This window comes from Bacillus sp. 0209A (assembly GCF_036765095.1).
Taxonomy (GTDB): domain Bacteria; phylum Bacillota; class Bacilli; order Bacillales; family Bacillaceae; genus Bacillus; species Bacillus subtilis_G.
Map to the genome: position 1 here is coordinate 288,358 of NZ_JBAIZV010000001.1, position 57,223 is coordinate 345,580.

A 57,223-nucleotide genomic window follows, 5' to 3' on the forward strand; every position below is an offset into this window, starting at 1 on the left:
ACTTTTGCTATGTGGGCAAACGATTGCGTCAGCCTCGTTGTTAATGTGTCATATATTTGAAAAGGCAGCAAAGATTTAAATTGAAAATGAAAATGCCAAGACTTAGACGCTTTGTGTATCGCCAACTTTTTAATCTCACCATCTTCAAAGTATGTCATGAAGGTATCATCTGTCATATTAATCTGCTGCAGAAGAATTTGAAACTGCCTTCTGTTTACTGATAACTGTTCCATTAAGACAGTACCCCTCCCTAAAAACTTCATAAGTGAAGGTACCTCAGGCAAATGAGGTACCTTCTATTATTTCTATTTTAACATGTTTTTTAATAAATCGTTATGGTGATTACTGCTTGCTGATAAAAGCAGATAGTTCGTCTGCTGAAATTTCAGTTGATTCACCCGTTTTACGGATTTTCACTTCGACAATTCCTTCGTCCGCACGTTTTCCGACAGTAATGCGGATTGGAAGGCCGATGAGATCTGAATCAGCGAATTTTACACCGGCGCGCTCAGCACGATCATCATAGAGCACTCCATAGCCTTCCGCTTTTAAATCGGCATACAGCTTTTCAGCAAGCTCTCTTTGCCCATCGTTTTTCACGTTCAAAGCAAGAATATGAAGATCGTACGGCGCAACGCTTTTTGGCCATATCAATCCTTTATCGTCGTGGTGCTGTTCAGCAATAGCAGAAAGCGTTCTTGACACACCGATTCCGTAACAGCCCATCAGCATTGGCTGCGCGCGACCGTTTTCATCTAAGTATGTCGCATTCATCGCCTCTGAATAGCGTGTTCCAAGCTTAAAGACTTGTCCGACTTCGATTCCTTCTGCAAAACGGATTGTACCTTTGCCGTCTGGTGAAGGATCACCCTCTTTAATAAAACGAAGATCAGCAAATTCTTTAATTTGCGCGTCACGGTTTACGTTGACATTTTTATAGTGATGATCTCCTTCATTTGCACCGGCAACAGCATTGACCATTGCTTTCACAGCATGATCGGCATATACTTCAACATCTTGTTTGACACCGACAGGGCCGACAAAACCCGGTTCTGTTCCAAGCTGCTGAATAACCTCTTCTTGTGAGGCAAGCTCCACAACTTCTGCATGAAGCAAGTTTTTCACTTTAATCTCGTTAACTTCATGGTCCCCTCTTACAAGCACTAAGACGAAACGGTCATCTGCTTTAAACAGCACTGACTTCATGCAGGCTTCAGCAGAAACCTGTAAATACGCAGTCAGTTCTTCGATTGTTTTCACGTTAGGCGTGTGGACTTTCTCTAAAGCTTGAGGCTCTTCATCAGAAGGGACTTCTTGATAAAGAACTTCAGCCATTTCGATATTAGCCGCATACTGTGATTCATCAGAATATGCAATCGTATCCTCTCCGATTGCAGAAAGTGCCATAAACTCGTGCGTATCCTTTCCCCCCATTGCGCCTGAATCGGCGATGACAGGTCTTACATTAATGCCGCAACGGGCAAAAATATTAGAATAAGCCTCGTACATTTTTTGATACGTATTATCCAAGCTCTCTTCAGATGCATGGAAAGAATACGCATCCTTCATAATAAATTCGCGTCCTCTTAACAAACCGAAGCGGGGACGTTTTTCATCTCTGAACTTAGACTGAATTTGATACAGAGTCAGAGGGAGACGCTTATAAGATTTAACCTCATCGCGAACAAGTGAAGTGATAACTTCTTCATGCGTTGCCCCTAAAGCAAATTCACGGCCATGACGGTCTTTTAGTCTCATCAGTTCAGGACCATACGTATACCATCTGCCTGATTCCTGCCATGTCTCAGCCTGCTGCAATGCGGGCATAAGCATTTCCACGGCATCTATTTTCTCCATTTCTTCACGAATAATCTGCTGAATGTTTTGAATCACTTTATACGCAAGAGGCATATAGCTGTATACCCCGCTCGTATTCTGTCTGATAAACCCTGCTCTCAGAAGAAGCTGATGGCTTTTTGCTTCGGCATCAGCTGGAACTTCACGGAGCGTAGGAATAAGCGTCAAGCTTTGTCTCATTTCTTCGCACCTCTGATTGATTTACTTTTCGTTTACAAGAACAGCCGCTGGATATCGTTCCATGTGACAACCAGCATAAGAAGCATTAAGAAAGCTACTCCGATAAACACAACAAATGCTTCTTTTTCCCTGTTAATCGGTTTGCCCCGAATCGCTTCAATAAATAGAAATAACAACCTTCCTCCGTCAAGCGCCGGAATCGGAAGCAGGTTGACAATCCCAAGGTTAATGCTTAAAAACGCAGCAAACTGGAATAAGTTCACTAACCCTGTTTTCGCCACCTGGTCTGTCATGTCATATATGCCGACAGGACCTGACAACATATCAAGTTTAAATTGGCCTGTTACTAATTTGCTTAAGTTGGTTAAAATGGCTTTAGTGACATCAACTGTTGAAGTCGCGCCGTAAGCAACTGCTGAGAGAACGCCTTTTTCAGTCGGCGCATAGGAACCGAAACGCCCGATTGTTTTTTTGTTCTCATCTTTAACAGCTTCCGGAGTCACTGAAATATGAAGCGTTTTGTTATCTCTTTTTACTGCAACGTCCATTTCTTTTTCCGGATTTTCTTTTACAGCAGAGACAATGTCCGTCCAAGACCTCATTTTCTCTCCGTTAATGCTTTGAATATAGTCCCCTTCTTTTAGCCCCGCTTCGGCCGCCCGTCCATTGTCAGTCAGCTGCCCGAGCACAGGCTCATTTGACGGCACGCCTTGAATCAGCCCAAGCATCACTAAAATGACGTAAGCTAAAATAAAGTTCATAATCGGCCCTGCAGCAATCGCTTTAATTCGCTGCCACACAGGTTTGGAACCAAATTGGCGATTATACGGCGCAATCTGCACTTCTTCTCCGTCTACAATGAAAAAGGATGTTTCACTGACAGCAAAGCTGGAAAGTTCATCTTCTTTCCCCTGTTCATAGCCGGTGATCTTCATGTCATGCTCTAAATCCGCAGTTTCTACTTCAATGACTAAAGCATCCGGGTATTTTTCCTTTTGATTGATGATGACTTTCTCAACTTGATCGTCTTTATTAAACAGAAGCCCGACCGTGTAACCGGGTTTTACCTCAATCATTTCCGGATCTTCGCCGGCCATACGGACAAATCCGCCGACCGGAAGCAGCCTGATGGTATAAACTGTTTCATTTTTTTTGAAAGAAAAAATCTTCGGACCGAATCCGATCGCAAATTCACGGCAGAGAATTCCCGCTCTTTGGGCTAGCAATAAATGACCCAGTTCATGGAAGAAAACGAGCGTTCCGAAAATAATAATAAACGCTATAACTGTATTCACGAACATACCACCTTATGTGAGTATTGAATTGACGTATCCCCGGGTATCTTTGTCCACTTCTTGAATGTCCGCCAGGTTCGGTTTGTTCATTACCTGATGGCGGGATAGTGCCTTTTCGATACAGTCTTCAATAGCCAAAAACGGTATCTTACCGGCTAAAAAGGCAGCGACAGCTACTTCATTTGCTGCATTTAGCACTGTCGGCATTGTTCCTCCCATTTTACCTGATTCAAACGCAAATTGTAAGCATCGGAACCTGTCAAAATCAGCTTTCTCAAAATGAAGGCAGCCGATTTCCCATAATTCAAGCCTTTTGGCATCTGGTAATGGCAACCGGTCAGGATAGGTTAGGGCATATTGAATTGGAACCCTCATATCAGGAGTTCCAAGCTGTGCGATCACACTTTTGTCATGAAACTCAACCATTGAATGGATGATGCTCTCCTTATGTAAAACCACATCAATTTGTTCATATGGGATATCGAAAAGCCAATGTGCCTCGATCACCTCTAATCCCTTATTCATCATTGTAGCCGAATCGATCGTAATTTTTGCACCCATTGACCAATTCGGATGTTTTAATGCGTCCTCAACTGTTACTGATTCGAGCTCCTCCCGCGTCTTGTCCCGAAAGCTTCCGCCGGAGGCTGTAATGATGAGGCGTTCAATATTTTTTGCCTGTTCGCCTTGGAGTGCTTGAAATATTGCCGAATGCTCACTGTCAACAGGCAGCAGCGGAACATCGTATTTCTTAGCATGTTCTTTAACTATATGCCCGGCAGTGACAAGAGTTTCCTTATTTGCAAGCGCAATTGTTTTTTTCTGTTCAATTGCCTTTAACGTCGGGATAAGACCGACGCTTCCGAGCAAGGCATTGACAACAACATCGACTTCCTCCATAACTGCCGCTTCAATCAGGCCTTCTTCTCCAAGCCCGATTTGGCAATCAAATGAAAAAGAAACTTGTTTTAATTTATGATATGTATCCAGATCACCGACAGAGACAAACTTCGGCTGAAAAGCCTCTATCATCGGAACAGCCTTATCAATATTTCTGCCAAACGACATAGATACCAGCTGAAATTGATCTTGATGCGTACGCAATACGTCAAGCGTCTGTTCGCCGATCGATCCTGTTGCTCCTAAAAGACAAATATTTTTCAAAGTGCCACGACTCCTATTCTTTTTGCTGCATAATCATTCTCATATTCATATTAGACTTTTTTATGAAAAAAGAGCAAGCAGAAAGTACAAGAAAGGCATGACAAACAAGAAACTGTCAAAACGGTCCAAGATACCGCCATGACCCGGGAGAATATTCCCAGAATCCTTAACATCGTAATGTCTTTTCAAGGCGGATTCCACTAAATCTCCAAGTTGTCCGAAAATGGATAAAAACAGTGTGATCAACAGCAGATAGATATACGGGATCGGAAGATGTACAACAAGTTGAAAAATCGTCGCAAGTACAAGTGCGATGACAATTCCGCCTGCGAATCCTTCCACTGTTTTATTCGGACTGATTTCAGGCCACAGTTTTCGCTTACCGAGCGCTTTCCCGACAAAATATGCACCGGAATCAGTAGACCAAATCACAACACACGCGTAAAAAATGTATGTTAACCCAAATTGGTCAAGATTTCTGATTTCTATAAAATAATGAAAACACATTCCAATGTAAATTGCTGCAAGCGTAATAAACCCGACTTCATCAAAAGTAAAGGTGTTTTTCACCAACACTGTGTAAGTCAGCAAAAGCAGTACCGCGAACAAAGCGATTTCCACTTTTGAAATACCATCCGCCTCTAAAAACGAATACTGGCTTGGCAATAAGAACATCCACAATAATAAAAGACCGATCAAACCTGGCAGTGAAACCATTCTCAGCTTTTTCATCCGTAATAGTTCAAAAAGCGCTACACTGCCCATAGCATAAACTAATATGGTGAACGGCAATTTCCCGACAATAACCAAAAATAAAAATACAATTGCTGCCAGAACACCTGTCAAAATTCTTTGTTTCATGTCCACCATCCTCTAAATTCCGCCAAACCTCCGGCCCCTCCGCTGATACTCTCCTAACGCCTCTAAGAAGTGATCTTCTTTAAAGTCAGGCCACAGGACGTCAGTAAAGACAAATTCGCTGTAGGCAACCTGCCATAGCATAAAATTACTCAGTCTGATCTCACCGCTCGTTCGAATTAAAAGTTCAGGATCCTGCAAAGATTCAGTCATTAAATAATTAGAAAAAAGTGATTCATCAATGTCTTCAATATTCAAAGACCCTTCCTTCACTTTTTCCGCGAGTGATTTTGCAGCAGTGACAATTTCAGTACGGCCTCCATAATTGAGAGCAAAATTAAGGATCATTCCGTCGTTTTGCGCCGTATCCTGTACAGCCTTTTCAATTGCACGTAAGGTGTGCGCCGGCAGAGCCGTTTCATCTCCTATGATCCGAACCCGTACATTTTCCTCAATAAGCTCTGGAAGATACGTATTTAAAAATTCTTCCGGAAGCTTCATTAAAAAATCGACTTCCATTTTCGGCCTCTTCCAGTTCTCTGTTGAAAATGCATACAATGTCAGTACTTTGACACCTAGTTCGTTCGCAAGCTTCGTTGTCCTTTTTACCACCTTCATCCCCTCATGGTGGCCTGCAATTCGGGGAAGAGAGCGCTTTTTAGCCCAACGGCCATTTCCATCCATGATAATGGCGATGTGTTCGGGAATTTCTCCCTTAAGTATGTCTTCTTTTGTATAACGTTCTAAGTTGGAAGCCGCAGTTTGCTGATTCTTCCAATTTTTGAGTATGTTGAGCATGAGATTCCTCCGTCACCCAAAAAGGTTGCATTCCCTGCTGATAATCAACAGTATTAACAAAAAAACCCCCTGTAAACATGAGAGGGTCTTTTCACTATTATCTATTGTACATAGTTTTTCATTAAACTTCCATGATTTCTTTTTCTTTGTCTTTTGTGACACCGTCAATTTTTGACACATATTCATCTGTCAGTTTTTGAACGTCTTCAGTGGAAGCACGCAGTTCATCCTCAGTAATGTCTCCGTTTTTCTCAAGCTTTTTGAGATCATCGTTCGCATCGCGGCGTACATTTCGGACAGCTACTTTCGCTTCTTCAGCATATTTTTTTACAACTTTGACTAATTCTTTCCGTCTTTCCTCTGTCAGCGCAGGAATTGCAATTCGGATCATATTCCCGTCACTTGTCGGCGTTACGCCTAAGTCAGCCTTTAAAATCGCTTTTTCGATATCACCAATAGCTGTTTTGTCATAAGGCGTTACCACAAGCATACGAGCTTCAGGCACGTTAATAGAAGACAGCTGATTTAAAGGTGTCTGTGCTCCGTAATATTCAACCGTTACTTTATCTAATAAAGATGGATTGGCACGGCCTGCACGTACAGTAGCCAATTCGCGCTGATAAGCAGCAATTGCTTTTTCCATTTTTTCTTTTGTTTGAGTTAATACTTCTTTTGACACGTTATTTCCCCCTCACGATCGTTCCGATTGATTCACCGATAACGGCGCGTTTGATATTTCCTTCTTCCATAATAGAAAAGACGATAAGCGGAATGTCATTATCCATACATAAAGATGATGCTGTTGAATCCATGACTTCCAGGCCGTCTTTTAGAACGTCAAGATAAGAAAGTGATTCATACTTAACAGCTGTTTCATCTTTTCTAGGATCAGCATTATACACACCGTCAACATTATTTTTCGCCATTAAAATAACGTCTGCTTCAATTTCAGCAGCCCGCAGTGCAGCTGTCGTATCAGTTGAGAAATATGGGTTTCCTGTGCCCGCAGCGAAAATAACGACACGTTTTTTCTCTAAGTGGCGTATCGCTTTTCTTCTTATGTACGGTTCAGCAACTTGTCTCATTTCAATGGATGTTTGCACTCTGGACTGGATTCCGAGTGTTTCCAAGCTGTCTTGAAGAGCAAGCGAATTCATAACTGTCGCCAGCATTCCCATATAGTCAGCAGTCGCACGGTCCATGCCCAGGTCACTTCCTGTTTTTCCGCGCCATAAGTTGCCTCCGCCTACTACAACAGCCACTTCGACTTCAAGCTCAGCGATTTCTTTCACTTGCTTTGCAATGGATTGAATGACAGTTGGGTTAATTCCGTTTCCCTGTTCTCCTGCCAATGCTTCTCCGCTAAGCTTTAATACGATACGTTTGTATTTTGGTTTTTCCATGATAACCTCCAAGTGTAAACATTGCCGTTTTCTATTATGCAAGAGAAAAAAAGGTTTGTAAATATAGTTTTAAAAATAGGGAACACAAAGTGTGTCCCCTATACTGCCTGAAAAGACGCGACTTCGCCGCGAAATCTTTTCGCCATTATTTTTTCACTTGGTTCATTACTTCTTCAGCAAAGTTTTCTTGACGTTTTTCGATGCCTTCTCCAACTTCATAGCGGACAAAAGTTTGAACAGTTGCGTTTTTCGCTGCAACAACTTGTTTCACTTTTTCATCTGGGTTTTTAACGAACGCTTGGTCTAAAAGACAAATTTCTTCGAAGAATTTGTTCAGACGGCCTTCAACCATTTTCGCTACGATGTTTTCAGGTTTGCCTTCTTGAAGGGCTTGCTGAGTTAAGATTTGACGCTCATGATTTTTTTCTTCTTCAGATACTTGATCGCGAGAAATATAACGAGGGTTCACTGCAGCAACGTGCATTGCGATATCTTTCGCAGTTTCTTCGTCAGTAGTACCGTTGAGAACAGTTAATACGCCGATGCGGCCGCCCATGTGAAGGTAAGCACCGAATGCAGAGCTGTCGTCTTTTGTAAGAACTGTAAAGCGGCGAAGAGTGATTTTCTCACCGATTTTAGCAACTGCGCTTGTGATGTACTCTTCAACAGTAGCGCCATTTTCCATTTTTTGACCCATTGCTTCTTCAACATCTGCTGGAGCATTTGTAAGAAGGTGGTCAGCTAAAGTGTTAAGAAGCTCTTTGAAGCCTTCGTTTTTCGCAACGAAATCAGTTTCAGAGTTGACTTCAAGGATAACACCTTTGTTGCCGTCAGTTTTAATAATAGTAGAACCTTCAGCTGCGATACGGTCAGCTTTTTTCGCTGCTTTCGCAATTCCTTTTTCTCTTAAAAGGTCAATTGCTTTATCCATATCTCCGTCAGTTTCAGTTAACGCTTTTTTACAATCCATCATGCCCGCGCCAGTTTTTTCACGCAGTTCTTTTACTTGCTGTGCAGTAATTGCCATTTGTATTCCTCCTTATATGTTTAAACAAGAGTATGTATATCACACATTTTTCTTGAAAAAAGGTGATAAAAGGCAGTCCCTCTTATCACCTTTTAAATAGGTTACGCAGTTGTTGTTTCTGTTTCTGGTGCAGTTTCTTCAGCAACTTCCGCTTCTTCTTCGCCTTGCTTCGCTTCTAGGATTGCATCTGCCATTTTAGAAGTTAGAAGTTTAACAGCACGGATAGCGTCATCGTTCGCTGGGATTACAACATCGATTTCATCTGGATCACAGTTAGTATCTACGATACCGATGATAGGGATGTTTAATTTGCGAGCTTCCGCAACAGCGATGCGCTCTTTGCGAGGATCGATGATGAATAATGCATCAGGAAGACCCTTCATATCTTTAATTCCGCCTAGGAATTTTTCAAGACGCTCTAATTCTTTTTTCAATTGAACGACTTCTTTTTTAGGAAGTACTTCAAACGTACCGTTTTCTTGCATTTTTTCAATGTCTTTAAGACGTTTAATACGTTTTTGGATTGTTTCAAAGTTTGTTAATGTACCGCCCAACCAGCGTTGGTTGACATAGTACATGCCAGAGCGCTGAGCTTCTTCTTTAACAGAATCTTGAGCTTGTTTTTTTGTTCCGACGAAAAGGATTTTCCCGCCTTCAGCAGCAAGATTTTTAGTGAAGTTGTAAGCTTCCTCTACTTTTTTGACTGTTTTTTGAAGGTCAATGATGTAGATTCCGTTACGCTCCGTGAAAATGTAACGCTTCATTTTTGGGTTCCAACGGCGTGTTTGGTGACCGAAGTGAACACCAGCTTCAAGCAATTGCTTCATAGAAATGACTGACATGTTATTTCCTCCTAATATAATGGTTTTTTTCCTCCGCTTAGGTCATTTTTGTGCAGAACTGCCGCCTGCAGCACCCTCTGCATAAATCGTTAAGCGTGTGTATTTAACACCAAGACATAATATAACACAGCTTTATCCGACAATCAAGAATCCTTTACACCTTTGGAGCGAAATTTTAAAAATAGCTCGATTTCTGTCTTTCCGCTCTTCAGTTTCTGAGCTATTTGACTGGCTGAATACCCCTGTTCATATAAATCTATGACCTGGTCTTCAAAAGATTGGACATCGCTGTTTACGCTCTCTTCCTGACGCTCAACCTCAGTAATCAGGCCTTCAATATGTTCAGGAAGATTCTCTTCTTCTTGAACTTCATCCCGCTCTGCATAATTTTCAGAGCGCTGAAGGTCTGACTTTTGGGTTTCTTTTTCGGCTTGGCTTGAAGGTGAATCGGTATTTTCTATCAGTTTCTCATTTTCTTCTTTTAATTCAAGAAGAAATGCCGCTAAGGTGTTTTCCGTCTCTTCAAGTATCTTTTTTTGCTGTTTTTCTGTTTCTTTCACAGCCGCGAGCCTCGTATACAGGATAATGACAGCGTACAGAAGAACGCCGTGGAGCGCAAAGCTTAAAAGCCATAATAGTGTTGACATGTTTTTCACTCGCTAACCATGAAATTCATTATTGAATCACTTTTTCAAGCAGATTCTTTAATTTAAATAGTGCCTTTGAATGGATCTGTGATATGCGGGACGTAGAAAGATTTAATACTTGCCCGATTTCTGTCAATGTCAACTCCTCTTTGTAGAACAAACTGACTACCAGCTGTTCTTTTTCAGAGAGTTCGTGAATTTTTTCGGCAAGCTGTGCAATCAGTTCATCCTTCATAATCTTTTCCTCAGGCGGAACATTTTTGTCATCTCTGATCATGACCTGAATGTTTTCACCATCATCTTGATCATGAAGCTTTTCATCAATTGACAGCAGATTGGCAAAAAAACCTTCATTCATTGTTGACACTACATCTTGTACCGTCATTCCGAGTTCCTCTGCAATTTCTGCGGGCGTTACGTTCCGAAGATAGCGCTGTTCAAGCTTTTCAATTGTCGCTTCAACCTTCTTTGTTTTTTCACGTGAGGTTCTGGGCAGCCAATCTTCTTTACGAAGCCCGTCTATGATTGCACCGCGAATTCTAAACGAGGCGTAGGTATCAAATTTTAAGTCCCGGCTGGGGTCAAATTTTTCAAGGGCATCATATAAACCAAGCATACCAAGGCTCATAAGATCGTCTTTATGCACTGATTTTGGCAGTCCGACAGAAATTCTGCCTACATGATATGTGACAAGCGGCATGTAACGGCGCATTAAATCGTCACCGGCTTTAGGATCTTTCCACTCTTTCCAGCGCGTCCAAAGCACCTGATCTTCATAATTCAAGGATTGCATTGTTATCCCCCTAATACCTTAATTAAATCGTTTTTTCACCTTGTTTAACAGTTCGAATATGCAGCATGCAGGACTTCGGTTCAAATTCTATCGTCCGGCCGCTTGAGCCGCCCGTATCTTCACTAATGATGGGAATTTTATATAAAGACAGCTGTTCCTTTATCGCTAATACATTTCTCGGTCCGATCTTCATCAAATCATTTGTCGATTTAAATTTAAACATTTCTGATCCGCCGGCTAACTTTGCTTTTAATGCAAATTTCCGGCACCCCGCTTCTACCAGCATATCAATTGTGGTTTTCACGGCGGTGTCAGCGTACTTAGCCCGATTGAGTTCGGCAGTTTTCGATAATGTTGAATTCGGCAGCATAACATGGACAAGCCCCGCTGTTTGCTTTTCTTTATCGTAAAGCACCAGCCCCACACATGATCCTAAACCAGAGGTCCGGATGGTATCTGGAAAGCGGGCGATCTTTACGTCAGCAATTCCAACCTTTACAACAACAGCCTCAGTTGTACTCATATTGATGCACCCAAGGCGACAAAGAGCTTTTCAAACGAATCATAGTCCGGCAGCATAAACATATGCGCTTTCAGCTCCTGCTGATGGCCTTGGTCAAAAATTGACGTGTCGACAACAATAGCGTGTTCTCCAACCTGACTGAGCTCCATCAGCCCTTCGCTGATCACAGCGCCGAACATGTCCAATGAAACTTCAGGAACGCTTGGATAAAGCTGGAGTTTCGTCAAATCCGCCAAGGCTGTTAAATATGACCCTGCTAAAATATTGCCCAGTTCATGCAAAGCGGATGAGCTCATATGATCTTCACCTAAGTCCTCTATATCAAATTCGGGGTTTCCAATCAGCTCTCTGATAAACTGCTCCGCCTGATAAAAAGGCATTATAAAGAACATTGAACCCGTTAAGTCGCCTTCCATTCTTAAAAAGATGCTGGCAACCGGGATATCGGCGCCGCCGAAAAAATCGACAAGATCATCGAAAGACAGCAGCTTTGCAAACGGGACTTCCATATCTATCTTTCTATTTAACAGCAGGGCCATTGCAGAGGCGGAGTGGCCGGCGCCAATATTGCCGACTTCCCGCAAAATGTCCATCTGCTCTTCTTTGATTCCATTAAAAATACTCATGTCATAACCCCTTTAAGATTAAGCTTGATCGGGCACAGCGGACTGAGATGATTCTTTATCCAAAACCGCGTTCGCATCAATAATATTTAAAAGTCTGTTCTCTTGTTTCACAATCTGTTCGATCGATACATCTGTATCTTTCTGGACGCTTTCTGGAGCAGATTCTATTTCATTTTCGTGTACGGTAATCACATCATTCGCTTCATCCACAATCCAGCCGACTTCAATATCACGATAAGCAATAATGATAATTCGTGTTTCATCGGTAATTTCATACTCTGGCAAATTCAGGCGCTTTCTTAAATCAATAACCGGAGTCACCACCCCGCGCAAATTGATTACCCCGCAAATATATGGTTCGACGCCAGGCACTCTCGTCGGCTTTTGCCATTTTTCAATTGATTTCACCTGAGTGACGGAAATGGCATATTCTTTGCCATTTACCACAAAGACAATCATTTTTTCGCCTGTTTTAATTTCTGCAGTCATGTGAGACACCTCCTCGAATGGTTAAATAATCAGTGCATTACAATCAATAATGAGTGCTACGTCTCCGTCTCCTAAAATAGTAGCTCCGGAAATTGCAAAGACGTTTGTTAAATAATCTCCGAGTGATTTCAGCACAACTTCCTGCTGGCCAATAAAGGAGTCCACCACAAATGCAGTAGGTTTGTCGCCTTTTTTCACGACAATAATATGGAGCTGTTCCGCGTCTAATCTTGTATCTTCTATTTTAAACTCTTCTTTTAAATAAACGACAGGGACAATGTGCCCTCTGAAGTCAATCACTTCACGGTCATGCGTTTGTAAAATGTCTTTTCTGTTAATAACTGCTGTTTCAATGATTGAAGAAATCGGAATGGCAAATATCTCTTCTTCCAATTTGACCAGCAGAACTGAAATAATGGACAATGTAAGCGGAAGCTGGATGCTGAATAGAGAGCCTTGGCCTTCTGCAGATTTTACACTGACTGAACCGCCAAGAGACTCCAGTTTATTTTTCACAACATCAAGTCCGACGCCGCGGCCGGAAATATCAGAAATTTGATCAGCAGTTGAGAACCCTGGAGCAAAGATCAATTCGTAAATTTGATTGTCTTCTAAGGTTTCGGCTTCTTTTTCCGTAATGACGCTGCGCTCAAGCGCTTTTTCAAGAATTTTTTTACGATTAAGGCCTGCACCGTCATCCTCTACTTCGATAAAGACATGGTTGCCGCTGTGATAGGCTTTCAGCACAACATTTCCCGATTCCGTTTTTCCTTTTTGCAAGCGCGTTTCCGGAGACTCGATACCATGATCAATACTGTTTCTGATCAAGTGCACGAGAGGATCTCCAATTTCATCAATTACTGTTCGATCCAGTTCAGTTTCCGCACCGATGATCGACAGTTCTATTTTTTTATTCAGCTCTTTTTGAAGCTGGCGAATCATTCTCGGGAACCGGTTAAAAACAGTTTCAACCGGAACCATTCTCATATTTAGAATAATCGATTGCAAATCTCCGGAAATTCTGGTCATTCGTTCAACTGTTTCAGTCAGTTCATTGTGCTCAAGCTCTTTTGCAATCTGCTCTAGACGCCCGCGGTCAATGACAAGCTCTTCGAATAAGTTCATTAAAGAATCAAGTCTGTCAATGTTGACACGAATTGTTTTAGATCCGCCGGCTGTATGCTTCGCCTGGTCATCGTTTTTAGCAGGCTGTTTTTGTTTCTCCTGCTTAACAGGTACAGGGGCTGGTGAATCCGCCGACTTAGGTTCTTCCGGCTTTTCAGCTGATGTTAAAGGAGCCCCTTGAATGACTTCGACATGCTCAATTTCTGAAACTCCATTGATTAATTGTTTAATTTCTTCCGCTGATTGGTGTGTTAAGAAGCAAACTTGAAAGCCAGTGCCGAAATCTTCTGTTTCGAGCACTTCCGCACTTGGGATTGTTTTGGCTACTTCTCCGACTTCATTAAGCTTTTCAAACACCATATATACACGAACTGCTTTTAACATACAGTTTTCGTTCAGAGAAATTTTGATTTCATATCGTTTAAAACCTTGCTCCTCAGCTTCTTGTATGACAGTCCGTTCAAATTCGTCATATTCCCAATCAGATGCTGAACTCTGTGCTTCTGCAGGTTCCTCAGAAGCAGCCGTTTCAGCATGCGCACCATTAACATCAAGCTTGGCGCTTACTTCTGAGATATCTCTTTTACCATCTCCGCCGTCAATAATAGACTGAACCATAGCTTCCAGGTGGTCCAGGGCTTCAAACAAAATATCAAGCCAGTCTGCGGTAACTGCCATGTCTCCGTTTCGGAATGCATCCAACACGTTTTCAAGCAGGTGGGTTAGATGTGCTAAATCCGTATAGCCCATCGTTGCGCTCATTCCTTTTAATGTATGGGCAGCCCTGAATATATCATGAACGAGCTGAAGGTCAGTCGGGTCTTTCTCTAAAAGGAGAAGCTTTTCATTACATGTTTGTAAGTGTTCTTTACTCTCATCAATAAAGACATCTAAATACTGATTCATATCCATTTGAATCACACCCTCTCTTTTTTCACACAGCTTGTGATGGATGCTGCGATATCTTTCACATGTTTAATCTCATGAATGAGGCCCGCTTTAACAGCAGCTTTTGGCATCCCATATACGACACAAGATTCTTCAGACTCCGCAATGGCTTTCACATTGCCGGCCGTAAGCATGTCTTTGAGGCCGGCAGTGCCGTCACTACCCATCCCGGTCATAATAACCGCTACTTTTTCATAGTCTGCCAGTTTACCGACAGAACGGAATAAATAATCGGCTGACGGTTTATGACGGCTCGGTGTATCGAGATTATCAAGAACGATCTGGAGTCCCCCGCTGTTTTTGATAACAGATATGTTTTTTCCGCCCGGTGCTATGTAAACACAACCGTTAAGAGCTGCTTCACCATCTTTAGCTTCTTTTACTTGAATGTCAGATAAATGATTCAGACGCTCAGCCAAAGAAGCAGTAAAACCTTCAGGCATGTGCTGAACAACAACCACTGGTGCGCTCAAATCCTTAGGAAGCTTCGGTATCACCTTTTGTAACGCCCTCGGACCGCCTGTTGATGTGCCGATACACACAATTTGTCTGCCTGTGCTTGTTTTCAGTTTGCTTAAATCAGGCTTTACAGCACGCACTATAGGCTCAGGCCGCACTGCCTGTGATACTGGATGTTTCCTCTGTACGGAATGTCCAGCCGCGACAACACGCTCAACTAATTGTTCTTTAATTTTATACAAATCCAGAGATATAGAACCCGATGGCTTTGTAATAAAGTCAAAGGCACCGATCTCTAAACAATTAATTGTGCACGCTTTTCCTTTCTCAGTCTGGCTTGACACCATGATGACCGGCAAGTTATAAATCTCAATAATTTTGCGCAGTGTGTCTGTCCCATTCATGACCGGCATTTCAACATCAAGAGTAATAACATCCGGCTTTAGCAATTCGATCTTCTTAAGCGCTTCTTCTCCGTTTCTCGCAGTTCCGATTACTTCTATCTGCTTTTCCTCGGTTAGAAAATCACTTATCATTTTTCTCATGAAAGCTGAATCATCAACTACAAGCACACGAATCAAATTAAGCCCTCCTCATTAAAAAAGAAGATAATTTCTCAATAAATGTCTGTTTGTCTTCTTTGTGTCTTGTTTCTTCTCTTTCAAACAAGGCGTCCGCTAAAAGACGGACTGACCGGCTGGCTTTTGCCTGAGGACTTTTTATGAAAAAAGGAACCTGTTCGACAACTGCTTTGCTCACGATCGCATCGTCAGAAATGGAACCAGCAAACTGAACCTGAACATCTAAAAACATATGAATCGTGCGGGAAAGGCGGGTAAAAGCCTCCAGCCCTTCCTTTTGATCACGGCACCGATTGACAGCCACCTTCATTGAAAGCTTATTTTCTGTCAAAACTAAGTGCTTGACAGCGCTGTATGCGTCCATAATGGCCGTCGGTTCGGGAGTTGTTATGATCAAAATATCTTCCGCTGATAAAATAAAAGGCAGCTGATCTTTTGATAAGCCCGCTCCCATGTCAAACAGGACATAATCGAACTGGCTTAACGCATGAGAAAGCTCATTGGCAAAAAACGTCCATTTTCTCTGATCCAGCCGAAACATCACATCAAGACCGGTTCCCCCTGATATATACCGCAAACCCTTTGGCCCAGTGGATAATGACTGCATCAAAGGTTTACGATCGGTTAATATATCGATAATTGTGGCGGAAGATGAGTTTCCCATTAATATATCAATGTTCCCCATCCCGATATCAAGATCGATGAGCAGTACCTTCTTACCTTTATCCTGCAGCGCAAGGGCCATGTTTAAGGTAATATTGGATTTCCCGACACCGCCCTTGCCGCTGATGACAGCAAGTGTCTTTGCTTTTTGTGAATAAACCATTGGCAGAACACGCTGACGCTTTTCCATTTTCGCCCGTAAAGTTGCTGCTTGGTCAAATCTGTTCATCTGCACAGCATCCTTACAAAATCAAGAGGTGATACAGTCTGTATATCCTCCGGCACATTCTGGCCGTTTGTGATAAACCCGACACCCATTTTGGATTCTGAAAGTATATTAAATACAGAACCTAAGGAAGCAGTTTCATCTATTTTCGTAAAAATAAACTGATTGACAGGGACAGATGAAAACCGTTTGACAATATGCTTCATATCCTCATATTTTGCAGTCGCGGATAAAACGAGAAATGACTGAATACTGCTCTCAAAAGGGATTGTCTCTTTCAATTCATCAATGAACCGCTGTTCCTTGAAGTTTCTTCCAGCTGTATCGATAAACACATGGTCATACTCAGTGAATAACTCTTTCGCCTTCTCGAATTCTTCTTTTGTGTAACAAACTTCCAGAGGAGCCTGCAGCAGTTCGGCGTATGTTTTCAACTGTTCAACAGCTGCAATCCGATACGTATCTGTTGTAATAAAAGCGATTTTTTTCTGTTTTTCAAGCATAGATATGGCTGCGAGCTTAGCCAGTGTTGTTGTTTTACCTGCTCCGGTTGAACCAAACAGCACGATATACTTTGAATGAATAGGCTCCTGCCACTTGTCTGCTGAAGGCAGTGTATCACATAGTATATCTTCGAGTTTACCGATCACGTTTTCTTCCGTCAGACCGCCCGTTTCCACAGAGCATCGAAGCAATTTTTTCAGCGCGTTCGTCTTCGTTGACTCTTTAATCCCGCTGTCTTGCAAAAGCTTTTCTGTTTTTCGCAGCGGCTCAGGAAGTACAGATTGATAAACTGAAAAATCACCAGGCTCATGCGGCTGCGGAAATTGAGGGGGATATGTCCTCTCTTCTATTTTCGGACTGCTGACCGGAGTTTTTAAGGTTTGTTCCGGCTCAGCTTCCTTCTGAGGTGTTTTTTTCTTAGGAAAGTCCTGATCCAATACGGCAATTACTTCAACAGCAGGCTTGTTGATGAGTCCAAACCATTTCCGCTTTTTGATCTTTTTCGAATTTAAGATGACGGCATCATTACCTAACTCTTTTCTGATAAGAAGTGCCGCTTCTTGCATTGAAGCAGCAGTAAATTTTTTTATTTTCATTAAATATCCACCACTCCAATGCTTTGTACCTCAACATTCGCCTCAAGTTCGTTATATGAGAGTACCGGAAGATCAGGGAAGTATCGTTCCAGAAGCTGTTTCACATACATTCTGACAGGGGGCGAACATAGAAGAATCGCAGTTTCCTGACGTAATGAGAGCTGTTCGGCTTCTTTAGCGACAGAGCGCACAATACTTTCTGAAATATCTGGTTCAAGCGACAAATAATTTCCGTGTTCCGTTTGCTGTACACCGTCAGCTATCGCCTTTTCTACACGGCCCGAACAAGTAACAACCTTCAACACTTCGTTTTCTTTGGAAAACTGGGCAGTTATTTGTTTAGCCAGCGCCTGTCTTGTATACTCTGTCAAAAGATCAGAATCTGTTGTTAATTTTCCATAATCAGCAAGCGTTTCAAAAATCGTTACTAAGTTTCGGATTGAAACTTTTTCTTTTAAAAGCTTAGCCAGCACCTTCTGAATATCACCGACAGACAACGGATTAGGCGTAACCTCTTCAACAAGCACCGGATACGTTTCTTTCAAGTGATCGATCAGCTGTTTCGTCTCCTGTCTCCCGATCAATTCGTGGGCATACTGCTTAATCTTCTCTGTAATATGGGTTGAAACGACTGAAGCAGGATCAACAACTGTATAACCAAGCATGTCAGCTTCATCTTTTATCGATTCGCCAATCCATTTTGCCGGCAGTCCGAATGACGGTTCCACAGTTTCAATCCCTTCAATGAGATCATCTTCCGGCGTAGGCGACATTGCTAAATAATGATCAAGCAACAGCTCGCCTTTTGCTATTTCGTTCCCTTTAATTTTTAATCGGTATTCATTAGGCTGCAATGCTATATTGTCTCTGATGCGCACCACAGGAATGACAAGGCCGAGTTCCAGGGCCAATTGACGGCGAATCATCACAATTCGGTCTAATAAATCACCGCCTTGATTGGCATCAGCAAGCGGTATCAAACCATATCCAAACTCAAATTCTATCGGATCTATGTGCAGAAGCTGAACAACGCTTTCAGGGCTTTTAAGGTCGTCAACCTCAGCCTCTTCCTCGAGAATCTCGTCCACTTCTTCTTTTTCCTTACCTGATTTAGATAGCATATAAGCGCCGAAAGCAAGCAGTCCCGCAAGCGGTCCCGTCAGAAAAATGCCAATCGGAGTGAAAATACCAAGAAGCAGAATTGTAGATGCTGCGACGTATAAAAGCTTTGGATAAGCAAACAGCTGACCTGTAATGTCATGCCCTAAGTTTCCTTCAGAGGCAGCTCTTGTCACGACAATACCCGTAGCTGTAGAAATTAACAGCGCCGGAATTTGCGAAACAATCCCATCTCCTACAGTCAGCATCGTAAATTTTGAAGCGGCCTCTTGAATGGACATGTCCTGCTGAAGCATTCCGATAACGATACCGAAAATAATATTGATCATGACAATGATGATTCCGGCAATCGCGTCACCTTTTACAAATTTACTGGCACCGTCCATCGCTCCATAAAAGTCAGCCTCTCTTGCCACTTTTTCGCGGCGGTGCTTCGCTTCCTGTTCGGTAATCATCCCTGCGTTTAAATCAGCATCAATACTCATCTGCTTCCCCGGCATTGCGTCCAGCGTAAATCTTGCTGCAACCTCGGAAACACGTTCAGCACCTTTCGTAATGACGATAAACTGAATAATAATCAGGATGATAAATACAACAAGTCCAACTAATACATTTCCGCCGACAACGAAATTTCCGAACGTCTCGACGACTTTTCCGCCTTCACCATGTGAAAGAATTGAACGTGTCGTTGATACGTTCAAGCCTAAACGAAATAGGGTTAAAAGCAGCAACAGTGACGGGAATATCGAAAACTGCAGCGCTTCCTGCATATTCATTGTGGTAAGAAGCACGATCAATGCAAGAGAAATATTAATAATGATCAAAATACTTAACAGCCATGGAGGAAATGGAATCACCAGCATCGCCACAATGAGGACAACACTTATTAAAACGGATAAATCTCTTGTTGACATGCTGCTTTTTCTCTCCTTTTAAATCGAAAAATTCAATTATACTTTTTGTTTTGTTTTATATACGTAAGCCAGAATTTCAGCCAAGACTTTAAAAAATTCTTCCGGCACAGCCTGGTCAATTTCTACCTGATCATATAACGCACGGGCAAGCGGTCTGTTTTCGACCATCATGACATCATGCTCTTTCGCAATTTTCCTGATATTTAACGCGAGGTGGTCAACACCTTTTGCAACGATATAAGGAGCGTCCATTTTTTCTTCGTTATATTTCAGGGCAATCGCATAGTGAGTCGGGTTTGTGATAATGACATCTGCTTTAGGAACTTCCTGCATCATCCGCCTCATTGCCATTTCCCGCTGTCTTTGTTTAATTTTAGACTTGATAATCGGGTCTCCTTCAGACTTTTTGTACTCATCTTTTATATCCTGTTTTGACATTTTGATGTTTTTCTCATGGTCAAACTTTTGATATAAATAATCGAGACCAGCAAGAATCAACAAAGCCCCTGCACCGCTCAGCCCCATCCACAGGGTGAGTTTTGAAACAAAAGAAAGTGCCTCTTCGGGTGTCAGAAGCGGGAGCCGGAGAATTTCTCCATAATGCAGCCAAAGCACAGCGAAAGCAGAAAAACCGACTACAGTGATTTTCAAAATGGATTTAAGCAGTTCTACTATTGCCCGCATGCTGTAAATCCGTTTAAAGCCTTTAATCGGATCAAGTTTTTCAAGCTTAGGCTTTATGACCTCTGTAGAAAATAAGAAGCCCACCTGCATATAGTTGCTGACGACCCCTGCGACAAGAGCGACAAGCATAATCGGCGCAAGCACAAAAGCCGTATCCTTTAATAAGCTGATAAACAGCATATGCACATTTGATTCTGAAAGCTTCATTAAGAGCGACTTGGTATAAAATGTTTCTATAAATGACAGCAGTCTGTCCCTCATAAACGGCCCAATCGCAATGAGTGAAAGGAATATCACTAATAAAGAAACGGCAGTATTGACATCAGCACTTTTGGCAACCTGTCCTTTTTTTCGCGTATCCTGCCGTTTTTTTGGAGTGGCTTTTTCTGTTTTCTCTCCGGCAAAAAACTGCAGGTCAACTCTAAGCTTCATTAAGAAACACCGACCAATGCTAAAAGATTCCGCATCGTTTCAATCGTTAAACTGAAGACATTCCGCACAACGACGAAGATAACAGACATACACACAATGAGCATGATGAAACTGACAGCGATCTTTAAGGGCAGACCGACCACAAATACATTTAATTGCGGAACAGTTCGAGCCACAATGCCTAATGCTAAGTCAACCAGAAACAAACTGGCCACAACAGGTGCTGACATTTGAAAAGCAATAATAAACATCGCATTAAAGCTTTTGGCGATAAAATAAGCAAACTTCTCATCGCCGAAATTCGGAAATGCCTGATCAACTGAAATATACTGAAAGCTGTAATAAATACCGTCGAGCAGCAAATGATGGGCGTTGACACTGAGCATAAACAAAAGTGCCATCGTATAGATAAACTGGCCGATCAGCGGACTTTGTGCTCCGGTTTGCGGATCAATAACGTTCGCAATTGAAAAACCCATTTGAAAATCAATAAACGAGCCGGCAATTTGAACTGCGGCGATCATCATATAAGCGATTAATCCCAGACAGAGACCAACCAAAGCTTCTTTAAACGCCAGAAGCATATATTGCCCATCTATCTCCAAAGAGGGAGGTTTATCAATGGTGCTGAAACAAATGACCGCGAGAAAAAAAGCAAATCCAATTCGATGAACAGCTGGTACATTTCGGTGTCCGAATAGCGGAATCGTTACAAAAAAAGCAGAAATTCTAATAAAAACCAATAAAAAAGCAGGAAATAAATCAATAATCGAATTCATCTCTACATTACCCTGCAAAACGATTTAAATTAGAAAACAGCTCTGTTGTAAATGAAAGAATGGTAGACAGCATCCATGGGCCAAAAAAAATCAGGGCCAGAAGAACTGCCACGATTTTCGGAATAAACGCCAAAGTCTGTTCCTGTATTTGAGTTGTCGCCTGAAATATGCTGACGATTAAACCGACCAGTAAAGCAATAGCCAATAATGGCCCGCTGATCATCAGCGTTACGTATACGGCTTTTTCCGCCATAGAAATTACAAATTCTGAACTCACGTTTAGCACCTACCCTAAAAGCTCTGAAGCAAAGATTTCACAATTAAATACCAGCCGTCTACTAAAACAAAAAGTAATATTTTAAAGGGCAGAGAAATCATAACTGGAGGGAGCATCATCATTCCCATTGACATTAAGACGCTCGCTACGACCATATCTATAATTAAAAATGGGATAAAAATCATAAAACCTATTTGAAACGCTGTTTTGAGCTCCGATATGGCAAAAGCGGGAACCATTGTTGTTAGCGGGATATCCTTTAATGATTCGGGTTTATCCATTTTCGCGTAATTCATAAACAGCGCCAGATCCTTCTGCCTTGTGTGTTTACTCATAAATTCTTTAATTGGTTCCTCAGCTTTCGTATACGCTTCGTCCAAGCTGATTTTGTTGTCCATCAATGGCGTCAGCGCCTCTTTATTAATCTCTGAAAAAGTAGGAGCCATAATAAAAAACGTTAAAAACAGCGCCAGCCCGATCAGAACCTGGTTTGGCGGCATAGATTGTGTCGCCAGTGAAGTCCTGACAAATGATAGAACAATGACGATGCGAGTAAAACAAGTCATAAGAATCAATATTCCAGGCGCCACTGAAAATACAGTTAACAATAATAGTAATTTAACAGATGAACTTACGTTTTGCGGATCGCTTGAACTGAAAATATTTATAAACTCATTCATGATGACGTGGGCCTTTCTTTTTTCCTTCAGAACGGTTTTGTTTTAACTCTTCAAGCTGCTCTTTTAACGCTTTTGAAAATGAAGGCAGTTTTTGCTGCGATTGATGTTCAGAACCCTTAAGCGGCTTGACAATCTTTTGCCACTCTATTTTGCTTGACATTGCCTCTTCATGCTGGCTGAGAATAACCTCAATCTCTTTTTCATCCTCAATTTCTTTCAGCAGCTGGATCGTTTCTCCTACACCAACGACGAGCACATTTTTTCCGACTTTGATCAATTGGATGGATCTGTTTTGTCCGACCGATGTGCCGCCAATATTTTCAACATATTGAAAAGGCTTAAGGAGCCGATTTCTTTTGTTCATGAGCTTAACCAGCCCGTAAATCAGCATGACAACAAATAGTAAAGCGAAAATCATCTTCACGAAATCAAAAGCTGAGACAGAAGGAGCAGCAGCCCCCTCCGTCTCATCAGCAGTTTGTGTTGTTTTTTCTTCCTTTTGCTCTGACTTATCTGCAGTTTTTTCATCTTTCTTTTGAAACCATTCGTTTACAGTTGAATTATCAGAGTCTGCCGCGGCAGCTGCAATCGGATGTACACTGTATAGAACGAAAAAACAAATAAAAGCGATGAAATATTGACTCTTTTTCAACAGCCGTACACCCTTTAACTTAATGTTTTGTTGATTGCTTCAAGCACACGGTCTGCCTGGAAAGGTTTTACGATAAAATCCTTGGCGCCGGCCTGAATGGCATCAATAACCATTGATTGTTGTCCCATAGCAGAACACATAATGATTCTTGCCTGTGCATCAATTTGTTTAATTTCTTTTAATGCTGTTATACCATCCATTTCCGGCATCGTGATATCCATAGTAACAAGATCAGGAGAATGCTCTTTATATTTTTCTACTGCTTGTGCTCCATTTTCAGCTTCCGCTACTACTTCAAAACCGTTTTTCACCAAAATATCTTTAATCATCATTCGCATAAATGCTGCGTCATCTACAATTAAAATTCTGTGTGCCATAATCTATTTCTCTCCTTGTGTTTCGTTATTTTAAATTATTAATGCGCTCTGCTTGGCTTAAAATGTCAGTGACTCTTACTCCGAAGTTTTCTTCAATGACAACGACTTCGCCTTTGGCAACGATTCGCCGATTCACTAAAATATCTACCGGCTCACCGGCTAACTTATCAAGCTCAATAATACTTCCGGCAGAAAGCTCCAAAATCTCTTTTACGCTTCTCTTCGTTCTGCCAAGCTCAACAGTGATCGAAAGCGGAATATCCAAAAGCATATCCAAGTTGTTTATAGGGGCTTGAGAAGCCTCATTGGGATCAAACGCGGAAAATTCCACTGGCGAAACCTGAACTGGTGCTGCTTTTTTTGGTGTTCCCTGCCTTTTTGGCGGCTGTTGCTGTTGCTGCTGTTGCTGCTGTTGCTGCTGTTGCTGCTGTTGCTGCTGTTGCTGCTGTTGCTGCTGTTGCTGCTGCGGTTCCATATGCGGCTCTGGCGTCACAGGCGCTTTCGGCTGCTCATATGTAACATCAGGCTGCGGCGCTGTTTCTTCCTCTGCACTTTCTGTGTTCATCAGATTTGCAATTAAATCTTTTGCAAATGACAGCGGGTACAGCTGCATAATACTGGAATCTATTAAATCTCCCACCTTTAAGTTGAAAGACACTTTCACCAGCATTTCATCATCAGGTATGCGGTCTGTTCCCTTTTCTTCAGTAACATCGAGCAATTCAACCCGAGGCGGTGAAATATCAATTTTTTTGCTGAATACAGTAGACATTGACGTGGCTGCCGATCCCATCATTTGGTTCATCGCTTCTTGAACCGCACTTAAATGAATTTCACCCAGTGAAGGGTCCGCGCCTTTTCCGTCTCCCCCCATCATTAAGTCAGCGATAATCGCCGCGTCATTTTGTTCCACGACCAGCAGGTTGCTGCCGCTAAAGCCCTCCGTATAATTCACTTCAATCGCTACGTACGGTTCAGGAAACGCATCGCTGATTTTACTTTTAGGAATGACAGCTACACTCGGAGTCGTAATATCGACCTTTTGATTTAAAAGCGTTGACAGGGCTGTCGCAGAACTGCCGAATGAAATATTTCCGATTTCACCGATCGCATCACGCTCCATGTCCGATAAGTCATGTACTTCCGGAACCTCTGGCTCATCCGGCGTACCGCCAGTGCCGTTAAGAAGCGCGTCAATCTCATCTTGAGATAATCTATTATTCTCCATCTTGTTCACCTCTTATGTCGTGATCTAAAATTTGCACTGCCTGTTTTCGATTCACCCGGCCGGCTTGTCCTAAAAATTTCGGCTTATCTCCGACCAATACAGTAAGAGGATCCGTGACTGATTTGTCCAAAGTTATGCAGTCTCCGACTTCTAAACTTAAAAACTCTTCTATTGTCAGTTCAGATGTGCCAAGCTCGGCCACGACAGGTATTTGTGCTGTCATGATACGTTTTTCAAGCGACTTTGTTTCCTCAGGCTTCGGCTCATTTCTATCTGATTGCATCCAATAGTGGACCGAAAGCTTCGGTATGAGCGGCTCGAGGACAATATGCGGGATACAAAGATTAATAACACCGCTGATTTCACCGATTTGGGTATTGAGCGAGATGACCACGACCGTTTCATTAGGAGATACCATTTGAACGAATTGCGGATTCACTTCAAACTCAGTCATTTCCGGTTCAATATCAGCAATTGACTGCCAAGCTTCTTTATAATTTCCCAGTGCATTTTCAAATAAATTAGAAATGATTTTTGTTTCAATTTCTGTCAAGCTGTCAACCTTATTATGACTGATTCCAATACCGCCCATTACCCGATCCATCATCGTATAAGCAATTGTCGGATTAACCTCCATCATAATTCTGCCTTCCATCGGATGGACATCAAACAGATTAAGAATCGTCATGTTCGGTATTGACCTGATAAATTCCTCATACGGGACCTGGTCAACTGAGCTGACAGATATGTGAATATAGGTTCTGAGCTGAGCAGAAAAGTGAGTCGTTAGAAGTCTTGCAAAATTGTCATGAATTCTCGTTAAACTGCGGATCTGATCCTTAGAAAACCGCAGCGCACGTTTGAAATCATAAACCTTCACTTTCTTCTCTTTTTCTTCTTTTTTCAGCTCTTCAGCGTCCATTTCACCAGTTGATATTGCAGAAAGCAGTGCATCTATTTCATTTTGGGAGAGAACTTCTCCTGACATTTTCCTCACCTCCGTATTCTGTCAAATGATTGTTTATTGCAGATTAAAGGAGGTAATATACACTTTTTCTACTTTTCCTTCTTGGAGGTAGCTATTTATTTTATCTTTTAGTTCCTTCTTAAAGGCTTCTTTTCCCTTGTCTCCCTCAATCGCATTAGCATTCGTATCGGCCAGCAGTGATATTACAGCATCCTTCACTTGAAAATCACGTTTTTCAAGTTCTTCTTTTGATTTATCAGAGTCGGTCTCAAGTTTAATAGCAAGCCGGATAATGTTATCAGACTTTAAATTTGTTGTGATCTCTTCTACATCAACAGAAGATGCAACGATTTCATCAATGCTTTTTTCCGTTTCACTTTTTTCGGACTCACCGCCTAGTACAAAATAAGCCGCCGCCCCAAGAGCACCTATTACGATAAGAATAATTAGTAAAATGATCATTAAATTTTTCTTCATTCCGGTTCCTCTATTCCTTGATCCATTGAAAATATTTGTATTTTTCGGTAGAAAGTTGCGATCTTTTCCAGAACAGCTTCTTCATCTTCTTTTACTACAAACTTCTTACCATTTGAAAGAGTAATTGTAGTATCCGGAAAGCATTCAATCTGTTCAATAAACAGCGCATTCAGTGTAAAGGGCTGCCCATTCAAACGGGTTACTTTAATCATAAAACAGCGGAGAAGCGATTATCGCCTCCCCTCCCTCCTTAACGTTTAAGGTTAACCAGTTCTTGAAGGATTTCATCTGATGTTGTAATAATTTTTGAGTTTGATTGGAATCCGCGCTGGGCAACAATCATTTCAGTAAATTCGTCAGTTAAATCAACGTTAGACATTTCGAGAAACCCTGATTTAAGGGAACCTGTACCGCCGTCACCAGGCTGGTTGGCTGCACTTGCCGCTCCAGAGTTTAAAGATTCACGGTATAAGTTGTTGCCGATTTTATCTAAACCGTCGCTGTTTGCAAAAGTAACAACCCCGATTTGTCCGCCGTCTTGTGTTTGGCCGCCTGCATCAACGATTGATACGTTACCATCAGAGCCAATACTGAAGCTTTGTGCATCAAGAGGGATCTGAATCGTTCCCCCAGTCATATTTAACACATGGTAGCCATCACCGGTAACAAGTGTTCCAGTATTATCTAAATAGAAGTTTCCTGCACGTGTATAAACTGTTCCATCACCTGAATCAATTTGAAAGTACCCGTCACCGTCAATCGCTAAATCAAGTGTTCTTCCTGTGCTTTGTGTTGCGCTTGTTGAATGAATTGTATCAATTGTGCCAGATGATGAACCTAAACCGATCTGCTTAGAGTTCGTACCTCCAATTGCTCCTCCAGCCGCAGAACCGCCGGCAATCGTTTGGCTTACCATATCTTTAAAGGTAACACGGCTCTTTTTGAATCCTACTGTATTCACGTTGGCAATGTTGTTGCCGATAACGTCAAGCTTTGTTTGAAAATTTTTCATACCGCTGATTCCAGAATAAAGTGAACGTAACATAATGTATTCCCCCAGATTTTTTTATTTAGAAGACTGTGCGACATTCAACACATTAGACGGGCTGACTTCAGTACCATCATTAAGAACGAGATAATATTTTCCTTTTGACTGTTTTACTGAGTTTACTGTGCCTGTTTTTTCTGTTGCACCTCCGTCAGCAGTCCAAGAAACTTCTTTGCCCATCCAATCAAGGTACGTTGTAAACGGATCTTGTTTTTCGACGAATTGAGCCATTGTGGTATTTAAATTCACCATTTGCTCCAAGCTTGAAAAAGTCGCCATTTGGCTGATAAATTCTTTGTCATCAACCGGGTTGAGCGGATCTTGGTTCTGGACTTGGGCCATTAATATTTTTAAGAACTCATCTTTCCCCAAGCTGCTATTGTTAGTTGACACGGTGCTTGTTTTTTCAGGCAGTTTATATTCTGAACTGATAGATGTCATTCTTCTTCCTCCATTTCAACCATCGACAGTTCATCGAGCAGATCGCCGAAATCATTTGATGCCTTTTTCTGTCTTTGCTGTTTCTGCCCCTCTTGCTGCTGTCTCTGTTCATCAGCAAGCTGGCCGTATATCGGCTGATCCCCGCTTTGAACCGGGAGAGTAAAACGGTCAATTTGGACGGCCATATTCGGCAGTGATTGCTTCAGCTGAGGAAGATGCTGTTCTAGCAGTTCTTTTGCTGATTGACTCGATGCAATAATTTTACTCTGAAACATCCCATTTTCATTTGTCAGCTTGATTGTGACAAATCCTAAATGTTCAGGATTCAGCCGAATGGTGAAACTTCCCGTTGATCTGCCGAATGGTGTATATTTCATCTGCTTCCACGCATTGATAACTTGATCAGCCGCCGTTTTTGTCTCGACAGTCGGTAAATCAGATGAGAGCTGCTGCAGATCGAGTGGTTGAACTGCCCCAGTGTTCCTGTACCCTGAAAAAAGCATTTGGAGTCCTGATTTACTATCTACGGGCTGAATACTTCCAGAAGCATCCGACGCGCTTTTGCTGAATGAATTCTGTGAAAGCGGTGTGAGGACACGCTTTCCAAAGTCTTGCGATGATTCGGATGATTTCGATAACAAGAAAGCTTTCAGCTGGCTTTCAGCTAAATTCCATTCTTTAGTCCCTTTTTGAGGAAGCATAGACATTTGCTCCATTAAACTTTGAAAACTTTTCAGCTCTGACGCTGTCATCGAATAAAGTTTTGAACCCGACTCATCTTTAGTGAATATTTGCTGTTTAAGATCCTGAATGAGCTGTTGAGATACGCCCTTTTTTTCTAACGCAGAAAGAAATTGTTCTCCATTCTGGTAAATGACATGAGCTTCATTGCCATTCCCGCGTTCAGTCAGCTTATTCCCTTCTAGCAGTTGGCTAATGAACATTTGAATAAGGGCAAGTTCTTTATCATCCTCAGATACTTCATTATCCTGATTCGATTGCTCTGTATCAACATTCATTTCTCCATTACTGTCAGCAGCAGGATCATTGTCAGCCAGAGCCGTTTTACCTTCTGAGGTCATTTTGTCTAATTCTGCGAGCAATTGATCCGTCCCGCTGGACGTTTTTGATTCAACTGCTTGCAACAGATTCTGCAACAATTGCTGAGACGTTTCATCCAGCTGTTTCCCTGTTAGTTTGCTTAATGTTTGCAGAAGTTCCGCTTTATGTTTGTCTTGATCTTCAGGACTTGCTTTTAGCCAATCACTGATCTTTTTAAGGGCATCTGCTAGCTGGTCTCCGGAATTAGGAGCATCCTTCCCTTGTTCTGAGATTTCATTCAAGCCCGCCTCAGACATAAGCCAGTTTTGAAAAACTCCCTGGCTACTTTTCACGGTTTTAGCCGCAGTACCCGCTGTAGTTTGCAGCAAAGGTCCCGCCAATTCAAGCAGCTTCACCTTTAATTCCCCCTATTCTTGACTGGCAGCAATTTTTTCTGTATAGGTTGCCGCTTGCTCAGGAGTCATTTTCGCCAATATGTCGGCAAGCTGCTTTTTGCTTAGGCCATTCAATATTTTCAGCGCTTCCTGCTCATTTAATTGGGCAATAATTTTAGCAGCCTTTCCGCTGTCCATGCTCTTATATACACTGATCACTTTGTCATCCTCAGAAGAAGAATTCGAACCTGATGTTTCTTTAGTATGATCTTCTGATGACTTCTTTTGATCCTCCGCCGTCTTTTCAAGAGAACGAATCTTTTGGTTGAGCCTGTCGATTTCAGATTTACTCGTTTCTAAATCTTTATTCAATATACTGATTTCACTTTTTTGATCCTTAATGGTCTTTTCCAGAGCTGCCGTATTACTGCTATCCTTACTTGATGCTGTGTCTTTTTTATTTTCGGTTTCAGGAACCCATTCTTTAAGAATCGGCGTTTTTGCCGCAGCTTCCTGTATCGGCTTTAGGACATTGACACCAGCCGCCCAAAGAACAATCCCCCCTGCGATTAGAAGAAACATCAGCGGAAGGATAATGATAAGCAAAACCGAACGGAACTTACCTGATTCTTTCTTTTTGCCTGACATTACATTCGCCCCTAATGGCCTTGAATCATAAACTGCTTGATCGAAATGTCGTCCATTTCTTTCATCTCTGCAGCTTTGTCTTCAAGAGCAAACATTTTAAACTGTTTTTCACGCATTTTTTCAAACTTTTTCACTTCAATATTTTTCTCTGTCAAAATTTCTTGTTTTTGATTCATTTGATTTCGTTTCATAATGACAAGCTTTTGATAATGATAAATTGTGTTGTCAAGATTTGACACAAATTGCTGGTAATGCCTCATTTCTTGTACACTCATACCGCTTTTCAATTTCTCTTCCTTATTTTGTTCAAGCAATTCCTTTTTGCTCATATTCTCATATAATTTTTCAGCAACATTTTCAAATTCAGAAACTGATTGCTGATACTCAGATAAGGATTGATCTTTCTCATTTTCTTTTAGTTCCAGCAGCTTTTGGAATCTAAATTGATAGGCCACGTTTATTCCTCATTTCCTGTCAAACTAGTTAATGCAGCAATGCTCTCTTCCAATAATGCCGATTCGTCTGTTCCCTGTTTTAAAAATTGAATAAGCTGCGGATAAAATTGTATTGCTTCATCGATTTCTCTAGAGGATCCTCTTTTGTAAGCTCCGATATTAATGAGATCTTCCGAATTTTGATAAGTCGATAAAAGCTCACGGAATTTATTAGCTGCACTCAGGTGTTGCCTAGTCGATATGTTAGACATCACCCTGCTGATGCTTTTTAGTACATTAACTGCAGGAAACTGGCCTTTATTGGCAAGCGCCCTGTCCAACACGATATGTCCGTCTAAAATCCCGCGAACAGTGTCAGCAATCGGCTCATTCATGTCATCACCATCTACCAATACTGTGTAAAACGCCGTAATGGTTCCGTGCTCATTTGCACCGGTTCGTTCTAATAAACGTGGTAAAATAGCGAACACAGAAGGTGTATAACCCTTTGTTGTCGGCGGCTCGCCGGCAGCCAGTCCAATCTCACGCTGGGCCATTGCCACCCTTGTGACTGAATCCATCATAAACATGACATTTTGGCCTTTATCACGGAAATACTCGGCAATTGCCGTTGCTGTATATGCCGCTTTTAATCTCATTAATGCCGGCTGATCTGAGGTGGCAACGACTACAATCGATCGTTTCAGCCCCTCTTTCCCAAGATCTTTTTCAATAAATTCCCGAACCTCTCGCCCGCGTTCCCCGACAAGTGCAATGACATTTAAGTCAGCCTCTGTCTGCTTGGCGATCATCCCCATTAATGTGCTTTTTCCGACACCGCTCCCTGCAAAAATACCAATTCGCTGGCCTTTACCGACTGTCAGCAAGCTGTCAATCGACCTGACTCCGACACCCATCTTTTCTCGAATAGGCGGCCGTTTCATCGGATTGGGCGGTGATTGCTCTGTCGATACAGGCGAAAGCCCTTTCGGCAGAAGTTTTCCATCAAGCGGCTCGCCAAAAGCATCGATGACTTGTCCGATCAGTCCGGCTCCGACTTTAACCCGAAGAGATTCACCAGTGGCTTCTACAATACTGCCGGGCGCAATGCTTGCAGCCTCTAAATAAGGCATAAGCAAAATATTCTCTTCCTGGAAGCCGACAACCTCAGCTTTAATGACTGTACCTGATTGCCCTTTTGCGTAAATCAGGCACACGTCTCCAATTGAGCTTGCAGGCCCTTTTGATTCAATCATCAGGCCGATCACCCGTTTGACTTTTCCATACCGTTTATACGAGTCCGTCATTTCAATACAATCTATCAGACTCTGTGTCTTCATTCAGCTGCACCCGCTTCCAGCGCTGTCAGAAGTTTATCTTTCAATTGCATTAATTGAGTGTCAACACTCGCATCTACTCTGCCAAAAGGAGTTTCTATATAACATGATCCTTTTTGAGCTTTTTCATCAGCATATATGCCAAGCCGGCATTCTTTATAAAGAAGCTGCATGATTTCATCTTTTTGCTGAAAAACAGTCTCATAGTAATACGGATCCACATATATTGATATATCGTCATATTCCCTTACTTCGTTTACGACCTGTTTCACAAGCAGGAGAAATGCCTCTTTATCATCAGATTTTTGCCGCCACACTTTTCCAGCTAGTGCAACGGCAAGCTCGACGATTTCTTCTGAAGCGTCTTCAATCTTATCCTCAACAGCTTTTCTGGACATTTCAGTTATGCTGTTCGCTTGGCCGATCAGCTCGGCATACTGTTCAAGCGCTTCAGTTCTGCCCAATGCCATACCTTGTTCAAAGCCCTCGGCTTTTGCTTCCTCGATCAGCTTCTGTTTTTCAGCCGCCCAATCATTTTTTTCCTGTTCAATTTGACGGCGAATATTTTCTATATGGCTGTTGGCCTGCTTAGAAATCCGGTCAGCTTCCTCTTTCACCCGCGCCATAAGCGCTTCTGGGTTCTCTTCAGCCTGCAAAAGGTGAGAATGATCAATGTGCACCTCTTGTATAGAGAGTTTTCTTTTATCCTTTTGTGGAGAAAAAGATGATTCTTGTTTAATGATATTAGACAATAATATCGTCCCCTCCGCCTCTTGCTATCACAATTTCACCGGCTTCTTCAAGCTTTCTGACGATGCTTACAATTCTAGACTGAGCTTCTTCTACATCTTTCAAGCGTACAGGTCCCATAAATTCCATTTCTTCTTTGAAGGTTTCAACCATGCGCTGTGACATATTGTTGAATACAATTTCTTTGACTTCTTCGCTTGCAACCTTTAATGAAAGGAGCAGATCGTCGTTTTCAACATCGCGGATGACCCTCTGAATTGCGCGGTTATCAAGTGTAACAATATCTTCGAAGACAAACATCCGCTTTTTAATTTCTTCAGCAAGATCGGGATCCTGAATTTCCAATGAATCCAAGATCGTCTTCTCTGTTCCTCTGTCTACCCCGTTTAACACTTCCACAACGGCTTCAATTCCGCCTGTTTGTGTATAATCCTGAGTAAATGCAGAAGATAATTTTTGTTCCAGAATCCGTTCTACCTCATTAATAATTTCAGGTGACGTTCTGTCCATAACTGCGATTCTTCTGGCGACCTCAGCCTGTACTTCGGGATTCAGCTCGGATAAAATTTGCCCGGATTGAACAGGGTCTAAATAAGACAAAATTAAAGCCATCGTCTGAGGATGCTCTTGTTGTATAAAATTTAAAATTTGTTCAGGCTCCGCTTTTCTGGCAAAATCAAATGGTTTAACCTGCAAAGAAGAAGTCAGCCTGTTTAGAATGTTTTCCGCCTTATTCTCTCCAAGCGCCTTCTCAAGAACTTGTCTCGCATAGCTTAGGCCGCCTTGAGAAATATAATCTTGCGCAATGGCTATATTATGAAATTCTTCTATAATTTCATCCTTTTTTTGATGATCGACACTTCGAACCCCTGATATCTCCAGGGTAAGCCTTTCAATTTCTTCATCGGTTAAGTGCTTATATACAGAAGCTGACACATCTAACCCCAAGGAAATCATGAGAATGGCTGCTTTTTGTTTTCCTGTAAGCTTATCTTGATCACGTCTCGCCATTTCTAATTCCTCCTAATCCTCGGCCAGCCAGCTTCTCAGCAGTTTTGCAAAATCTTCTGGCTTGTCTTTCGCCATCTTTTCAAGCTGTTTTCGTCTGACTGTTTCCGCTGTTTCATTTTCCTCTTCGTTGATATCAGGCAGATTGATCGGTTCTTGAGGAACCTCATACTCATATTCCTCAAATTCATCCTCTTGCGTCCGTTTCTTTCTAACCAGCATAATAATGAGAACGATGATGGCAGCAATCAAAATACCTCCTGCAATATAAACCCAAATCGGCACCCCTGAGGCTTCTTCTGTATCAGCGTCCATATTTACTTTGCCATCAAAAGGCTGGACGGATAAGACAATTTTATTATTGATGTCCTCGTCGGTAAGCTCCTGGTCTTGTGCATCCTTATCAATAGAAGTTCTGACTACAGTTGAAAGTATTTTTTGAATATCTTCTTGTCTTTCAGCTGAAAGCGACTCGATATTTTTTGCGTCCGGCGGCTCCACCATCACTTGGATTCCCAAATCTCTAACTTTATAAGGGCTCTCTGCGATTTCTTTATGGATCCGGTTAACCTCATAGTTGATTTTTTCGCTGCTTTTTTCATAACCTCCGCCTTCGGTATTTTCCCCGTCAGCTTCGTAATTTGTTACATCATCGTCGCCTGTTCCGGCGATTCCGCCATTGGCTGCACCGTCACCCTGATATGTTTCAGATACCTTTTCCGCGCTGACTGCAATGCCTGCCATGTTTTCTTTATCTACAGGTTCGACAATGTCTTCTGTGCGATTTTCTTTTGTGAAATCAATGTCTGCTGTAACGGAAACAACGACTTTATCTTGTCCCATCATCGTACCGAGCAGTGACTGAACATGCTTTTGAATGTCTTTTTCGACTTGAGATTTAATTCCCTGCTGTGAAGAATAACTATCCGCGTAGGACCCTGCATCGCTGTTTGATTTGTCGTAGTATGTAGAATTTTGGTCCATGATGACAATGTTATCTTCTTTTAGGTTCGGCACACTTTTCGATACCAGATGATACAGTCCGTTGACCTGGCTTTGATCAAGTGTATAGCCCGGTTGTACCTGCAGGACGATTGATGCGGATGCTGCAGATTGCTCCTCACCGACAAACACAGCGTCTTTCGGGAGGTTAATCATTACTTTGGAATTTTTAATACCGTCCATTTCATTGATCAAATTCGACAGTTCTGTCTGTGTTGCTTTCACTTTGACCATATCAAACTCATTGTCTGTCAAACCAAAGCCGGCATTCTGCCCAAAAAATGAATAATCAATTGATCCTGTTTTAGGAAGTCCTTCTGCAGCCAGCTGCACTTTCAATGAATCAACCTGATCCTCCGGAACACTTATCACTGTTCCGCCGTTTGAAAGTTCGTTTGGCACTTTTTTCGCATCAAGTTCTTCTTTGATCTGCCCTGCTTCTTCAGCAGATAAATCTTTGTACAGCGGCGCCATTTTTGAACTGGAAGCAAAAACACTGATAATAATTCCAATAATAATAATTGCCGCTAAAGCACTAATCATTAAAATCTTTTGTAATTTAGATCTGTTTTTCCAAAACTCACTCGTTTTGTTTTTCATTTGCATTAGAGTACGATTCATGTTAACCCCCGGTCATTCCACTCTTTCTCTTAATCGTAAGACCCTCTACATTTGCATTCTCATAATCTCCTGATAGGCTTCCACAGCTTTATTGCGGAACTCTGTTGCAGCAGTTAGAGAGACGCTTGCTTTTTGAGCGGCGATCATGACCTCATCAAGATTTACATCTTTTCCTGCAGCCAAGGCATTAGTCATGTTGTCAGAAGCTACTTGGGACTCATTTAACGAACTAATAGAGTTTTTTAAAAGCTCCGAAAAGCTTGTTTGATTTGAAGAATCTGTTTTTTGGCTATTGTTTACTTGATTTGTTGCATTTTGAGTGTTTTGAGTATTTTGAACCTGAAAAGGAGAAATTGCATTAATCACATTCGTTCACCTTACCTTCCGATTTCTAACGCCTTCATCAGCATTCCCTTTGTGGCATTCATTGCTGTGACATTCGCCTCGTATGATCTTGTGCTGCTGACAAGGTCAACCATTTCTTTCAACGGGTCAACATTAGGCTTTTGTATATATCCTTCAGCGTTTGCATCTGGGTTTGCCGGATCATAGACAAGATTAAAATCTGAATCATCTTCCGCGATTTTAGAAACCTTTACACCGTTTCCGGCATTGCCGCTTCCGCCCATTTTAGAATTGAGAATTGAAGAGAACGATTCACCTTTTGACTGAAGAGAAACCATTTTTCTTCTGTAAGGCACCCACTCTCCGTCCACCTGCTTAGCTCTAGTCGTATCCATATTAGCCAAGTTAGACGATACAACGTCCATTCTGACACGCTGAGCTGTTAAAGCTGATGCTGAAACATTTAAGCTATGAAAAGCTGTCATTATTTCCCTCCTGTTAATACGGTTTTCAGCGAATTAAATTTACCGTTCATTCTTTCAACTAAAGCTTGATAGTTGATTTGATTTTGCGCCAATTCTGTCATCTCTTTGTCGACGTCAACATTGTTTCCGTTTTGCTGATACGATGTATTCGCACTTGTTACAATTGAATAATTCGAATCAGTATCAGAAAAATCAACATGACGATAGTCTGTTTTTGTCGCTTCGAGACGCGAGGATTCTTGATTTAATAAATTTTGGAAAGAGACTTTTTTCGCCTTATAGTTCGGTGTATCTATATTGGCGATATTATTAGTTATGACTTTTTGCTTAATATTCGCTCTGCCCAAGGCATTTTCAAGATTTTGTATCGTTCCAGAAAATAAGCTCAAATCCACTTACCTCCATTTCAGTTTTTTTCACCCTCAATATCCTTGTCGAGAATTGTAAAACTATATGCTTATTGTAAGAAATAACAGGCATAAAGTCTATGAAGTTCGTGTAAAAAAATGTCCTCACAATTATCTATTTTATAACTAGGTATATAGTCCTAGATTATTTGAACTATGTTTTCCACCTTGATATAAGCCTGAAAATAGCGGAATTTCTGTTTTTTTGACATTTTTTTCGTTATTTTTTAGTCTTTTTAATGAAAAATGTAAGATTTATTAAAAATATTACAAAGAAAGACTTTCAACCCAGGAAATAAAGCTTATCAATTTCCTTTATTTGAGCATAAAAAAGAACCCCTTAAAAAGGGGTTCTTTCGGTGATTAATGAGATTTGAGATTTTCTAATTCAATTAGGAATTTGTTGTTAAGCACTTTGATATAAGTACCTTTCATTCCTAATGATCTTGACTCGATGACACCAGCGCTTTCCAGCTTTCTGAGTGCGTTCACAATAACAGATCGGGTAATGCCGACGCGGTCTGCGATTTTACTTGCAACGAGAAGACCTTCGTTTCCGTCAAGCTCTTCAAAAATGTGCTCAATTGCTTCAAGCTCACTGTAAGAAAGCGAGCTGATAGCCATTTGTACGACAGCTTTACTTCTTGCTTCCTCTTCGATTTCTTCTGCTTTTTCTCGCAAGATTTCCATTCCGACAACTGTAGCACCGTATTCAGCGAGAATTAAATCATCGTCTTGAAATTGATCCTGTAAACGTGAAAGAATGAGTGTCCCTAATCTTTCTCCGCCTCCGATGATTGGTACAATTGTTGTTAAACCAGCTTGGAACAGGTCTCTGTTCTCAACAGGAAAAGCAGTATATTCACTGTTAATATCCAAGTTAGAAGATGTTTCAGGAACGTTAAACAGATTTTTCGTATATTCTTCAGGGAATTGACGATCCTCAAGCATTTTTTTCATGCGGTCATTTTCAATTTGCTGGTTAATAGAATATCCAAGGAGTTTGCCTCTGCGGCTTACAACGAAAATATTGGAATCAATTACGTCCCGCAGCGTCTCCGCCATTTCCTTGAAGTTCACCGGTTTCCCTGCCGCAGCTTGCAGCATGGAGTTAATAATTCTTGTTTTTTGTAATAAAGCCATGATAAATAATCCTCCTAAATATTCCTCATATTAAATTTTTCACAATATAAATTGACTTAAATCTTTATTTTTGGCTATTGTTCCTAGCTTTTCTTCGACATACTGTGGTGTAATCGTTATTTTCTCCATTGTGACATCAGGAGCTTCAAACGATAGATCTTCTAATAGACGTTCAAGTATTGTATGAAGGCGTCTCGCACCGATATTATCTGTGTCCTGGTTCACATGATAAGCAACTTCTGCAATCTTACGAATAGCTTCGTCAGAAAATTCAAGAGATATACCTTCCGTCTGCAATAATGCCTGATATTGTTTCAGCAGCGCATTATCCGGCTCAACCAAAATTCTCACGAAGTCGTCTACCGTGAGTTTGCTCAGTTCTACACGAATCGGGAAACGCCCCTGCAGTTCAGGAATCAAATCAGATGGTTTTGCCATATGAAACGCTCCTGCTGCAATAAATAACACATGGTCTGTTTTTACCGAACCATATTTAGTGACAACGGTTGAACCCTCAACGATTGGGAGGATATCCCGCTGAACGCCTTCTCTTGATACATCGGCAGAGGATGACGCGCCGCCATTTTTTGCAATTTTATCAATCTCGTCGATAAAGATAATTCCATTCTCTTCTGCTCTCTGAACAGCTTCCTGGCCGACTTCATCCATATCGATGAGTTTACTTGCTTCTTCATTCGTCAGAACTTTTCTGGCTTCTCTGACTGTCATTTTACGCCGTTTCTTTTTCTTTGGCATTAATCCACTCAGTGCGTCCTGCATATTCATACCCATCTGCTCCATACCAGAGCCCTGCAGCATGTCGAACATAGAAGGCTGCTGCTCTTCGACTTCTACTGTTACATAGTGGTCTTCGAGCTCTCCTAAAGCCAGCTGATGCTCCATTCGTTTCCTTTTTTCTTCAATGTTTGCTTCTTCCTGGCTCTCCGCCTCATCTTCGCCACTCGGCTGGCTGCCGCCAAACAACATTTCAAAAGGATTTTTAACGCCTGATTGTTTTTTCTTCCCAGGAACTAACAGATGAACAATGCGTTTATTTGCATTTTCTTCAGCCTGCTCTTTTACTTCATTGATTTTCTCTTCTTTTATAAGCCGAACAGAAGTCTCCACAAGGTCTCTGACCATTGATTCAACATCTCTGCCTACGTAGCCGACTTCAGTAAATTTTGTTGCTTCAATTTTGATAAATGGCGCACCTGAGAGCTTGGCGATTCGTCTGGCAATTTCAGTTTTCCCAACGCCGGTAGGCCCCATCATTAAAATGTTTTTCGGAACGACCTCATCCTTCAGTTTTTCATCTAGAAGACTTCTTCTATAGCGGTTTCTTAATGCCACGGCGACAGCTTTTTTCGCGTTTTGCTGACCGACAATATATTGGTCTAACCGATCTACAATCTGTCTTGGTGTTAATGGTTTTTTTTCCATGCGCCTCAAGTCCTTTCTATTCAAGTTCTTCCAGTATGATTTGATCGTTCGTGTAAACACAAATTTCGCCCGCTGTTTCTAACGCGGCTCTAGCAATCTCACTTGCAGACATGCTTTCACCGGCATGTTTTTTCAAAGCTCTTCCGGCCGCCAAAGCGTAATTGCCTCCTGATCCAATCGCGAGAATGCCGTCATCTGGTTCGATTACCTCGCCTGTTCCCGATACGAGAAGCAAAGTATCCTGATTCATAACGATTAACATGGCTTCAAGCTTTCTAAGCACTTTATCGCTGCGCCATTCTTTAGCAAGCTCAACAGCGGCTCGTTTTAAGTTGCCGTTGTACTCTTCAAGCTTAGCTTCAAACTTTTCGAATAAAGTGAAAGCGTCTGCAACAGATCCCGCAAACCCAGCAAGAACCTTACCATTGAACAGTTTTCTCACTTTTCGTGCAGTGTGTTTCATGACAACAGCCTGACCAAATGTCACTTGGCCGTCTCCGGACATAGCACTTCGTCCCTTATGCTGCACGGCAAATATTGTGGTCGCATGAAAAGATGACATAAAGGGCCTCCTTTAATTTTTCTTAAAAGCTCTTGGATGGTGAGACATATATGTGTTTCTCAACATTTCCTTCGAAACGTGCGTATATATCTGTGTCGAAGACAGATTGGAATGTCCGAGCAATTCTTGAACACTTCTCAAATCTGCTCCTTCGTTTAACAGATGAGTGGCGAACGTATGTCGAAGCATATGCGGATGGATATGTAAAGTGCCGGACGCTTTTTGAACAAGCCCGCTTAAAATATGTCTGATGCCTCGGGCTGTAAGCGGTCCGCCTCTTTGATTCACGAATAATAGATCATGAGGTTCTTTTGCTTTCATCAGCAAGCACTGTCTTCCGCTATTCATATATACCTTCAACGCTTCGCGGGCGTAAGACCCAAAGGGGATATAGCGCTGCTTCTTGCCTTTGCCGTGAACAAGCACAGTGTCCATAAATAAATCAACATCGTTAACAGTTATGGAACAGCATTCACTGACCCTCATTCCGGTGGCATAGAGAAGCTCTAACAGCGCTTGATCCCTCATTCCGGCCGGCTGGCTTATATCTGAAACTTCAAACAGCTCCTCAAGCTCTTTTTGATATAGAAACTTCGGTATCCGTTTTTCTTGTTTCGGCAGATGAACAAGCTGAAACGGATTTTCTTCAACAAGCTTTTCCCGCATCAGAAACTTATAAAAGCTTCTTAATGCAGATATCTTTTTGCTTATCGTTCTTCTCGATAAACCTTTTTCATAGGCTTCCGTCAAAAAAATCCTAGTATCCTGATATGCAGCTTCTTCAAATCCATTTATACCTTGAACGCGCAGAAAAGTCTCGAATTCTTCAATTGAATCCACATAATTCACAATAGTATATTGTGAATAATTTTTTTCAATTTGTAAATATTCTACGAATAACTTTACGAAATTCTTAACATTATCCATACCTAAACCTCCCCAGAAAGGGCTTTTAAATGGTATCACAAATCGCGTTCAGGTTGCAATCAATACCTATATTGTTTTCAAAATTGTTTGAATTGTCTCAATCGCACGGTTCGCGTATTGTTCATTCCGCTCTTTTTTATTTTTAATTTTAACAGGCAATTCTTTTAAAAGCCCAAAGTTTGCATTCATCGGCTGGAAGTTCTTCTGGTTTGTTGTTGTAATATAGTGAGCCATACTGCCTATCGCTGTTTCCTGAGGGAAAGTGACAAGCTCTTCTCCTAGTACAAGTTTAGCCGCATTAATGCCTGCTATGAGTCCTGATGCAGCTGATTCCACGTATCCTTCTACTCCCGTCATTTGGCCTGCAAAGAACAAATCACTGCGGTTTTTAAATTGATAAGTCGGCTTTAACAGGCTTGGAGAGTTAATGAATGTGTTTCTGTGCATCACGCCGTATCTGACGATTTCTACATTTTCTAACCCCGGAATCAATTTGAGAACTTCTTTTTGGTCTCCCCATTTTAAATGAGTCTGGAATCCTACAATATTATAGAGTGTTCCCGCAGCATCATCCTGTCTGAGCTGGACGACAGCATAAGGACGTTTTCCTGTCTCAGGATGCTCTAATCCAACCGGCTTCATCGGTCCGAAAAGCATTGTTTTCTTTCCCCGTTTTGCCATGACTTCAATCGGCATGCAGCCTTCAAAGAAAATCTCTTTTTCAAACTCTTTTAAAGGGACTGTTTCTGCTGATGTTAATGCTTCATGAAAACGGTCAAACTCTTCTTCTGTCATCGGGCAGTTCAAATACGCCGCTTCACCTTTATCATAACGGGATTTCAAGTACACTTTATCCATATCAAGGCTGTCTTTTTCTACAATTGGCGCCGCTGCGTCATAAAAATATAAATAGTCTTCTCCAGTCAGCTCCTTCAGCTGGGCTGACAGCGATTCAGACGTTAACGGTCCCGTTGCGATAACGGTAGGACCTTCTGGAATTTCCGTCACTTCTTCATTCATAACGGTTACGTTTGGATGGTTTTTTACCCGATTTGTCACGCTTGCGGCAAATTCATGACGGTCTACCGCGAGAGCACCGCCAGCAGGCACCGAACATTCGTCAGCGGCCGCGATGATAGCTGAATCTAGTGCCCGCATTTCTTCCTTTAATACACCGACCGCATTAGCAAGTGTGTTGGAGCGCAGAGAGTTGCTGCACACAAGCTCGGCAAATTTATCTGTATGGTGCGCAGGCGTTTGTTTAACAGGACGCATTTCATATAATTTGACTTGAATTCCCCGTTTGGCAAGCTGCCATGCCGCTTCACTTCCTGCGAGTCCGGCTCCGATTACATTCACTGTTTGTTGGTTCATCTTTCACATCTCCTAGTTTATTATTCAAGGCCTTCTTTTAACACACAAAGAAGGTGAGCAAGACCCTGCTCACCGCTACTTCTGTGGTTCTTCCTTATAATCGCATTCCACGCATTGGACTTGTATGCCTTTTTTGAGTTTTTTCTCGACGAGCATTTTTCCGCATTTCGGGCATTTTCGTTCAATTGGTTTGTCCCAGGAAACGAATTCACAGTCCGGATAACGGTCACAGCCGTAAAAAACCCGTTTCTTTTTCGATTTTCGTTCAACAATATTTCCTTCACCGCAGCTCGGGCACTTCACGCCGATTTGTTTCACAATCGGCTTTGTGTTCCGGCAATCCGGAAAGTTGGAGCAAGCTAAGAATTTACCGTATCGGCCCATTTTATATACCATTGGAGAACTGCACAATTCACAATCTTCCCCTGCATATTCAGGCTCGATTTCAACTTCTTTCATTTCCGCTTCAGCTTTTTTCACGCGTTTTTCAAAATCCGCGTAGAAGTTATCAATAATCTTAACCCATTCGGTATCGCCTTCTTCAACATGATCAAGGTCTTTTTCCATTTTCGCTGTAAACTCAACGTTAATGATTTCAGGGAAAAATTCCATAATCAAGTCAAGAACGATCTGCCCTAGTTCAGTCGGAACAAAACGTTTATTATCCAAAGACACATAGCCGCGCCGCTGAATGGTATCAAGCGTCGGAGCATACGTGGAAGGACGGCCAATACCGAGTTCTTCAAGAGTTTTAACGAGTCGTGCCTCGGTATATCGCGGAGGCGGCTGGGTAAAATGCTGCTCCGGCTCTATATCTTTTGATAATACCGTGTCGCCTTCTTGTAAGTCAGGCAGCATCCGGTTTTTTTCTTCCATTTGGTCGTCTTTTCCTTCAACATACACCTTCATAAACCCGGAAAACTTGACTTTACTTCCATTTGCACGAAATGTCAAACCATTGTTTGTCAGATCGACACTCATTGTATCGAGAATTGCAGGTGCCATTTGACTGGCAACAAAGCGCTCCCAAATTAATTTATACAATCTCATCTGATCTCTGCCGAGTACTGCTTTTAATTCACTAGGTTTTCTGAGAACTGATGTCGGACGGATGGCTTCGTGGGCATCCTGGGCACTTTCATTCTTTTTCGCAGGCTTTCGTTTGCCGCCTAAGAACTCTTTGCCATATGCCTGATCAATAAATGCAGCAGCTTCATCAACCGCCGTATTTGAAATACGGGTTGAATCCGTTCTCATATACGTGATCAGACCGACAGTTCCTTCTCTTCCAAGATCGATTCCTTCATATAATTGCTGTGCAATCATCATCGTTTTCTTCGCTCTGAAATTGAGTTTGCGAGCCGCTTCCTGCTGCAGGGTGGAAGTGGTAAAAGGCAAGGCCGGATTACGTTTACGTTCCTTTTTCGTTACTTTTTCAACTGTATATTTATTGCCTTTAAGCTGAGAAAGAATGTCTTTTACGTCGGCTTCACTATTTAAAGGAAGTTTTTTGCCGTTTTTTCCGAAAAAGCTCCCTTCGAACGTTTCCTGTCCTTTTAAGAACGTACCGTCAATGGTCCAATATTCCTCCGGCTTAAAGTCGTTAATTTCTTTTTCACGGTCAGTAATCAAACGGAGGGCAACGGATTGAACGCGGCCTGCGCTAAGCCCTTTCTTGACTTTTTTCCATAGGATAGGACTGATTTTGTATCCGACAAGCCTGTCTAAAATACGTCTCGCCTGCTGTGCATCCACTAAATCCATATTGATCATGCGGGGATGTTTAAACGATTCCTTAATGGCGTCTTTTGTAATTTCGTTAAACACCACACGGCAGTCTGAATTGAGATCTAAATCAAGGCTGTGTGCCAAGTGCCATGCAATCGCTTCCCCTTCTCTGTCGGGGTCGGCTGCGAGATATACTTTTTTAGCTTTTTTCGCAGCCGTTTTCAACTCTTTTAATACCGGGCCTTTACCTCGAATGGTAATATATTTTGGTTCGAAATTCTGTTCTATGTCAACTCCCATTTGACTTTTTGGAAGATCTCGGACATGTCCCATTGATGCTTTTACTTTATATTTTTTACCTAAGTAACGTTCAATCGTTTTCGCCTTAGCAGGCGATTCCACGATGACTAGATAATCAGACATTTTCATCCCCCTCAAGAGGTGTTCTCTCTCTTTTCAAGTATTTCAATTTTATTTTTGCTGCTGTCTTTATTTGGCTTTCAACATTTCATTCTTTATGATGAACGTCATTATTTAAATAGAAAACAATATGCAACTTTAAATCCTCACTATTATTAAATATTACAATGCCGTTTGTCAAACGATAATTCAAAAGGGTTCCGTATATTGAACGTTTCTTTCAGGAAGCTCCTCGAAAACATCCTCTGCTGACCATATGGCTTTAGCCCCCTGCTGAATCAGTTTTATAGGACCTCCGGCGTAAGGATCAAATAATGAACCGGGTACGGCAAAAACTTCTCTCCCTTGTTCCAGTGCTTGATATGCAGTAATCAGCGAACCGCTTTTTTCTTTGCCCTGCACAACAATAATGCCTTCACTTAATCCGCTGATGATACGGTTTCTCATAGGGAAATGCCATTTTTGGGGTTTAGTTTCAGGTGGATGCTCTGACAGAAGGATATGGTGTTTTGCCATGTGATTTGCTAACTGAAGGTTTTCCCGGGGATAAATGTGATGAAATCCCCCTGCAATGACGCCGATTGTCCGCCCCTTCGCCTTAATACTTGCCGCGTGGGACATTCCGTCTATCCCAGACGCAAGTCCGCTGACAATCACCCACTCTTTGCGGCAAAGCTCTTTAGTAAGGTGATTGACAACATGCATCCCATAAGCTGTTGGATTTCTTGTACCTACAATTCCAATTTTCCTCCCTTCGGAAAGAAGAGCCATATCACCCTTTGCAAACAGGACGGCGGGGGGATCATAAATGGTTTGCAGCCAGAAAGGATATTGCTTAGAAGAAATCGGGATGGGGATAATGCCTTGCTCATGGTAAGAAGCAAGTACACGCTGAAGCTTTGGATAATGTTTTTCTATTTTGTTTTTTAATGCAGCTGCCTCTCTTTTACCGCGAGTAACAGTTTCTAACATGGGTGATGTCAGCGACATAGATGGATCGGCTTTCCACCATTTTAATAGAAGGGATGGGGATAATAATTGATTGATTCTGCAATTCATTAAACAGGCAGCGGCCTGATCCAATATATTGACCTCCTTTTGACAGAAAAAGATAGAACAGCCTTGACGGCTGTCCCTTCTTTATTAATGCGTTTTGCAAGTTTCGAACAAGTTCTTCTCTTTCAGCACCTTAATTAACGTTTCGCCCATTACAGAAGGTGTGTCTGCAACTTTTATTCCGCATGCATTAAGGGTTTTGATTTTTTCATCAGCTGTACCTTTCCCGCCGGAAATAATGGCGCCGGCATGTCCCATGCGCTTCCCTGGGGGTGCTGTTTTACCGCCGATAAAACCGACTACCGGTTTTGTCATGTTGGCTTTTACCCACTCTGCCGCTTCCTCTTCGGCAGTACCGCCGATTTCGCCAATCATAATGACAGCATGTGTGTCAGGATCTTCGTTAAACGCTTTTAAAACGTCAATAAAGTTTGTTCCATTTACAGGGTCGCCGCCGATTCCAACAGCTGTAGATTGTCCTACACCGGCTTCTGACAGCTGGTGCACCGCTTCGTATGTTAATGTTCCTGAACGCGATACAACGCCTACATGACCCTTTTTATGGATATATCCAGGCATAATGCCGATTTTGCATTCTTCAGGCGTGATAACACCAGGACAGTTCGGCCCTATCAGTCTCGTTTTCTTGCCTTCCATAAAGCGTTTTACCTTTACCATATCCAAAACCGGAATATGTTCAGTGATGCAGATCACGAGATCAAGCTCCGCATCTACCGCTTCCATAATCGCATCAGCTGCAAACGGTGCCGGTACATATATAACAGACGCGTTAGCGCCGGTCGTTTGAACTGCGTCAGCCACTGTATTAAATACAGGAACCCCTTCCGCTTCAGTTCCGCCTTTTCCAGGTGTTACACCGCCTACGATATTTGTGCCGTATTCGAGCATCTGTTTCGTATGAAATAAAGCGGTAGAACCTGTAATCCCTTGCACAATAACTCTTGTATCTTTATTAATAAAAACACTCATTATCTGGTCCCCTGCCTTTCATTCTTTCTTAAACTAAGGATACGATTTTCTGCGCGCCGTCAGCCATTGATTCCGCAGATGTAATATTTAACCCTGATTCACTAAGGATTTTCTTCCCTAGATCCACGTTTGTGCCTTCTAGACGGACGACAAGCGGCAATGTCAAACCGACTTGTTTAGTCGCTTCAACAACCCCTTCTGCGATGACATCACATTTCATAATGCCGCCGAAAATGTTGACAAAAATCCCTTTAACGTTTTGATCAGAAAGAATGATTTTGAATGCTTCCGTGACTTTTTCTGCGGTTGCACCGCCGCCCACATCCAGGAAGTTGGCCGGTTCTCCTCCGTAATGCTTGATAATATCCATTGTGGACATTGCAAGTCCCGCGCCGTTTACCATACAGCCGATATTTCCATCAAGGGAAATGTAGCTTAAATCGTATTTGGACGCTTCGATTTCTTTCGGATCTTCTTCATCCAAGTCTCTGTATTCCATAATGTCTTTTTGTCTATACAACGCGTTGCTGTCGAAATTCAATTTCGCATCAAGCGCCATCACACTTCCGTCGCCGGTGACAACGAGCGGGTTGATTTCAGCGATAGAGCAGTCTTTCTCAACAAACGCTTTATATAGTCCAAGCATAAATTTAGCAGCTTTCCCCACGAGCTCTTTTGGAATATTAATAGCGAATGCAATTTCTCTGGCTTGATAGCCTTGGAGGCCGACAGCCGGATCAATTACAGCTTTTTTGATTTTTTCCGGTGTTTTTTCCGCAACTTCTTCAATTTCTGTTCCGCCTTCTTCGGAAGCCATCAGAACGATTCTGGAAGTGGCGCGGTCAAGCACAAGACCCACGTAGTATTCTTTTTTAATATCGCAGCCTTCTTCAATAAGTAAGCGTTTTATTACTTGGCCGTCCGGACCCGTCTGATGTGTAACTAGGGTCTTCCCTAAGAGCTCTTCGGCATACGCTTTAACTTCGTCTAATGATTTTGCTATTTTCACCCCACCAGCTTTGCCTCGACCGCCAGCATGAATTTGAGCCTTTACGACATAAACCGAGCTGGATAAGTTCTTTGCTTTCTCAACTGCTTCATCTGCTGTAAAAGCCACTTTACCTTCAGGAACAGATACCCCATATTTTCTGAGGACTTCTTTTCCCTGGTACTCATGGATATTCATTTCCCATCCTCCTAACTTATGTAACAAAACTAAAATAGACTGCGCTTTCATTCTATAATAATACTGGAAGAATTGTCTAGAGTTCGATGCAAAATCTTTAAATCCTTCTTAACATTCAAACTTTTATTTTATTAAAAACATAAATTTCAAACAGAGGATGGGGAATATTATCGTTATTTTTTGTTTTTTACGCTTTCGTCCAATCTGTAAATGAACGAAAAAATCTCGGCTACCGTTTCATAAAGAGCTTCCGGGATTTGATCATCCACAGTCAAATGGCGCATTAATTCGACAAGGGTCCGATCTTCTTGAATCGGGACCCCTGCATTTTTCGCTTCTTTGATAATGTTGTCGGCTACATGGCCCTTTCCTGTCGCAACCACTCTCGGCGCCCTGTCTTTTCGTTCATCATAATGGAGAGCCATCGCTTTTCTGACCGGCGTCTGCTCTTTCATATTTTCACATCCACTTCCTGATCACTGATGCTAGTTACATATTGATCAATTGCAGCCTTCTCTTCGGTGTGAATCCTTTTTTTAGCGTTTACACCTGAAAGACTGTACCCCATTTCCATAAGACCCTGTTTAAGTGCAGGCACCATCGGATCGATCGCAGCCTGAAGATCGAAATCAGTCTCAATTGTAATGGTCATGACTTTTTGCTGTATCAAGCAATCAACAACTGTTTCTTTTAACGTGTCCAACTGCAGCAAAAACAAAAGACGGCAATGGGAGGGATCAAGCTTTCCATCCGCTTCTTTCTTTCCTTTAAACAGAACAGTCATGTCCTGAACCCCTGACTTCGAGAACAGCGGAAATGACATCACAATTTGGCTGTATGACGGATGGTCCTGCTGCATGAAAAGCTGGCCGTTTAATTTGTGAAAGAGCTGATCGGCTTCCCGTTTGACAGGTTCGGCTACCTCATGCGACCCTCTTGCGGCCTGAAGAGCCAGCTTGATGGATTGTATTTCATCAGGGGTGACCGCGCTTCCTTGTTCAAACGCTTTAATGAATGCAAGCTCGTCCCTTGCGCCGATTGCCAGCTTCACTTTGGTTAAGAAAGAAAGAACATCTGCCTTATCAGCTAAACTAGGCGCTGTATGCTGAACAGCCTTTAAAAAGACTTCGGCTTCCTGATCTGTGACTTGTGCAGCCTGTAAAACAGCTGAAGCGGCAGGTGACTTACTGTCACCCGTTGAAGCAGCCGCTTTCATCCAATTTGCTGCTTCTTTCACAATTTGAAGACTGTTTTTTTCAGCAGATTCCGTCAGCTTTGTCAGTAACTGCCGGGCTTCTTTGATTGGAATGTCTGCTGCGGTTTTAGCTGGCTCTCCTTGTACGCCTCTCTGTTCTGCTGTGTGGTTTACAGGCGGCAAACTGGCCTTTTCGAGAGAGCCGGATGGTGCGCTAAGCTCCCTATTTCCGGCTGTATTGCCTGAAGAAGGCGCTTTGGTATTGTCCGTTATAGAGACAAGCTTATCGATCAGACGTTCTGCATGAACATCGATTTCGCTATTAAAAAGTGTTGTAATTGCTTCTTTGAGCTTTGTCATCATTTGGCTCTGCTGAGGGTTTTGGTTAATAGCCTGAAGCAGTTGAGATACGTGCTGATGCAGCGGAACAGGCGATTTTACAGCATGAACACCGCTCAAAACCTCGGGGTGAATGGGTAATTCACGCTTTAAAGCGAACAGAACCGTTTCAATCGCTTTTTTTGTGTCTGACGCAGGCAGCGCATCCATCCAGCGGACAGCTGTTTTGATATCATTTTCTGTTACGGGTGTTTTGCTCTTGAGCATTGCTCCTGTCATCATTAGAGCAGCGTTTGACGGCTTTACTGATATGGCATTCAGAAGCTTTCCGGCTGCTTCCTGAATGGTTTTGGGATTTTGGTTAAAGCTTTGAACGACCTGAAGGCGGCCTGTTTGTTCTGCCGTTTTTTTTTCGTAGGAAAACCAATAGTACGCCTGAGGACGAAGCTGGGTTTCAAGTTTTCCCTGGACAGTTTGATTGCCGACTTGGATCAGCGCATGCTGATCTCCTAATAAACGAAGCACTTTTCCTAAAAGAAGACGCTTCTCCCCGTTTTGCGCTTCGCTGACATTTGCTGATTCCTTCGGGATTACTGTATTTTTAAAAAGGTGCTGCAGCGCCTTTTGCACATCATTTCGTATATTCATTTACAAGAGGTGCCTCCTTGTCCATTGATTTAACTGATAGATTGAACAGGAGCGAAAGTTTTGCGGTGCAATTCAGTTGGGCCGTATGCAGCGAGAGCTTCAAGATGCTCTTTTGTCCCATAGCCTTTATTTTTTTCAAAGCCATACATGGGGTAGGTTTCGGCATAGGCGCTCATCATCCGGTCTCTTGTTACTTTCGCGATACACGCACCTGCCGCAATAGACACGCTTTTGGCATCACCTTTTATAATTGAGGACTGAGCCGTGTCGAGCGGCAGTGTCATTGCGTCAACAAGCAAATAATCAGGTGTATCTGGCAAATCCTGTATCGCTTTCACCATTGCCATCTTTGAAGCCTCATATATATTGATTTCATCAATCACAGAGGCTTCTACAATTCCTATTCCGACCGCCAGTGCTTCTTTCATAATAAGTTCGTAATATTCATCACGCTTTTTTTCTGAAAGTTTTTTGGAGTCTGTCAGCCCAAGTATTTCACATTCCTCCGGAAGAATGACTGCGCTGGCGACAACAGGTCCTGCCAATGGCCCCCGGCCGACCTCGTCAACACCTGCGATCAAGCGAAATCCTTTGTTTCTTGCCAGCCTTTCATAGGAAGTCATATTCAGCCATTGTTCTTTCAGCGCTTTTTCTTTCGCCTGCTTTTTAAGCCATTGCTCTACAAGCGTTTGAACGCTCTTTCTCGGATCGTTTACGCATTGGGCAAGAAATGGGTCTTGTCCATCCTTCACTTCCTGCAAACGGTCTTTAATGTCCTTTACGGTTAATGTAATCACTTTCTCTTCTCCCTTACTGTATGTATCGGATCGGTCAGGAAAAAATAAAGACCCGCATTTCTGCGCGCCTTTACTTAGCGGGCTGTTCAAATGACAGCCTGCCGAACTTTTCAGTGCGGATATCGCGAATGATGACTTCAGTCGTTTTATCGTAGTTAATAAGCCCTCCGCCCATGAGACAGCCGCGCTTTTCACCTATTGCATCAAACAGCTCTGCAATGTCCTCTGGGATCTCATCAAGGCTGTAACGCTCTTTAAGCCGTTCAGGATAATGTTCTTCGAGAAAACGAAGACCAAACACGGCCACGTCCTGCAGATTGAGAATTGTGTCTTTAATAGCCCCGGTGATTGCCAGCCTCAAGCCGACAAGCTCGTCTTCAAATTTAGGCCATAAAATCCCCGGTGTGTCTAAGAGCTCTAATTCTTTCCCGACTTTGACCCACTGCTGAGATGTCGTAATACCAGGTCTGTCTCCCGTTTTTGCTATGTTTTTCTTTGCCAGCCGGTTGATAAGTGTTGATTTTCCGACGTTTGGAATGCCGATAATCAAAGCGCGAATTGCTCTAGGCTTCACGCCTTTCGCCCTCATCCGGTCAAATTTTTCTTGGAGGATCTCTTTTGACGCAGGCACAATTTGATTTAAGCCTTGTCCGTTTACCGAATTAATGGACAGAGAGCGAATCCCCTGGTTCTCAAAGTGCTGTTTCCATTGCTGCGTAACTGCCGCATCTGCTTTGTCAGCCTTGTTTAACAGCATAATTCTCGGCTTATTTTTTAGAATGTCCTCAATCATTGGGTTTCTTGATGACATAGGAATTCTGGCATCTACCAATTCATATACAATATCGATTAATTTTAATTTTTCGGTTACTTCCCTTCTTGCCTTTGCCATATGGCCCGGGAACCATTGAATTGTCATGTGACACGAACACCGCCTTTATCTCTCAGTATGCATAATTCTTTGTTGTCCTTTATGTATTTTACGATGCCTGTCCGGCATTTTCAAATTGTGTATAAAAAAAGAGCTTGTTACAGGTAACAAGCTCTTTTCGTTCGTTATCATTATCGTCTGATCTCTTTAATACGAGCCGCTTTTCCGCGAAGTTCACGCAGGTAGTAAAGCTTAGCACGGCGTACTTTACCGTAACGTACAACTTCGATTTTCGCGATTTTTGGTGTGTGTACAGGGAAAGTACGTTCAACGCCAACACCGTAAGAAATCTTACGAACTGTGAACGTTTCGCTGATTCCACCACCACGACGCTTGATCACAACACCTTCAAAGATCTGAATACGCTCACGGTTACCCTCAACAACTTTAACGTGTACACGTAAAGTGTCACCAGGACGGAACGCAGGAAGATCAGTACGAAGTTGTTCTTTTGTGATATCTTCAATTAGTTTTTGCATCGTTTTCAACTCCTTCCAACAGATGCTCTTGGCCACAAAACCCGGCACAGCGGAACATCGTTTTCAAGCTTAAAGCGGATAAGCCCGCTTAAGCCACAAGTAGTATCTTATCACAATTTCATAGTCTATGCAATAAAATCTATTCTTTTTCCCATTCAGAAATCCATTTTCTTTGCTGCTCTGTAAGCGGATAGTCTTTCAGAAGATCCGGGCGTCTTACATAGGTTCTTCTGATCGATTCTTTATTCCGCCATTCGTTGATTTTCGCATGGTTTCCTGATAGAAGCGTTTCAGGCACTTTTAAACCTTTGTAATCCGCCGGTCTTGTATAATGCGGGTGCTCTAAGAGGCCGGTGCTGAATGAATCCTCAATATGGGAAGCCTCTTTGCCCAGCACACCCGGAAGCAGTCTAACCACACTGTCGGCAATCATCATTGCAGGGAGCTCACCGCCGGTCAGAACAAAATCGCCAATGGATATTTCATCCGTCACCAGATGCTCGCGAATGCGTTCATCGTAGCCTTCATAGTGGCCGCAAATGAACAGCAAATGGTCTTCCTTCGCTAATTGTTCAGCTTTTTTTTGGGTAAAGCGTTCACCTTGCGGGCAGACGAGAATAATACGCGGAGCAGCGGCTGCCTTTGATGTCAGGCCCTCGACCGCGTCAAAAACAGGCTGAGGCTTGAGAACCATGCCTGCCCCGCCGCCATAAGGATAATCATCAACAGTATTATGCTTGTTATCAGAATACTCCCGGAAATTCACGACTTGAAACTGCACCGCTTCTTTATCCTGCGCTTTTTGAAGAATCGATGAACCGAGCACGCCTTCAAACATTTCGGGAAACAGCGTCAAAAAGTCGATTTTCATTCGTCTATTAATCCTTCCATGAGTTCAACCTCAATCTTCTTTTCGCTGACATCGATATGTTTGACCACTGATTCAATGTAAGGAATCAGCGCGTCTTTTTTCCCTTTTCTCCCGATGACCCATACGTCATTAGCTCCAGGCGTCAAAATTTCTTTAACCTTTCCGATTAGTTGGCCGTCTTCGGTAAATACTTCACACCCAATGATTTCGTGGAAATAAAATTCTCCTGCATTCAACTCTCCTAAATCTTCTTCAGGAACTTTAATGATCGCGTTTTTCAGTTCTTCCACTTCATTCATGCTTTGTCTTTCTTTAAACTGCAGCAAATGAAATTGTTTATGCAGTCTGTGCGTGTTCACCGTTACTTCCACGGGCTCGTTACGTCCGTCTATAAACAGATACAGCGTGTTGCCCGGCTTGTACCGTTCTTCGGCAAAATCTGTTTTCGAAATCACCCGCACTTCGCCTTTAATTCCATGGGTATTTACGATCTTACCTACGTTAAACCATCGCTTTGTCATATCATCACCTCTGGCGAATTTCAATTACTTGTCCGTCTTTTATGACGATGGTGTTTGCCGCTGTTTTCTCATGCCAGTTATCCCCGGCTTCAATTGTCAGCAGCGCATCGACTTCCTTTTCTTTCATCTCACTGCCAAGCGGCAATGTATGTACTTGAGCAATTTGAAAATCGATTATTTTTATGTTATCTTTTCGCTTTTCTATTGCCTTTTTAAATTGTTCAATCATATCTGGATTTTGCTGTTCTTTCTCATGTTTTCTAAGCTGAAAATAGAGCTGGCTGCATTCTCGTTCAAGCATTTGTTTCTTTTCGGCAAAAGAAGCTAAAAGCTTTTCCTTGCTGCGCTCGGTTAAGACTTGCATAACGGCTACACGGTGAATAATTTGCATCGCACCAAGCTCCCCGCTTTTAAAACTTTTTGTCGCTCAGGTTTTCAATTTCACCTAAGCTTCTATCAGTTTACCCTTTTTTTGCGTGTAAAAAAAGGGGAGGTGCCGGCCCTCTCCCTTTTAGTCAAATATCTCAAATTGAACTTTCTTAGAAGACTGTGCGCCAGCTGCAAATACAGCTGTTCGAATCGCTTTTGCAGTCCGGCCTTGCTTTCCGATAACTTTACCGGTATCTGACTTATGGACAGATAAGCGCAGCGCAATCTTTTGATCGGTTTCTTCTCTTGTGATGCGAATGTCATCTGGATGATCAACAAGCGGCGTCACAATTTTGACAATCAAATCTTCCAAGTGTTGATCAGTCATTACTTGCCTTGTTTAGCGTTGTGGAATTTTTCCATGATTCCTTGGTTCGAGAACAAGTTACGAACTGTGTCAGAAGGTTTAGCTCCAGTTTGAAGCCATTTAAGAGCAAGCTCTTCATCAATTTTCACTTCTGCTGGTTTTACAACCGGATTGTAAGTTCCGACTGTTTCGATGAAACGGCCGTCACGTGGTGAACGAGAATCTGCTACAACAATACGATAGAAAGGAGATCTTTTTGATCCCATACGTTTTAAACGAATTTTTACTGCCATTTTACTAGCACCTCCGAAAATATTTCAACAAGATAGTATATTAACAATGATAAAAGTGTTTGTAAAGTGTTTTTTCTTAACAACGGTTTTATCATGTATAACCGATTACATAAAAGGTAGCTTAAACCCTTTTTTCTTGCCTTTTGACATGTTTGTCATCTGCTTCATCATTTTTTTCATTTCGTCAAACTGCTTAAGCAGACGGTTGACTTCCTGCACGGATGTCCCGCTTCCTTTCGCAATCCGCTTCCGCCGGCTGGCATTGATGATATCCGGCTGTTCTTTTTCACGAACAGTCATTGATTTAATGATTGCTTCCACATGATTCAGCTGTTTTTCATCAACTTGGATGTTTTTCAGGCCTTTCATTTTACCTGCACCCGGCATCATTTGCAGAAGCTCATCAAGCGGCCCCATGTTTCTGACCTGCCCGAGCTGCTCCAGAAAATCGTCCAATGTGAAGCTCATTGTTCTCATTTTTTGTTCCAGCTCTTTGGCTTTATCTTCATCGACGCTGGCCTGTGCTTTTTCAATCAATGTCAGCACGTCGCCCATGCCGAGAATCCTTGATGCCATGCGTTCAGGATGGAACGATTCTAGCGCATCAAGCTTTTCGCCTAAACCGGCGAACTTAATCGGCGTGTTTGTGACCGCGCGAATAGAAAGCGCAGCACCTCCGCGTGTGTCTCCATCAAGCTTAGTCAGCACAACACCGGTTAAACCGAGCTGTTCATTAAAGCTTTGGGCTACATTTACAGCGTCCTGACCGGTCATTGAATCGACAACCAGGAAGATTTCTTCCGGATTCGCGATTTCCTTCACACTGGTCAGTTCATCCATCAATTCATGGTCAATATGCAAGCGGCCTGCCGTATCCAAAATGACATAGTCATAATGTTCTTCCTTGGCTTTTTCAATAGCCTGTTTAGCTATTTCTACAGGACTGACCTGATCACCAAGTGAGAAAACAGGCATGTCAAGCTGTTTGCCAAGTGTTTCCAGCTGCTTAATGGCGGCTGGGCGGTAAATATCGGCAGCAACCAGCATCGGTTTGCGATTATGCTTTTTGCGCAGCAGATTCGCAAGCTTACCGCTTGTTGTCGTTTTACCGGCACCCTGGAGACCGACCATCATAATAACAGTCGGCGGCCTTTTCGCGGTGGCGATTTTGCTCTCTTCGCCGCCCATCAGCTCAGTCAGTTCCTCTTTAACAACTTTAATGACCTGCTGGCCGGGCGTCAGACTTTTCATGACGTCTTGGCCTACAGCGCGTTCACTTACTTTCTTGACAAAATCCTTGACTACTTTAAAGTTAACGTCAGCCTCAAGCAGCGCAAGACGAACCTCACGCATCATATCTTTTACATCTTGTTCACTGACTTTCCCTTTTCCGCGGATTTTGGAAATCGTCTGCTGCAGTCGGTCGGCTAATCCTTCAAATGCCATAGTTTGCCGCCTCCTAATCTAATTTCTCAAGCGCTTCAATCAGAGCTGTAAGTTCTTCCTCTTCTTTTGAACCGGAAGCAAGCTCCTTCAGCTTATTAAACATCTCTTTACGCTCCTGAAACTTTTTCAAAAGGAGCAGCTTTTCTTCATATTGTTCAAGCATCGCTTCTGTTCGTTTGATGTTATCATAAACAGCTTGTCTTGAAACCTCATATTCTTCGGCTATTTCGCCTAGGGAGAAATCGTCCAAATAATAAAGCGACATATAGCTCTTCTGTTTTGACGTCAACAACGACTGATAAAAATCAAACAGATAATTCATTCTCGTTGTCTTTTCGAGTGACATTTGAGCTCTCCCCTTTGTTAAGTCAAATCCCTTTACGATAACTTAGTTTACACGGTTTTACGGAGACTGTCAAGTTTTTATCTTGTCATAGCAATGATTATTTTTTCCAAAATACACTAAATATCACCCAATTTATTCCGATATTGTATATGAACCCTATTTAAAAGGAGGATTTTTCATGAAAAAAATCGGTTTATTGTTTATGCTGTGCTTGGCAGCTGTGTTTACAATCATTGTCCCGGCACAGCAAGCAGACGCTGCTGAGGCGCCTTATAAGGCTACAATCACAAATATCAGCACGGATGGAGGGGTTTACGGTAAAATCAATTACGGTCAGGGTCAATTTTGGCGAGTGAAGTACAACATCACCATAAGCGGTAAATTGCTCGACCAAAACGGACAGCCGGTGCCAAACGCTCCAGTAAGATTTGAAGCAGATACGAAAGTCGGAAATACAACAAAAACAGCTTCAGGAACAACCGATGAAAACGGAACGTTTGAGGTTCCAATGTATTTGGGACCAGCTGCTGGGTACTATACGTATTACACATCTGTTTCCGTTCATTACTATGACATCATCCCTTTTAGAGTTTATTCAGGAGATTCGAGACTGGTATCCACTGATAACAGCCTTTATCATTTCGCCTATCAAGTGAGAAGATAATAATAGAAAAAGGCCTTTTTAGGGGCCTTTTTCTTAATCCTCGGCTTTTTCAACTAAATCTGAAAACAGGCCGTATACATACGATTCAGCGTTAAACTCCTGGAGATCATCAACTTTTTCACCTAACCCGACTAGTTTAACCGGGATGTGAAGCTCGTTGCGGATCGCAAGGACAATACCGCCTTTTGCCGTACCGTCAAGCTTCGTTAAAGCAATGCCTGTAACGTTTGTTGCTTTAGAAAACTCTTTCGCCTGCGCCATCGCGTTTTGTCCGGTTGTGGCATCAAGAGCAAGGAGCACCTCATGCGGCGCTTCAGGCACTTCTCTTTCGATGACGCGCTTCACTTTTTCAAGCTCTTTCATCAGGTTTACTTTGTTTTGGAGACGCCCTGCTGTATCACAGATTAATATATCAGCGTTTCTTGCTTTCGCAGCATGGACAGCATCATAGATAACAGCCGCAGGATCGCTTCCGGCCGTCTGCTTAATGACAGGCACTCCCGTACGCTCTCCCCATACTTCCAGCTGTTCAATGGCGCCCGCTCTAAATGTGTCTCCGGCAGCAAGTACGACAGATTTCCCTTCTTGCTTCAATTTATGGGCAAGCTTTCCGATTGTTGTCGTTTTGCCGACTCCGTTTACACCTACCAGAAGGATGACATTTAAACGCCCATCCTGAATGTTCAACTCAGAAATTTGCTCATCTCCGCTGTTATAAATCTCGACCAGTTTCTCAGAAATAACAGACTGGACTTCCATCGGATCTTGAATATTTCTGCGTTTCACTTCTGTTTTCAGCTCATCTATTAATTCCATAACGGTTGTAAAGCCGACATCCGCGCTGATAAGAACCTCTTCAAGTTCTTCAAAGAAATCCTCATCCACTTTACGGTAACGGGATACAAGATCATTCACTTTGGTTTGAAAGGAGTTTCTTGTTTTTTCAAGGCCATCCTTAAACTTTTCAGATACGGAA

At 42.3% G+C, this 57,223-nt stretch carries 65 protein-coding genes (2 of these 65 running past the window's edge); 1 reads left to right on the forward strand and 64 read right to left on the reverse strand.

Translation table 11 applies throughout. The features are described 5' to 3' along the window. The 63 genes from V6D44_RS00990 to V6D44_RS01300 all read right to left on the reverse strand — a co-directional run. A protein-coding gene (locus V6D44_RS00990; RefSeq protein WP_253269098.1) for a PolC-type DNA polymerase III crosses the window boundary here: on the reverse strand, positions 1–233 show its 5' end (the start). The gene continues 4,081 nt to the left of window position 1, outside the view; 233 of the gene's 4,314 nt are visible here — the first part of the coding sequence; the start codon lies at positions 231–233; its stop codon lies beyond the left edge, outside the window. A 109-nt stretch (positions 234–342) separates the two neighbouring features. Continuing rightward, positions 343–2,037, reverse strand: a complete 1,695-nt coding sequence (proS, locus tag V6D44_RS00995) for a proline--tRNA ligase (RefSeq protein ID WP_253269097.1) — start codon at positions 2,035–2,037, stop codon at positions 343–345. Between the two features lie 32 nt (positions 2,038–2,069). Further along, positions 2,070–3,338, reverse strand: a complete 1,269-nt coding sequence (gene rseP / locus V6D44_RS01000; RefSeq protein ID WP_087991629.1) for an RIP metalloprotease RseP — start codon at positions 3,336–3,338, stop codon at positions 2,070–2,072. A gap of 6 nt (positions 3,339–3,344) precedes the next feature. Continuing rightward, positions 3,345–4,496 carry a 1-deoxy-D-xylulose-5-phosphate reductoisomerase gene (gene dxr / locus V6D44_RS01005; protein WP_087991628.1) on the reverse strand — a complete coding sequence of 384 codons (1,152 nt, stop codon included), beginning with the start codon at positions 4,494–4,496 and terminating at the stop codon, positions 3,345–3,347. 60 nt (positions 4,497–4,556) lie between these two features. Beyond that, entirely contained in the window at positions 4,557–5,366 is an 810-nt protein-coding gene (gene cdsA, locus V6D44_RS01010; protein ID WP_087991627.1) for a phosphatidate cytidylyltransferase, read from the reverse strand. Between the two features lie 3 nt (positions 5,367–5,369). Then, a complete protein-coding gene (locus V6D44_RS01015; RefSeq protein WP_087991626.1) occupies positions 5,370–6,152 on the reverse strand; it encodes an isoprenyl transferase in 783 nt (260 codons plus the stop codon). A gap of 121 nt (positions 6,153–6,273) precedes the next feature. After that, on the reverse strand, positions 6,274–6,831 hold the full coding sequence (gene frr, locus V6D44_RS01020) for a ribosome recycling factor (protein ID WP_087991625.1): 558 nt from the start codon (positions 6,829–6,831) through the stop codon (positions 6,274–6,276). Position 6,832: 1 nt separating this feature from the next. Further along, the gene (gene pyrH, locus V6D44_RS01025; protein WP_039073977.1) at positions 6,833–7,555 is read right to left on the reverse strand and encodes a UMP kinase; all 723 of its coding nucleotides are present in this window, start codon (positions 7,553–7,555) and stop codon (positions 6,833–6,835) included. A gap of 145 nt (positions 7,556–7,700) precedes the next feature. Further along, positions 7,701–8,582: a translation elongation factor Ts gene (tsf, locus tag V6D44_RS01030; protein ID WP_087991624.1), complete on the reverse strand. Its 882-nt coding sequence runs from the start codon at positions 8,580–8,582 to the stop codon at positions 7,701–7,703. Between the two features lie 101 nt (positions 8,583–8,683). Further along, positions 8,684–9,424, reverse strand: a complete 741-nt coding sequence (rpsB, locus tag V6D44_RS01035) for a 30S ribosomal protein S2 (RefSeq protein ID WP_087991623.1) — start codon at positions 9,422–9,424, stop codon at positions 8,684–8,686. Between the two features lie 143 nt (positions 9,425–9,567). After that, a complete protein-coding gene (locus V6D44_RS01040; protein WP_087991622.1) occupies positions 9,568–10,071 on the reverse strand; it encodes a DUF6115 domain-containing protein in 504 nt (167 codons plus the stop codon). A 28-nt stretch (positions 10,072–10,099) separates the two neighbouring features. Next, positions 10,100–10,864 carry an RNA polymerase sigma-28 factor SigD gene (gene sigD / locus V6D44_RS01045; RefSeq protein WP_010331078.1) on the reverse strand — a complete coding sequence of 255 codons (765 nt, stop codon included), beginning with the start codon at positions 10,862–10,864 and terminating at the stop codon, positions 10,100–10,102. A 22-nt stretch (positions 10,865–10,886) separates the two neighbouring features. Then, a complete protein-coding gene (gene cheD / locus V6D44_RS01050; RefSeq protein ID WP_253269096.1) occupies positions 10,887–11,387 on the reverse strand; it encodes a chemoreceptor glutamine deamidase CheD in 501 nt (166 codons plus the stop codon). Further along, positions 11,384–12,013: a CheY-P phosphatase CheC gene (gene cheC / locus V6D44_RS01055; RefSeq protein ID WP_087991620.1), complete on the reverse strand. Its 630-nt coding sequence runs from the start codon at positions 12,011–12,013 to the stop codon at positions 11,384–11,386. The genes cheD and cheC overlap by 4 nt, the downstream gene beginning before the upstream one ends. An 18-nt stretch (positions 12,014–12,031) precedes the next feature. Then, on the reverse strand, positions 12,032–12,502 hold the full coding sequence (gene cheW, locus V6D44_RS01060; RefSeq protein WP_087991619.1) for a chemotaxis protein CheW: 471 nt from the start codon (positions 12,500–12,502) through the stop codon (positions 12,032–12,034). 21 nt (positions 12,503–12,523) lie between these two features. Next, positions 12,524–14,539: a chemotaxis protein CheA gene (cheA, locus tag V6D44_RS01065; RefSeq protein WP_253269095.1), complete on the reverse strand. Its 2,016-nt coding sequence runs from the start codon at positions 14,537–14,539 to the stop codon at positions 12,524–12,526. 5 nt (positions 14,540–14,544) lie between these two features. Continuing rightward, entirely contained in the window at positions 14,545–15,615 is a 1,071-nt protein-coding gene (cheB, locus tag V6D44_RS01070; protein ID WP_253269094.1) for a protein-glutamate O-methylesterase CheB, read from the reverse strand. Between the two features lies 1 nt (position 15,616). Then, positions 15,617–16,513 carry a flagellum location/number ATPase FlhG gene (gene flhG, locus V6D44_RS01075; RefSeq protein WP_202327675.1) on the reverse strand — a complete coding sequence of 299 codons (897 nt, stop codon included), beginning with the start codon at positions 16,511–16,513 and terminating at the stop codon, positions 15,617–15,619. Beyond that, positions 16,504–17,604: a flagellar biosynthesis protein FlhF gene (locus V6D44_RS01080; protein WP_087991613.1), complete on the reverse strand. Its 1,101-nt coding sequence runs from the start codon at positions 17,602–17,604 to the stop codon at positions 16,504–16,506. Before V6D44_RS01080 ends, flhG begins: the two co-directional genes overlap by 10 nt. Beyond that, entirely contained in the window at positions 17,604–19,637 is a 2,034-nt protein-coding gene (flhA, locus tag V6D44_RS01085) for a flagellar biosynthesis protein FlhA (RefSeq protein ID WP_087991611.1), read from the reverse strand. Before flhA ends, V6D44_RS01080 begins: the two co-directional genes overlap by 1 nt. A gap of 36 nt (positions 19,638–19,673) precedes the next feature. Then, positions 19,674–20,753 (reverse strand): flagellar biosynthesis protein FlhB, encoded by a 1,080-nt coding sequence (flhB, locus tag V6D44_RS01090; RefSeq protein WP_202327677.1) that lies wholly within the window; start codon positions 20,751–20,753, stop codon positions 19,674–19,676. Continuing rightward, a complete protein-coding gene (gene fliR / locus V6D44_RS01095; RefSeq protein WP_003238525.1) occupies positions 20,753–21,532 on the reverse strand; it encodes a flagellar biosynthetic protein FliR in 780 nt (259 codons plus the stop codon). Before fliR ends, flhB begins: the two co-directional genes overlap by 1 nt. A 7-nt stretch (positions 21,533–21,539) precedes the next feature. Continuing rightward, on the reverse strand, positions 21,540–21,809 hold the full coding sequence (gene fliQ / locus V6D44_RS01100; protein WP_003220888.1) for a flagellar biosynthesis protein FliQ: 270 nt from the start codon (positions 21,807–21,809) through the stop codon (positions 21,540–21,542). Positions 21,810–21,823: 14 nt separating this feature from the next. Beyond that, entirely contained in the window at positions 21,824–22,489 is a 666-nt protein-coding gene (fliP, locus tag V6D44_RS01105) for a flagellar type III secretion system pore protein FliP (protein WP_087991608.1), read from the reverse strand. After that, entirely contained in the window at positions 22,482–23,141 is a 660-nt protein-coding gene (gene fliZ / locus V6D44_RS01110; protein ID WP_087991607.1) for a flagella biosynthesis regulatory protein FliZ, read from the reverse strand. The genes fliP and fliZ overlap by 8 nt, the downstream gene beginning before the upstream one ends. A gap of 14 nt (positions 23,142–23,155) precedes the next feature. Continuing rightward, positions 23,156–23,518: a chemotaxis protein CheY gene (gene cheY / locus V6D44_RS01115; RefSeq protein WP_014476812.1), complete on the reverse strand. Its 363-nt coding sequence runs from the start codon at positions 23,516–23,518 to the stop codon at positions 23,156–23,158. A 25-nt stretch (positions 23,519–23,543) separates the two neighbouring features. Continuing rightward, positions 23,544–24,746, reverse strand: a complete 1,203-nt coding sequence (fliY, locus tag V6D44_RS01120) for a flagellar motor switch phosphatase FliY (RefSeq protein ID WP_333516229.1) — start codon at positions 24,744–24,746, stop codon at positions 23,544–23,546. Then, positions 24,736–25,734, reverse strand: a complete 999-nt coding sequence (fliM, locus tag V6D44_RS01125; protein WP_003220879.1) for a flagellar motor switch protein FliM — start codon at positions 25,732–25,734, stop codon at positions 24,736–24,738. The genes fliY and fliM overlap by 11 nt, the downstream gene beginning before the upstream one ends. A gap of 33 nt (positions 25,735–25,767) precedes the next feature. Beyond that, entirely contained in the window at positions 25,768–26,190 is a 423-nt protein-coding gene (gene fliL, locus V6D44_RS01130; RefSeq protein WP_087991604.1) for a flagellar basal body-associated protein FliL, read from the reverse strand. Next, positions 26,187–26,402: a swarming motility protein SwrD gene (swrD, locus tag V6D44_RS01135; RefSeq protein ID WP_087991602.1), complete on the reverse strand. Its 216-nt coding sequence runs from the start codon at positions 26,400–26,402 to the stop codon at positions 26,187–26,189. The genes fliL and swrD overlap by 4 nt, the downstream gene beginning before the upstream one ends. 38 nt (positions 26,403–26,440) lie before the next feature. Further along, entirely contained in the window at positions 26,441–27,235 is a 795-nt protein-coding gene (gene flgG / locus V6D44_RS01140) for a flagellar basal body rod protein FlgG (RefSeq protein WP_087991601.1), read from the reverse strand. A 21-nt stretch (positions 27,236–27,256) separates the two neighbouring features. Then, positions 27,257–27,679, reverse strand: coding sequence for a flagellar hook assembly protein FlgD (flgD, locus tag V6D44_RS01145; protein ID WP_087991600.1), 423 nt, complete (start codon positions 27,677–27,679; stop codon positions 27,257–27,259). Next, positions 27,676–29,136, reverse strand: a complete 1,461-nt coding sequence (locus tag V6D44_RS01150) for a flagellar hook-length control protein FliK (protein ID WP_087991599.1) — start codon at positions 29,134–29,136, stop codon at positions 27,676–27,678. The genes flgD and V6D44_RS01150 overlap by 4 nt, the downstream gene beginning before the upstream one ends. A gap of 12 nt (positions 29,137–29,148) precedes the next feature. Continuing rightward, positions 29,149–29,763 (reverse strand): MotE family protein, encoded by a 615-nt coding sequence (locus V6D44_RS01155; protein WP_087991597.1) that lies wholly within the window; start codon positions 29,761–29,763, stop codon positions 29,149–29,151. A gap of 11 nt (positions 29,764–29,774) precedes the next feature. Then, positions 29,775–30,218: a flagellar export protein FliJ gene (fliJ, locus tag V6D44_RS01160; RefSeq protein WP_087991596.1), complete on the reverse strand. Its 444-nt coding sequence runs from the start codon at positions 30,216–30,218 to the stop codon at positions 29,775–29,777. A 2-nt stretch (positions 30,219–30,220) separates the two neighbouring features. After that, entirely contained in the window at positions 30,221–31,537 is a 1,317-nt protein-coding gene (gene fliI / locus V6D44_RS01165) for a flagellar protein export ATPase FliI (RefSeq protein ID WP_087991595.1), read from the reverse strand. Beyond that, positions 31,534–32,286 (reverse strand): flagellar assembly protein FliH, encoded by a 753-nt coding sequence (fliH, locus tag V6D44_RS01170; protein WP_087991594.1) that lies wholly within the window; start codon positions 32,284–32,286, stop codon positions 31,534–31,536. Before fliH ends, fliI begins: the two co-directional genes overlap by 4 nt. Continuing rightward, positions 32,279–33,295 (reverse strand): flagellar motor switch protein FliG, encoded by a 1,017-nt coding sequence (gene fliG / locus V6D44_RS01175; protein WP_087991592.1) that lies wholly within the window; start codon positions 33,293–33,295, stop codon positions 32,279–32,281. The genes fliH and fliG overlap by 8 nt, the downstream gene beginning before the upstream one ends. Before the next feature lie 12 nt (positions 33,296–33,307). Further along, entirely contained in the window at positions 33,308–34,915 is a 1,608-nt protein-coding gene (gene fliF / locus V6D44_RS01180) for a flagellar basal-body MS-ring/collar protein FliF (RefSeq protein WP_087991590.1), read from the reverse strand. Between the two features lie 45 nt (positions 34,916–34,960). Next, positions 34,961–35,281, reverse strand: a complete 321-nt coding sequence (gene fliE / locus V6D44_RS01185; RefSeq protein ID WP_087991588.1) for a flagellar hook-basal body complex protein FliE — start codon at positions 35,279–35,281, stop codon at positions 34,961–34,963. 11 nt (positions 35,282–35,292) lie between these two features. Continuing rightward, the gene (gene flgC, locus V6D44_RS01190; protein ID WP_087991587.1) at positions 35,293–35,745 is read right to left on the reverse strand and encodes a flagellar basal body rod protein FlgC; all 453 of its coding nucleotides are present in this window, start codon (positions 35,743–35,745) and stop codon (positions 35,293–35,295) included. Beyond that, entirely contained in the window at positions 35,745–36,134 is a 390-nt protein-coding gene (gene flgB, locus V6D44_RS01195; protein ID WP_087991586.1) for a flagellar basal body rod protein FlgB, read from the reverse strand. The genes flgC and flgB overlap by 1 nt, the downstream gene beginning before the upstream one ends. Before the next feature lie 381 nt (positions 36,135–36,515). Further along, the gene (gene codY / locus V6D44_RS01200; protein WP_087992061.1) at positions 36,516–37,295 is read right to left on the reverse strand and encodes a GTP-sensing pleiotropic transcriptional regulator CodY; all 780 of its coding nucleotides are present in this window, start codon (positions 37,293–37,295) and stop codon (positions 36,516–36,518) included. Between the two features lie 39 nt (positions 37,296–37,334). Then, positions 37,335–38,738, reverse strand: coding sequence for an HslU--HslV peptidase ATPase subunit (gene hslU, locus V6D44_RS01205; protein ID WP_087992062.1), 1,404 nt, complete (start codon positions 38,736–38,738; stop codon positions 37,335–37,337). Positions 38,739–38,754: 16 nt separating this feature from the next. Continuing rightward, positions 38,755–39,300 (reverse strand): ATP-dependent protease subunit ClpQ, encoded by a 546-nt coding sequence (gene clpQ / locus V6D44_RS01210; RefSeq protein ID WP_003238555.1) that lies wholly within the window; start codon positions 39,298–39,300, stop codon positions 38,755–38,757. A gap of 12 nt (positions 39,301–39,312) precedes the next feature. After that, a complete protein-coding gene (xerC, locus tag V6D44_RS01215; RefSeq protein ID WP_087992063.1) occupies positions 39,313–40,227 on the reverse strand; it encodes a tyrosine recombinase XerC in 915 nt (304 codons plus the stop codon). Between the two features lie 66 nt (positions 40,228–40,293). Next, on the reverse strand, positions 40,294–41,601 hold the full coding sequence (gene trmFO / locus V6D44_RS01220) for an FADH(2)-oxidizing methylenetetrahydrofolate--tRNA-(uracil(54)-C(5))-methyltransferase TrmFO (RefSeq protein WP_087992064.1): 1,308 nt from the start codon (positions 41,599–41,601) through the stop codon (positions 40,294–40,296). A 75-nt stretch (positions 41,602–41,676) separates the two neighbouring features. After that, on the reverse strand, positions 41,677–43,752 hold the full coding sequence (gene topA, locus V6D44_RS01225; RefSeq protein WP_253269093.1) for a type I DNA topoisomerase: 2,076 nt from the start codon (positions 43,750–43,752) through the stop codon (positions 41,677–41,679). Positions 43,753–43,938: 186 nt separating this feature from the next. Beyond that, positions 43,939–44,832 carry a DNA-processing protein DprA gene (gene dprA / locus V6D44_RS01230; RefSeq protein WP_253269092.1) on the reverse strand — a complete coding sequence of 298 codons (894 nt, stop codon included), beginning with the start codon at positions 44,830–44,832 and terminating at the stop codon, positions 43,939–43,941. A gap of 60 nt (positions 44,833–44,892) precedes the next feature. Beyond that, entirely contained in the window at positions 44,893–45,795 is a 903-nt protein-coding gene (sucD, locus tag V6D44_RS01235; RefSeq protein ID WP_253269091.1) for a succinate--CoA ligase subunit alpha, read from the reverse strand. Between the two features lie 28 nt (positions 45,796–45,823). After that, positions 45,824–46,981, reverse strand: a complete 1,158-nt coding sequence (sucC, locus tag V6D44_RS01240) for an ADP-forming succinate--CoA ligase subunit beta (protein ID WP_148961835.1) — start codon at positions 46,979–46,981, stop codon at positions 45,824–45,826. Between the two features lie 173 nt (positions 46,982–47,154). Continuing rightward, positions 47,155–47,436, reverse strand: coding sequence for a FlhB-like flagellar biosynthesis protein (locus tag V6D44_RS01245; RefSeq protein WP_087992069.1), 282 nt, complete (start codon positions 47,434–47,436; stop codon positions 47,155–47,157). After that, complete coding sequence (locus V6D44_RS01250) at positions 47,433–49,163, reverse strand: hypothetical protein (protein WP_253269090.1); 1,731 nt, start codon at positions 49,161–49,163, stop codon at positions 47,433–47,435. The genes V6D44_RS01245 and V6D44_RS01250 overlap by 4 nt, the downstream gene beginning before the upstream one ends. A 29-nt stretch (positions 49,164–49,192) precedes the next feature. Then, positions 49,193–49,960 (reverse strand): ribonuclease HII, encoded by a 768-nt coding sequence (gene rnhB, locus V6D44_RS01255; RefSeq protein WP_253269089.1) that lies wholly within the window; start codon positions 49,958–49,960, stop codon positions 49,193–49,195. A 70-nt stretch (positions 49,961–50,030) separates the two neighbouring features. Continuing rightward, the gene (gene ylqF / locus V6D44_RS01260; RefSeq protein ID WP_253269088.1) at positions 50,031–50,879 is read right to left on the reverse strand and encodes a ribosome biogenesis GTPase YlqF; all 849 of its coding nucleotides are present in this window, start codon (positions 50,877–50,879) and stop codon (positions 50,031–50,033) included. A gap of 143 nt (positions 50,880–51,022) precedes the next feature. After that, on the reverse strand, positions 51,023–51,370 hold the full coding sequence (rplS, locus tag V6D44_RS01265) for a 50S ribosomal protein L19 (RefSeq protein ID WP_003220825.1): 348 nt from the start codon (positions 51,368–51,370) through the stop codon (positions 51,023–51,025). Between the two features lie 139 nt (positions 51,371–51,509). Beyond that, positions 51,510–52,241, reverse strand: coding sequence for a tRNA (guanosine(37)-N1)-methyltransferase TrmD (trmD, locus tag V6D44_RS01270; RefSeq protein WP_087992072.1), 732 nt, complete (start codon positions 52,239–52,241; stop codon positions 51,510–51,512). Beyond that, positions 52,238–52,762 carry a ribosome maturation factor RimM gene (rimM, locus tag V6D44_RS01275; RefSeq protein ID WP_087992073.1) on the reverse strand — a complete coding sequence of 175 codons (525 nt, stop codon included), beginning with the start codon at positions 52,760–52,762 and terminating at the stop codon, positions 52,238–52,240. Before rimM ends, trmD begins: the two co-directional genes overlap by 4 nt. A 4-nt stretch (positions 52,763–52,766) precedes the next feature. After that, positions 52,767–53,153 (reverse strand): YlqD family protein, encoded by a 387-nt coding sequence (locus tag V6D44_RS01280; RefSeq protein WP_202327684.1) that lies wholly within the window; start codon positions 53,151–53,153, stop codon positions 52,767–52,769. 120 nt (positions 53,154–53,273) lie between these two features. After that, positions 53,274–53,519: a KH domain-containing protein gene (locus V6D44_RS01285; RefSeq protein ID WP_087992075.1), complete on the reverse strand. Its 246-nt coding sequence runs from the start codon at positions 53,517–53,519 to the stop codon at positions 53,274–53,276. Continuing rightward, complete coding sequence (gene rpsP, locus V6D44_RS01290) at positions 53,519–53,791, reverse strand: 30S ribosomal protein S16 (RefSeq protein ID WP_010788590.1); 273 nt, start codon at positions 53,789–53,791, stop codon at positions 53,519–53,521. The genes V6D44_RS01285 and rpsP overlap by 1 nt, the downstream gene beginning before the upstream one ends. A gap of 105 nt (positions 53,792–53,896) precedes the next feature. Continuing rightward, positions 53,897–55,237: a signal recognition particle protein gene (gene ffh / locus V6D44_RS01295; RefSeq protein ID WP_087992076.1), complete on the reverse strand. Its 1,341-nt coding sequence runs from the start codon at positions 55,235–55,237 to the stop codon at positions 53,897–53,899. A 13-nt stretch (positions 55,238–55,250) separates the two neighbouring features. Beyond that, positions 55,251–55,583, reverse strand: a complete 333-nt coding sequence (locus tag V6D44_RS01300) for a putative DNA-binding protein (RefSeq protein ID WP_087992077.1) — start codon at positions 55,581–55,583, stop codon at positions 55,251–55,253. 178 nt (positions 55,584–55,761) lie between these two features. Here V6D44_RS01300 and V6D44_RS01305 point away from each other — a divergent pair, with 178 nt between their 5' ends. After that, positions 55,762–56,247 (forward strand): Ig-like domain-containing protein, encoded by a 486-nt coding sequence (locus V6D44_RS01305; RefSeq protein WP_253269087.1) that lies wholly within the window; start codon positions 55,762–55,764, stop codon positions 56,245–56,247. A gap of 33 nt (positions 56,248–56,280) precedes the next feature. On the opposite strand, the gene ftsY is transcribed toward V6D44_RS01305, so the two are convergent. Next, positions 56,281–57,223: the 3' portion of a signal recognition particle-docking protein FtsY gene (gene ftsY / locus V6D44_RS01310; protein ID WP_087992079.1), read on the reverse strand. 47 nt of this gene lie beyond the right edge of the window; only the last 943 of its 990 coding nucleotides appear in the window; its start codon lies beyond the right edge, outside the window; it ends in the stop codon at positions 56,281–56,283.

Excerpts from the sequence above, each read along its gene's own strand:
- proS (WP_253269097.1), bottom strand. The coding sequence starts at position 2,037 with ATGAGACAAAGCTTGACGCTTATTCCTACGCTCCGTGAAGTTCCAGCT.
- rseP (WP_087991629.1), bottom strand. The coding sequence starts at position 3,338 with ATGTTCGTGAATACAGTTATAGCGTTTATTATTATTTTCGGAACGCTC.
- cdsA (WP_087991627.1), bottom strand. The coding sequence starts at position 5,366 with ATGGTGGACATGAAACAAAGAATTTTGACAGGTGTTCTGGCAGCAATT.
- V6D44_RS01015 (WP_087991626.1), bottom strand. The coding sequence starts at position 6,152 with ATGCTCAACATACTCAAAAATTGGAAGAATCAGCAAACTGCGGCTTCC.
- pyrH (WP_039073977.1), bottom strand. The coding sequence starts at position 7,555 with ATGGAAAAACCAAAATACAAACGTATCGTATTAAAGCTTAGCGGAGAA.
- tsf (WP_087991624.1), bottom strand. The coding sequence starts at position 8,582 with ATGGCAATTACTGCACAGCAAGTAAAAGAACTGCGTGAAAAAACTGGC.
- rpsB (WP_087991623.1), bottom strand. The coding sequence starts at position 9,424 with ATGTCAGTCATTTCTATGAAGCAATTGCTTGAAGCTGGTGTTCACTTC.
- V6D44_RS01040 (WP_087991622.1), bottom strand. The coding sequence starts at position 10,071 with ATGTCAACACTATTATGGCTTTTAAGCTTTGCGCTCCACGGCGTTCTT.
- sigD (WP_010331078.1), bottom strand. The coding sequence starts at position 10,864 with ATGCAATCCTTGAATTATGAAGATCAGGTGCTTTGGACGCGCTGGAAA.
- cheD (WP_253269096.1), bottom strand. The coding sequence starts at position 11,387 with ATGAGTACAACTGAGGCTGTTGTTGTAAAGGTTGGAATTGCTGACGTA.
- cheC (WP_087991620.1), bottom strand. The coding sequence starts at position 12,013 with ATGAGTATTTTTAATGGAATCAAAGAAGAGCAGATGGACATTTTGCGG.
- cheW (WP_087991619.1), bottom strand. The coding sequence starts at position 12,502 with ATGACTGCAGAAATTAAAACAGGCGAAAAAATGATTGTCTTTGTGGTA.
- cheA (WP_253269095.1), bottom strand. The coding sequence starts at position 14,539 with ATGGATATGAATCAGTATTTAGATGTCTTTATTGATGAGAGTAAAGAA.
- V6D44_RS01080 (WP_087991613.1), bottom strand. The coding sequence starts at position 17,604 with ATGAAAATAAAAAAATTTACTGCTGCTTCAATGCAAGAAGCGGCACTT.
- flhA (WP_087991611.1), bottom strand. The coding sequence starts at position 19,637 with ATGTCAACAAGAGATTTATCCGTTTTAATAAGTGTTGTCCTCATTGTG.
- flhB (WP_202327677.1), bottom strand. The coding sequence starts at position 20,753 with ATGAAGCTTAGAGTTGACCTGCAGTTTTTTGCCGGAGAGAAAACAGAA.
- fliR (WP_003238525.1), bottom strand. The coding sequence starts at position 21,532 with ATGAATTCGATTATTGATTTATTTCCTGCTTTTTTATTGGTTTTTATT.
- fliP (WP_087991608.1), bottom strand. The coding sequence starts at position 22,489 with ATGAATGAGTTTATAAATATTTTCAGTTCAAGCGATCCGCAAAACGTA.
- cheY (WP_014476812.1), bottom strand. The coding sequence starts at position 23,518 with ATGGCACACAGAATTTTAATTGTAGATGACGCAGCATTTATGCGAATG.
- fliY (WP_333516229.1), bottom strand. The coding sequence starts at position 24,746 with ATGGAGAATAATAGATTATCTCAAGATGAGATTGACGCGCTTCTTAAC.
- fliM (WP_003220879.1), bottom strand. The coding sequence starts at position 25,734 with ATGTCAGGAGAAGTTCTCTCCCAAAATGAAATAGATGCACTGCTTTCT.
- fliL (WP_087991604.1), bottom strand. The coding sequence starts at position 26,190 with ATGAAGAAAAATTTAATGATCATTTTACTAATTATTCTTATCGTAATA.
- swrD (WP_087991602.1), bottom strand. The coding sequence starts at position 26,402 with ATGATTAAAGTAACCCGTTTGAATGGGCAGCCCTTTACACTGAATGCG.
- flgG (WP_087991601.1), bottom strand. The coding sequence starts at position 27,235 with ATGTTACGTTCACTTTATTCTGGAATCAGCGGTATGAAAAATTTTCAA.
- flgD (WP_087991600.1), bottom strand. The coding sequence starts at position 27,679 with ATGACATCTATCAGTTCAGAATATAAACTGCCTGAAAAAACAAGCACC.
- V6D44_RS01155 (WP_087991597.1), bottom strand. The coding sequence starts at position 29,763 with ATGTCAGGCAAAAAGAAAGAATCAGGTAAGTTCCGTTCGGTTTTGCTT.
- fliI (WP_087991595.1), bottom strand. The coding sequence starts at position 31,537 with ATGAAGACACAGAGTCTGATAGATTGTATTGAAATGACGGACTCGTAT.
- fliG (WP_087991592.1), bottom strand. The coding sequence starts at position 33,295 with ATGGCGAGACGTGATCAAGATAAGCTTACAGGAAAACAAAAAGCAGCC.
- fliF (WP_087991590.1), bottom strand. The coding sequence starts at position 34,915 with ATGAATCGTACTCTAATGCAAATGAAAAACAAAACGAGTGAGTTTTGG.
- flgC (WP_087991587.1), bottom strand. The coding sequence starts at position 35,745 with ATGACAGCTTTTCATAGCTTAAATGTTTCAGCATCAGCTTTAACAGCT.
- codY (WP_087992061.1), bottom strand. The coding sequence starts at position 37,295 with ATGGCTTTATTACAAAAAACAAGAATTATTAACTCCATGCTGCAAGCT.
- hslU (WP_087992062.1), bottom strand. The coding sequence starts at position 38,738 with ATGGAAAAAAAACCATTAACACCAAGACAGATTGTAGATCGGTTAGAC.
- clpQ (WP_003238555.1), bottom strand. The coding sequence starts at position 39,300 with ATGTCATCTTTTCATGCGACCACAATATTTGCCGTGCAGCATAAGGGA.
- xerC (WP_087992063.1), bottom strand. The coding sequence starts at position 40,227 with ATGGATAATGTTAAGAATTTCGTAAAGTTATTCGTAGAATATTTACAA.
- trmFO (WP_087992064.1), bottom strand. The coding sequence starts at position 41,601 with ATGAACCAACAAACAGTGAATGTAATCGGAGCCGGACTCGCAGGAAGT.
- topA (WP_253269093.1), bottom strand. The coding sequence starts at position 43,752 with ATGTCTGATTATCTAGTCATCGTGGAATCGCCTGCTAAGGCGAAAACG.
- sucD (WP_253269091.1), bottom strand. The coding sequence starts at position 45,795 with ATGAGTGTTTTTATTAATAAAGATACAAGAGTTATTGTGCAAGGGATT.
- sucC (WP_148961835.1), bottom strand. The coding sequence starts at position 46,981 with ATGAATATCCATGAGTACCAGGGAAAAGAAGTCCTCAGAAAATATGGG.
- V6D44_RS01245 (WP_087992069.1), bottom strand. The coding sequence starts at position 47,436 with ATGAAAGAGCAGACGCCGGTCAGAAAAGCGATGGCTCTCCATTATGAT.
- V6D44_RS01250 (WP_253269090.1), bottom strand. The coding sequence starts at position 49,163 with ATGAATATACGAAATGATGTGCAAAAGGCGCTGCAGCACCTTTTTAAA.
- ylqF (WP_253269088.1), bottom strand. The coding sequence starts at position 50,879 with ATGACAATTCAATGGTTCCCGGGCCATATGGCAAAGGCAAGAAGGGAA.
- rplS (WP_003220825.1), bottom strand. The coding sequence starts at position 51,370 with ATGCAAAAACTAATTGAAGATATCACAAAAGAACAACTTCGTACTGAT.
- trmD (WP_087992072.1), bottom strand. The coding sequence starts at position 52,241 with ATGAAAATCGACTTTTTGACGCTGTTTCCCGAAATGTTTGAAGGCGTG.
- rimM (WP_087992073.1), bottom strand. The coding sequence starts at position 52,762 with ATGACAAAGCGATGGTTTAACGTAGGTAAGATCGTAAATACCCATGGA.
- V6D44_RS01280 (WP_202327684.1), bottom strand. The coding sequence starts at position 53,153 with ATGCAAATTATTCACCGTGTAGCCGTTATGCAAGTCTTAACCGAGCGC.
- V6D44_RS01285 (WP_087992075.1), bottom strand. The coding sequence starts at position 53,519 with ATGACTGATCAACACTTGGAAGATTTGATTGTCAAAATTGTGACGCCG.
- rpsP (WP_010788590.1), bottom strand. The coding sequence starts at position 53,791 with ATGGCAGTAAAAATTCGTTTAAAACGTATGGGATCAAAAAGATCTCCT.
- ffh (WP_087992076.1), bottom strand. The coding sequence starts at position 55,237 with ATGGCATTTGAAGGATTAGCCGACCGACTGCAGCAGACGATTTCCAAA.
- V6D44_RS01300 (WP_087992077.1), bottom strand. The coding sequence starts at position 55,583 with ATGTCACTCGAAAAGACAACGAGAATGAATTATCTGTTTGATTTTTAT.
- V6D44_RS01305 (WP_253269087.1), top strand. The coding sequence starts at position 55,762 with ATGAAAAAAATCGGTTTATTGTTTATGCTGTGCTTGGCAGCTGTGTTT.